This is a genomic window from Pedococcus sp. P2_A3, assembly GCF_056405035.1.
On sequence record NZ_JBFUCW010000002.1, the window covers coordinates 1 to 57,037 of the forward strand.

The window sequence follows — 57,037 nt, forward strand, 5'->3', positions numbered from 1 at the left end:
GGCTCGATCCGCGTGAGCACAACCAACACCTTCTATTCACTGTCCACCATCGGAGTTCCTACTACATGACTGCCAGCACGGTCGAAAAGACCGCCCCTCAGGTTGCCATCAACGACATCGGCACCGAGGAAGAACTGCTCGCCGCGATCGATGCGACGATCAAGGATTTCAATGACGGAGACATCGTCGAGGGTGTCATCGTCAAGGTCGACCGGGACGAGGTCCTGCTCGACATCGGCTACAAGACCGAGGGTGTCATCCCCTCCCGCGAGCTCTCGATCAAGCACGACGTCGACCCCTCTGAGGTCGTCAAGGTCGGCGACGAGGTCGAGGCCCTGGTCCTCCAGAAGGAGGACAAGGAAGGTCGTCTGATCCTGTCCAAGAAGCGTGCGCAGTACGAGCGCGCCTGGGGCACGATCGAGAAGATCAAGGAAGAGGATGGCGTCGTCACCGGCACCGTCATCGAGGTCGTCAAGGGTGGACTCATCCTCGACATCGGCCTGCGCGGCTTCCTCCCCGCCTCGCTCGTGGAGATGCGTCGCGTCCGCGACCTCCAGCCCTACGTGGGCAAGGAGATCGAGGCCAAGATCATCGAGCTCGACAAGAACCGCAACAACGTGGTCCTGTCGCGTCGTGCGTGGCTCGAGCAGACCCAGTCCGAGGTGCGCACCACGTTCCTCAAGGAGCTCCAGAAGGGGCAGGTCCGCTCCGGCGTCGTGTCCTCGATCGTCAACTTCGGTGCGTTCGTGGACCTCGGCGGAGTCGACGGTCTCGTCCACGTCTCCGAGCTGTCCTGGAAGCACATCGACCACCCGTCCGAGGTCGTCGAGGTCGGCACCGAGGTCACCGTCGAGGTGCTCGACGTCGACATGGACCGCGAGCGCGTCTCCCTGTCGCTCAAGGCGACGCAGGAAGACCCGTGGCAGCACTTCGCCCGCACCCACGCGATCGGTCAGGTCGTGCCGGGCAAGGTCACCAAGCTGGTCCCGTTCGGTGCGTTCGTCCGCGTGGACGACGGCATCGAGGGCCTGGTCCACATCTCCGAGCTGGCCGAGCGCCACGTGGAGCTGCCGGAGCAGGTCGTCACGGTCGGTTCCGACATCTTCGTCAAGGTCATCGACATCGACCTCGAGCGTCGCCGGATCTCGCTGAGCCTCAAGCAGGCCAACGACGACAGCGCGCCCGTGGCCGAGTTCGACCCGACCCTCTACGGCATGGCCGCGGAGTACGACGAGGCCGGCAACTACAAGTACCCGGAGGGCTTCGACCCGGAGACCAACGAGTGGCTCGAGGGCTTCGACGCCCAGCGTGAGAAGTGGGAGAAGCAGTACGCCGAGGCCCACACCCGCTGGGAGGCCCACAAGACGCAGGTCGAGGAGGCCACCAAGGCCGACGCCGAGGCAGCTGCCAACGCCGGTGCCGCGACGTCCTACTCGTCCGACTCGGGCTCATCCGCTGCGGCGTCCGACAGTGATTCGGGCAGCAGCAGCCGCCCGGCCGCTCCGGCGTCCGAGGGCACCTTGGCCTCCGACGAGGCCCTCGCCGCACTGCGCGAGAAGCTCACCGGCAACTGAGCCCGCGCCACGCGGCATACCTCGTATGCCGCGTGGCCGGCCCGGTTCGCACCCGGCCAGAGGCCCGGTCCCCACGAGGGGGCCGGGCCTCTCGCTGTCCCCGGGACGAGACCCGTGGGGGTGGCTGCACCGCCGTGCAGGTCGAGCCGATGGCGCAGCTGATGACCCGACCCGTGACGCGCGTCGACTACGCGGCATACAACCCTCCGGGTTAAGGTGCCCGGGTGCCGTTCACGCCCGCTCACGTGGCAGCGGTCCTGCCCTGGGTGGGCCGGCGGCGGCCGGGATGGGTGGTCCCCTCGGCCCTCGTCATCGGATCGATGGTGCCGGACCTCCTCTACTTCGTGCCGATTCGCAGCGACCGCAACCTGTCCCACTCGTTGACCGGGCTCGTCACCCTCGACCTCGCGCTGGGCCTGCTCTTCGTGGGGCTCTGGAGAGTGGTCGCCGCACCCGTGGTGCGCGACCTCGCGCCGGCTGCTGTCCGCAGGAGGCTCCCCGTGCCGCCGGCGATGACGAGACGCGACGCCCTCTGGTCGGTGCCGTGCGTGGTGCTGGGCGCCCTGACCCACCTCGTCTGGGACTCGTTCACCCATGCCAATGGGTGGGCCGTCGAGCGGGTCCCGTTCCTGACGGCGGACGTCGGGCTCCCGGTTTTCAAGCTGGCGCAGTACTCCAGTGGGCTGGTGGGGTGTGCGGTGGTCCTGGCCCACTGTCTTCGCAGCCCCGAGGCACTGGGGTCACGGGGCAGCGGACCCCCTCGCGCCACGCAGCCCGAGCGGGTGACGGTGCGCACCCTGCTCGCGGCGGCGCCGGTGGTCTGCGCACTGGCCTTCGCTGTGCCGGCCCTGCTCGTCGGCACGCAGACCGAGATGCTGCTGTACGTCGCAGTGGTCCGTGGCGTCAGCGGGCTGGGGCTGGTGGCCTGTGCCGTCGCGGTGTGGTGGCACGTGAAGGTGCGTCCACGCGATCTCGTCGCGGCAGCGGGGGCGCGCCGCAGCCCGGGTGTCTAGGCTCGGGGGATGGCACGCACCATCGCGACCAACACCCGCGTCGACCTCGACGGGCTCCTCGACTTCGTGAGACCCCGTCACCACATGCTCGTCATCACCAGCAGGGCTGATGGTCGGCCGCAGGCCTCGCCGGTCACGGGTGGCGTCGACGACAGCGGTCGGATCGTCATCTCGAGCTATCGCGACCGCGCCAAGACAGCCAACGCTCGGAAGCGGCCCGAGGTGTCCGTGCTCGTCCTCTCGGACGACTTCGGCGGTGCCTGGGTGCAGGTCGACGGGGAGTGCGAGGTGATCGATGCGCCCGAGTCGGTCGAGCCGCTGGTCGAGTACTTCCGCAACATCTCGGGGGAGCACCCCGACTGGGACGAGTACCGCCAGGCGATGGTCGACCAGGACAAGTCGATCCTGCGGATCACCCCCACCCGGTGGGGCCCGGTCGCCACCGGCGGCTTCCCGCCCCGCCTCGCTGACTAGGCGGGGACGACTGCGCCCCCGACCCGGCTGCCACGCCACCGCGCGCCCCGCGTCCGGCTAGGGTGGTGGCCATGCTGCGCGTCGGCCTCACGGGAGGCATCGGATCCGGGAAATCCACTGTGGCGCAACGGTTCTCGTCTCACGGGGCTGTCGTGGTGGACGCCGACGTCCTGGCCCGTGAGGTGGTGGCACCGGGAAGTCGCGGCCTGGCCGCGATCGTCGACCGGTTCGGCGACGCCGTTCTCGACGATGCCGGCGCGTTGAACCGCCCGGCTCTCGGAGCCCTCGTCTTCGCCGACGAGGCGTCTCGCCGCGACCTCGAATCCATCACCCACCCCCTCATCGCCGAGCGCACCCGCGAGCTCGTCGCGGGTGCGCCAGAGGACGCGGTGGTCGTCCACGACGTGCCGCTGCTCGTCGAGAAGCACTACGGCCCCGGCTACCACCTGGTGGTCGTCGTGGGTGCCGACGAGGAGACGAGGGTGAAGCGCCTCATGCGCACGCGCGGCATGACCGAGGCCGACGCCCGCAGCAGGATCGCGGCTCAGGCGAGTGACGAGCAGCGCCGGGCCGCGGCCGACGTCTGGATCGCCAACGACGGGGGCCAGGACGACCTCCTGGCCGCCGTCGACGAGCTCTGGGAGTCACGGCTCGTGCCGTTCGAGCAGAACGTGCGGCTGGGCCGCCGGGCCCCGCGCCCGGGGGGACCCGAGCTCGTGCCGAGCGACCCCACCTGGCCGGCGCAGGCAGCGCGCCTGCTGGCGAGGCTCTCCCTCGCCTTCGGCGACCTGGCAGTGACCGCCGACCACATCGGCAGCACCGCGGTGCCGGGACTGGCGGCGAAGGACGTGATCGACCTGCAGGTCGGCGTGCGGTCACTCTCCGACGCCGACGACCAGGCCCTTGTCGACCGGCTGGCTGCGGCGGGCTTCCCGCGCCCCACGGCGACGGCCGAAGACCGCTCCAAGGACGGCACGCCGTGGCCCAAGCGGTTCCACGGCAGCAGCGACCCGGGGCGCGCGACCAACGTGCACGTCCGGCAGGTCGGCAGCCCCGGCTGGCGCTGGGCGCTGATGTTCCGTGACTGGATGCGAGCGGTGCCCGAGGCGCGCGAGGAGTATGCCGCCGAGAAGCTCCGGCTCGCGGACGGCGCCGCGACGCGGGAGGAGTACGCCGACGCGAAGGAGCCGTGGTTCGACGCCGTCCACGACCGGGTCGAGGACTGGGCGTCGCACACCGGGTGGGAGCCGGCGGGTGGCTGAGCACCGGAGGCCGGCACGGGTCTACGACGTCGGTGAGGAACCTGACCCTCGAGCCTCCTTGGCGAACGAGCGGACCGCGCTGGCGTGGATGCGCACCGCCCTGGCCCTGGTCGGTGGAGGGGTCGCGTTCGTGTCGTTGGCGAGCCTGTCGACGCTCCCGGCGTGGGCCGCACTGGTGGGCGCCGCCGCCTGCATCGGCGGGGGAGCCCTGGCCGTCCGGGCCGTCACCGGTTGGGCTCGCGTCGAACGGGCGCTGCGCCTGCGCCTGCCGCTGCCCGCACCGGGGGCGCTGGTGGCGCTGGCCGGAGGTGTGGTGGTCCTCGGCCTCCTCACCCTCGTCCTGGCGGTGGTGGAGGTCGCGCGCCGGTGAGCCCGATCCCGAACCGCGAGGCACTCCAGCCCGAGCGCACCGCCCTGGCCTCGCAGCGCACGGCCGTCACGGCGATGGTGGCGATGGTGCCGGTGGCCCTCGTGGCGTTGCGGACCGACCGACCCCTGCAGGCGGGAGCGGGTGCCGTCGCGATGGGCTTCAGTGTCGTGCTGGTGGTGGCCGTGCGACGGCGGTTCGCCCAGCTGCGCGACGACAGCCGTGGCTACTCGCCGTTCCCCCCGATGGTGCGGGTGGCCGCGGTGACCGTGCTCGCCGCGGTGGGTGGGGCGGTGCTCGGCGTCACGTGGTGGCTGCGCTGACGGGCGCGGCGACGACTCACCCGCCGGCCGTCGACGGGTGGCGCAGACCCGCCCGGGGCTGGGCGAACGCCTCCAGCAGGTTGGCGGTGATCTGGTCGAGGACCCGCCGGACCAGCGGTGTGCGTGTCGTCGTCGCGCACTCGTTGACGATGCCGCAGAGCCACTCGGTCGTGCCGGCGTTGAACACACCCGCGCCACTGGGTGTCGAGTGGTAGGCCGTGGCCAACAGTGCTGTCTTGTGACCGCTCGTCGTCGCGACGGACCGGAACAGGATCTCGTCGTTGGCCGGGGTGTGGGGGTCCATCGCCCCGTCGCCCTCGTTGCCGTAGACGTGCCGGAGCACGTCACCCACGCCGACCCCGGTGCCGCGGAACAACCACGAGGGCGCCGAGACCACCGTCGCGTCGCCCACGATGTCGGTGCCGGACATGCCCAGGCCGGTGAGTGACGCGGGGTCGCGCCTGAGCGGTGCGTCGCGCCACTGGGTGGTCTTGTCGGCAGGCGCCGTGGCCGGGTCGAGCGTCGTGTCGCGGTAGACGGTCATCGAGGCGACGTTGCCCTGGGCATCGCGTCGCACGCGGGTCTGCCAGTAGAGCTCGTTCGCGCCGAGGACGGCCAGGTTGGTCCCGTGGGCCACGGCCGTGTTCAGGGTGTCGTAGTTGCGTCGCGTCCAGTACTCGCTGTGGCCGGGGATGATGATCGTCGAGTAGCCGTTCACCTGGGTCGGGGCGGCATCCAGGGACATGTCGGAAGTCCAGTCGACCGTGATGTGGTGTCGGGCGAGGTAGACGGCGAGGGGGACGTCCATCCCGAGCAGCTGGGAGATGCCAGCGCCGGCGAGGGCCCGGTGGGTCGAGGCGACGTAGGCGCGGTTCGCGTGCCGCGCGGCGGTCGTGGCGCCCTGGCCGAAGTAGAGGCTGGTCCCGCCGGCCCTGTTGTAGGCCAGCTGGGTGAGGTCCGCTCCGATCGCGAGGTAGGCCGCGCGGTCGCCGCTGGTGAGCACGTACAGCGGCTGGTAGCTCTCGGAGGCGAGGCGGTCGAGCGGGCGGAAGCGGATGAGGTAGAGCCCGGGCGACCAGCTCGCGTCGGGCGTGATGGAGAGACTCGTGGGCCAGGCGTTGTCCTGGGTCACGTGCGGCTGGCTCGGCAAGGTGGCCTGTCGGTGGGCGACGATCGGTGCCGAGCGCCAGACCAGACGGCCCGTGAAGCCGCCGCGGTACGCCCCGACGCGGATGGCCTCGACGACGACCCGGGTCTGCGCGACGGCCGCCAGGTGGACGCCGAGGTGCTCGCCGCACGCGGCATAGGTCCGGTCGAGGTAGCCCTGGACCAGGGGGTTCTGGCCCTTCGGCGACTGGCGCTGGCCGGGGACCTCGATGCGGCCACGGCGGGCGAGCTCGCGGCCCAGCCACCCCGGCGGCGCATTGACGCAGCGGGGCGCGATCACGCCCGGGAGGGTGGCGGGCAACACGCCGGGTGCGGTGGCCGACGGCTCGTTCTCGGCGGGGGCTTGCGCGGTGGACAGCGTGGGCGTGCCAGCGGCCGGCAGCGGGGCACCGGCCGGTCCCGAAGAGCACGCCGTGACCACCACCAGCAGGCCGGCGGCAACCAGGGCGTGAAAGGGGCGAGCACCGCGCACCCTGCAAGAGCACCACGGGACGCTGCACGAAGCCTCGGTGCCACCTGCGAGTCCGCTGGGAGACGACGGACTGTGGGCGACCCCCGACGGGAGGGGCCCGGGACCCGCCGGCGACGGGGGTGTCGTCCGTCGCCGGCGGGCGCCTTCGGACCGGTTTGTCCCTGCCCGGTCACTGGATGAGACAGGCCAGCGACCGATCCGTGACGTGGCGCGCTGCCGACCCTCCTCGTGGGAGGTCAGCCGGCGCGCGGATCCTGCTCGTGCCGCACCGGGACGAGCGGCAGGGCGACGAGGGCGAACAGCGACGCGGAGGCGAACGTCACGGCATACCCGGTCCAGGTGACGAGGGCGCCCGCGAGCGGGGGCACGGCCGCAGCGGTGAGGAACTGGCCGGTGTTCTGCACGCCGAGGGCGCGCCCCGACCAGAACGGTCCGGCGCGCTCGGCCACGGCGGTGAACGCGAGCCCGTTGTCGGCCACGGTGACCGTGGAGGCGACCAGCAGCAGGAGGACGGCGACCCCCCAGTCCTCGTGGGCGGCCGTGCCGAGCAGGGCCATCGTCACGACCACGGCGGCCGCGACCCAGCGCAGGGGTCGCATCCTGCTCCCGACCCGGTCGGAGAGGTGCCCCACGGCGATGCGCCCGAGGGCGCCGCAGACCTGCGTCACCGCGACGAGCGTGCCCGCGGAGGCAGCCGACCAGTCCCGGTCGGTGACCAGCCACGCGAGCGAGTAGGTCCACACCAGGAACTGCGGCACGACGAGCAGCATCGAGACCCCGTGCACCCGGGCCAGCGTGCGATCGGTGCGATAGGGGTTGCGGGCCGTGTCGACGGTGCGTGGCGGCCGAGGCGGGTCCGTGACGACGACGGCGACGGCCACGCACGCCAGGGCGGCAGCGGCTGCGGGCACCGCCAGGGCGACCCGTATGCCGCGCTGCTCGGCCAGGACGGCCATGCTCAGCGCGGCGACGGCCACGCCGAGGGGCTGTGCCATCTGACGGACCCCCATGGCGAGCCCGCGACGGCCAGCCGGGAACCAGCCGACCACGATCCGTCCGCTGGCAGCGTTGGCGCTGGCTGCAGCCGCGCCGGCGACGAACAGCCAGGCGCACCAGCCGACCGGGCCGTGGGCCGTGGTGCTGGCCAGGGCGGCCAGGGCGGTGACAGCCAGCCCGCTGAGGAGCGCCCGTCGCTCACCCCAGCGGTCGACGACCACACCCCACGCGACGAGGGTGAGCATGACGCCGACCATCGGTGCGGCGCTCACCAGGCCCGCCGCCGCCAGGGAGAGCCCCTCGCGCGTGTGCAGGACGGGGATGAGGAACGCGGGCCCGTGCAGGGCGACCGCGCTGGCGGTCTGGGCAAGCGTGCTGACGCCGAGCATCGCCCACCGACGACCGGCTCCCACGCCGGTTCCGGAAGCGGAACCGGTCGTGCCCGGAGGACTCGTCGCCGCGGCCATCGTCCAGTCGTACGCCTGGGGCGGTCCCGCGTGCAGACCGTCTCACCGCATCCTGAGACAGGCGGTGTCAGGGGGTCGGCCTACGCTGGACGCATGCGTCCCACGACAGACCTGCAGCGCACGGTCGCCCCGTTCGAGGTGGTGTCCGAGTTCCAGCCCGCCGGTGACCAGCCCGCCGCCATCGCCGACCTCGCGACGCGGATCCGGGCGGGGGAGAAGAACACCGTGCTGCTCGGCGCCACCGGCACCGGCAAGTCCGCGACCACCGCGTGGCTGATCGAGCAGGTGCAGCGCCCGACCCTCGTGATGGCGCCCAACAAGACCCTGGCCGCCCAGCTCGCCAACGAGTTCCGGGAGCTGCTGCCCAACAACGCGGTCGAGTACTTCGTCTCGTACTACGACTACTACCAGCCCGAGGCCTACATCCCGCAGACGGACACCTACATCGAGAAGGACTCCTCGATCAACGACGAGGTCGAGCGGCTGCGCCACAGCGCGACCAACTCGCTGCTGACCCGCCGCGACGTCATCGTGGTGGCCTCGGTCTCCTGCATCTACGGCCTCGGCACCCCGCAGGAGTACGTCGACCGGATGGCCCGGCTGCGGGTCGGCACCGAGGTCAACCGCGACGACCTGCTGCGGCGGTTCGTCCAGATGCAGTACACCCGCAACGACCTCGCCTTCACCCGGGGCACCTTCCGGGTGCGCGGCGACACGGTCGAGATCATCCCGGTCTACGAGGAGCTGGCCGTCCGGATCGAGTTCTTCGGCGACGAGATCGAGCGGATCTACACCCTCCACCCGGTCAGCGGCGAGATCATCCACGAGGAGCAGGAGATGTACGTCTTCCCGGCGACGCACTACGTCGCCGGCCCCGAGCGGATGGAGCGGGCCATCCGGGGGATCGAGCTCGAGCTGGCCGACCAGCTCGCCGCCTTCGAGAAGCAGGGCAAGCTGCTCGAGGCCCAACGGCTGCGCATGCGCACCACCTACGACATCGAGATGATGCGCCAGGTGGGGTCGTGCTCGGGCATCGAGAACTACTCGATGCACATCGACGGTCGAGGCCGGGGGACGGCCCCCAACACGTTGCTCGACTACTTCCCGGAGGACTTCCTCCTCGTCATCGACGAGTCCCACGTCACCGTGCCGCAGATCGGGGCGATGTACGAGGGCGACATGTCCCGCAAGCGGCAGCTCGTCGACCACGGGTTCCGGCTGCCCTCGGCGATGGACAACCGCCCGCTGCGGTGGGAGGAGTTCCTCGACCGGATCGGGCAGACCGTCTACCTGTCAGCCACCCCCGGCCCCTACGAGCTGGCGCAGAGCGAGGGGATCGTCGAGCAGATCATCCGCCCCACCGGCCTGATCGACCCCGAGGTCGTGCTCAAGCCGACCAAGGGCCAGATCGACGACCTGCTCCACGAGATCGGCGAGCGCACCAAGGTCAACGAGCGGGTGCTGGTGACGACGCTGACCAAGAAGATGGCCGAGGACCTCACCGACTACCTCCTCGACAAGGGAGTGCGGGTTCGCTACCTGCACAGCGAGGTGGACACCCTGCGCCGCGTCGAGCTGCTGCGCGAGCTGCGGATGGGCGAGTACGACGTGCTCGTCGGCATCAACCTGCTGCGGGAGGGACTCGACCTGCCCGAGGTGTCGCTGGTCAGCATCCTCGACGCCGACAAGGAGGGCTTCCTGCGCTCCGCCCGCTCGCTCATCCAGACGATCGGTCGCGCCGCCCGCAACGTCTCCGGCCAGGTCCACATGTACGCCGACAAGATCACGCCGTCCATGCAGGAGGCGATCGACGAGACGCAGCGTCGGCGCGAGATCCAGATCGCGTACAACCTCGAGGCCGGGGTCGACCCGCAGCCCTTGCGCAAGAAGATCGCCGACATCACCGACCTCCTCCAGCGTGAGGATGCCGACACCGAGGCGCTGCTCGGGTCGGGTCGCAGCCAGTCGCGCGGCAAGAACGCCAGCCGGGGTGGGCGCGGCGCCCTGCAGGCCGATGCGGGCGTCGCCACCGACCGGCTGCGCAACCTCCCCGCCACCGACCTGGCCAACCTCATCCAGGAGCTGTCCACCCAGATGCACCAGGCTGCCGCCGACCTGCACTTCGAGCTGGCGGCCCGGCTGCGTGACGAGATCGGCGACCTCAAGAAGGAACTGCGGCAAATGTCCGCTGCGACCCAGTAGGGGTCGTTTGCGGACAGACGACACCGCGCGGTGTGCCTACTACCGTCGCTCCTGTGACGACGTTCGACGCCGAGGCCCTGCGCGACTACTGCCTGGCCAAGCCGGGGGCCTGGGCAGACCAGCCCTGGGAGGGCGACTTCGTCGCCAAGGTGGCCGACAAGATCTTCGCCTTCCTGGGCAGCGACGCGGTCGGGCTGAAGTGTGGCGCGACCCGCGCCGAGGCCGACGAATGGCTCCTGCAGTACCCCGAGGACGCGTCGGTGATGCCCTACATCGGGCGGTCCGGGTGGAACACCCTGCGCCTGGGCGGCGCGATCCCCGCCGACGAGCTGCGCGAGGCGGTCGACGCCTCCTACGAGACCGTCGTCGCCAAGCTCCCCAAGAGCCGCCGACCCGACGCGCACTGAGACCCGCCCGGCCCGAGTTGGGCGCGTGGCGAAAAGTCTGGGACACTAACGATGTTCATCGGAGGGCGGGCCCCCTCCGTGTAGTGTTGTTTTGTACATCGGAGGGGAGTATCCCCACGCGGTGTCCTCGTCATCACGGTCGCTCGTCGCACCGGCTCACCCGGCCGCGCGGCATACCGACCCGGGGAGCCGGTCCGCACCTCACGGGGCGGGAGAGACCTCCGGCCACCTCGTTGTGACCGGAAGGTTCTCCTGTGACCGCATTCGCTGCGACCACCGCCACCCAGATGGAAGTCCCCACCTGGGTCTGGTACCTCACCGTCGGCCTGATGGCCGCGGTCCTGCTGTTCGACGTCTTCATCATCGCGCGCCGCCCGCACGTGCCCACGACCAAGGAGGTCAGCCTCGCGCTGGCCTTCTACATCGGCGCGGCCCTGCTGTTCGGGCTCGGCATCTGGTACTTCACCCACGACCAGGCCGGCGGCAAGTTCGCCACTGAGTACTACGCCGGCTGGCTGACCGAGTACTCGTTGTCGGTCGACAACCTTTTCATCTTCCTGCTGATCATGGCCAGGTTCGGGGTGCCGGAGAAGCTCCAGCAGTCGGCCCTGCTGATCGGCATCATCATCGCCGTCATCCTGCGCGGCATCTTCATCGCCGTCGGGGCCGCCGCGATCAACCAGTTCTCGTGGGTCTTCTACATCTTCGGCGCGTTCCTCATCTACACCGCGGTCAAGCTCGGCAGGGAGGGGGAGACCGACGACGACGAGTACGAGGAGAACCGCTTCATGAAATGGGTCGAGAAGCGCTTCCCGGCCACCGACCGGTACGACGGGGCCAAGCTGTTCACCCACATCGACGGCAAGAAGCTGGCGACCCCGATGTTCATCGTCATCATGGCGCTGGGCACGACCGACCTGCTCTTCGCGCTCGACTCGATCCCGGCCATCTACGGGCTCACCAAGGAGCCCTACCTGGTGCTCACCGCGAACCTGTTCGCGCTGATGGGTCTGCGCCAGCTCTACTTCCTCATCGGCGGCCTGCTCAAGAAGCTGGTCTACCTCAGCCTCGGCCTGGCCGTGCTGCTCGCCTTCATCGGCGTCAAGCTGGTGCTGCACGCCCTGCACGAGAACGAGCTGCCGTTCATCAACGGTGGCGAGCACGTGACCGCGGCTCCGGACATCCCGATCTCGGTGTCGCTGGGTGCCATCGTGGTCATCCTCGGCGTTACCACCGTCGCGAGCCTCTGGAAGTCGCGCAAGGACGAGCGCGAGCGGCTCTCAACCTCCTGACCGGGCCGGGTCGGCACGCTCGTCCGGGTAGGCGTCTCTGCGCTGGCCGGCGCCCATCACCAGGGCGCTGGCCAGCACCACCAGGGCCATGCCCAGGAGCTGGAGGGGGCCGAGCCGCTGGCCCAGGACGACGAGCCCGGCGAGGGCGGCAGCGGCCGGCTCGAGGCTGAGGAGGATGCCGAACACCCGCGCGCTGAGCGTCCGCAGGGCGGCCAGCTCGAGCGAGTACGGCAGCACCGACGACAGCACGGCGATGCCGAGCCCCTTGCCCACCGCCTCGCCGGTCCAGTCCGCGACGCTCGTCACCCCGAACGGCAGGGTCACGACGAGGGCGACCGCCATCGCCAGCGCGAGTCCCTCGAGCTTCGGGAACTCCCGACCGGCGCGACCGCTCGCGAGGATGTATGCCGCCCAGCAGGCTCCCGCGAGCGCCGCGAGTCCCAGCCCGGTCCACTCGATGTCGGCGAAGGGCGTGTCGAGGGCCTCGGAGATCAGCACCACGCCGATCGCGGCCGCGGCGACGGCAGCCAGGTCACGAAGCCGTCTCGACAGCGCCGTCGCGAGGGCGAGCGGCCCGAGGAACTCGACGGTCACGGCCACGCCGATCGGCAGGTGCGCCAGGGACGAGTAGAACGCCAGGTTCATCAGGCCGAGGGCGGCCCCGAACCCGAGGACGGTGAGCCACGCCGTGCGGCCGTGTCCGCGGAGGCGGGGCCGGGCGATCGCCCAGAGGATGGCCGTGGCGAACACGAGCCGCAGGGTGACCGAACCGCCGGCCCCGATCTCGGGGACGAGCGTGGCGGCCAGCGCGCCACCGAACTGCACCGACACGATGGCGGTGAGCACGAGGAGCAGCGGCCGGGCCGGGGTCCGCGTGGTCATGGTGGGGGACTCTAGCCACCGTCGGGGGGACGGCGACCTTCAATACCACTCCCGGCCGAAAGATATGCGTTGTGGACCACGGGTCAGACACAAGTCATCCAAATGGCGAGAAGGTCTGACCACCGATTTTCACTTAGACCGTTCACATTCACGGCGCCGTCGCAGGGCATGTGAAGCACCCCACGGTGAGAGCAGGCAACCGGCATGTATTGGTGAGGTCACCTAGTCCCTAATGACTATTGCTGCCCGTCTTTTTGAACTCATACCTTTGACCCGTCGCGAACCACAAGGAGACCTCACAGGGGGTGCTGGTCTTCGGTCTGCGGGGTTGTGAGGGACTTACATGGCTGCTTTGTTCGAAGATCACCAGCGCCCAGTCGCTGGAGGGGAGATCGACACCGTACGCGCGTTGCTGCATGACTTGCGGCAACCGCTCGCGGCGATTCTCCTGCTTGCCGGCACCGAAGGCGGTGACGTCGGTCGCAAGATGGACGGTATCGCCGGTCAGGCGCGTTGGCTCGCCGAGCTCGTGGAGACGAGCCTCAGCGAGGCCGCCGCCGACGAGGTGACCACCACCGATGTCGGTGCCATCGCCCACCGGGCCGTGGTCCGGGCCCGGGCCACGGCACACTGTCCGATCAGCATCGACGTGGTCGAGGGCCTCGAGGTCTGGGCCCGCCCGGTGGCGTTGAGCCGGGCCCTGGCCTGCGTGCTCGACAACGCCGTGCGCGCCGCCGGTGACGGGGGACACGTGCGGGTCGAGACCTACACCGACCGTGAGGGCATCCACCTCACCGTCACCGACGACGGGCCGGGGCTGGGCAAGATCACCTCGCGGACGTCACTCGGGCTGACCACCACCCGGGCGATGGTGGCTGCCTGCCACGGGTCGTTCCGGCTCTACGCCGGTGAGGACGGTGGGGCCGTGGCCGACATCTGCCTCGCCCAGGCCGAGCTCCGGCGCGTGGCGTCATGAGGATCGTCGTCTGCGACGACCACCTGCTCCTGCTCGAGGCCCTCGGCCTCGCGCTGGGCGCCCGTGGTCACGAGGTCGTCGCCCTCGCGGGGACGCCCGAGGAGGCCGTCAGCGCGGTCGCCATGCACCGTCCCGACGTGTGCCTGCTCGACGTGAACTTCCCCGGTGGGACGTCCGTGTCGGCCATCCACGAGATCCGCGAGATCTCCCCGCAGACCAAGGTCGTGATGCTCTCCGCCGAGGCGGACCACGGCATCGTCGGCCGGGCCATCGCGGAGGGTGCGTCGGGCTACGTCGGCAAGGAGAAGCCGATCGTCGAGATCGTCGAGATGCTGGACCGCGCGGTGCGTGGCCAGCTGGCCGTCGAGCCGTCGCTGCTGCAGCGCGCCCTGCGCCCGCAGAAGTCCACGGACGACCCGCTCTGGGCACTGCAGTTCCTGACCGACCGTGAGTGGCAGGTCATGCGGTGCATCATGGACGGCCAGACCACCGAGGAGATGGCGTCCTCGCTGGGGGTCCAGCGGAGCACGGCCAGGACGCACGTCCAGAACCTGCTGACCAAGCTCGGGGTCCACTCGAGGCTGCAGGCGGCTGCCCTGATGTCGGCCCACGGCTCGCACGAGTCGTGGCCGGTCCACCTGCGCTGACGCGGTCCCGACGCGGTCTCGCCCCGCCGTGCGCGGCCCCGCCGTGCGCGGCAGGGTCGGGAGTGGCGCCTGTGTCCAGGGGGACGGGACTAGTCCCATCACCCTTTTGACGTAGGCGCCCCTCCGGCACTGGCGTGTTCTGTGCACCGGGGCGGTACGCGACGCTGGGGAGCATGCCAGCCCCTGTGCGCGTCTTGCTCGTGGATGACCATGAGGTGTTCGTGGACGCCTTGGCCCTCTGCCTCGGGGACTACCCCGACATCGTGGTCCAGGGTGCCGCCACCAGCGTCGCGCAGGGCCTGCGCCGGCTCCAGGAGGTCGAGTGCGACGTGGTGGTGCTCGACCTCGCCCTCGCGGGTGAGGACGGCCTGACCCTGGCTCGTGAGGCGCTGTCCCAGGACCCGACGCTGGGCATCGTCGTCGCGACGGGCGCCGAGGCCGGCGACCAGATCGTCGAGGCGGTGCAGCTCGGCGTCCGCGGGTGGGTCACCAAGACCGAGACCGCCGAGGCCCTCGTCGACGCGATCCGGGGGGTGGCCCGCGGTGAGACCCGCATCCCGGCCGACCTCCTGGCCGAGGTGCTCGTGTCCCTCTCCCGCGGGCAGCACACCACCGTCGAGCACGTGCAGGGCATCCGTGAGCTCACGAGCCGCGAGCTGGAAGTCCTCGCGTGCCTCGTCGAGGGCATGAGCCGCACCGAGATCGGGTTGCTCCTCCACGTGTCTCCGAACACCGTGCGCACCCACGTGCAGAGCATCCTGCACAAGCTCAAGGTGCACTCCGCCCTGGCCGCGGTGGCGATCGCCCGCCGCGCGGGCATCACCGGAGCTGCGGTCCCTGCCGGTTGAAGGGCGCCGCTCCCGCGTGGACCTAGGACCCGCGGGGGAGGACCGGCAGAGCGCCAGCCCGGACCGTGATGTCGCGCGGGTCCCGCCGGGCCAGCCACAGCAGCAGCCCGGCGCGCGGTCCGCTCACGGTGACGGCTCCGTCGCCCACCACCCACTGGTCGCCCTCGTCGCTGACGAGCTGCAGGCCAGGGGCGTCCGCGGTCGCCGCCAGGCGGCGGGCGGCGTCGTCGAGGAAGTCGTGCAGCAGGTCCGGCTCGACGTCCGCGAAGGAGAACCCGTCGTCGAGGTCGACGTGGTGGAAGACCACCTCGCGCAGGCGGAGCAGTGGCAGCACCAGTGGGGGGACCCTCAGCCCGCCCCGCATCTCGACCTCGTCCACGGCGAGTGGCCCCCCGAGGGCGGCCAGGTGGGGGTCCAGCGCGTCGGCGGTGCTGACGAGGTCGTCCACGAAGGCGCCGGCGAGGCGCGGGTCGGCGGGCGAGACCGGGCCGGGCCGGCCGGCACCGTCCTCGATCGCGGCGTCCCGACCCCGGGTGCCCCCGGGATACATCGGCCTGGCCTCGCCGTCGACGGCCCACTGCGCCAACCGCTGGATCGCCTCGGCGTTGCGGGCCACGTGGGTCAGCACGTGCGCCCGGGTCCAGCCCTCGCAGAGCGAGGGCGCCCGCACGTCCGCCATGGTGCCGGCGTGCTCGACCAACAGCGCGGTGTGGCGCCGCACGGCGGCCAGGTCGTCCTCGAGGGACCGGTCGGGCGCGGTCACGGCAGCTGACCCCCGGGCTGGGCGGCGCCCCTGGCCTCCGCCTCGGCGAGGGCATGGGCGGCGCCGATGAAGGTGAGGTGCGAGAAGGCCTGGGGGAAGTTGCCGACCATCCGCTTCTCGTGCGGGTCGTACTCCTCCGAGATCAGGCCGACGTCGTTGAACAGGGTGACGAGGCGGTCCATCAGCTCGCGGGCCTTCGCGACCTGTCCGCACACGGCATACGCGCTCACGAGCCACCACGAGCAGGCCAGGAACGGGTGCTCGTCACCCGCGAGGCCGTCCACGCCCGTCTGGGTGCGGTAGCGGAGCAGGAAGCCCTCACGCAGGAGGTCCTGCTCGATCGCGGCGACGGTGCCCAGCACCCGTGGGTCGTCGGGCGGCAGGAAGCCCACCAGTGGGATGAGCAGCAGCGACGCGTCCACCTCGGTGGTGTCGTAGTGCTGCGTGAAGGTGTTGCGCTGGGCGTCGAAGCCCTTCGAGAGGATCTCCTCCTTGACCTGGTCACGCAGCTCTCGCCACTGCTCGACCGGACCGTGCAGGCCCCACTTCTCCACGCCGCGGACGGCCCGGTCGAAAGCCGCCCACACCATCACCCGGGAGTGGGTGAAGTGGCGCATCGGTCCGCGGATCTCCCAGAGGCCGTTGTCGGGCTCCTGCCAGTGCCGGGCAAGGTCCTCCACCAGCACCTTCTGCATGGCCCACGACTGGGTGGACACCTCCAGCCCCCTGGCTCTGGCCTCGTCCAGCGCGATCATCACCTCGCCCAGGACGTCGGACTGGCGCTGGTCGACCGCGGCGTTGCCGATCCGCACCGGTGTCGAGCCGGCATACCCGGGGAGGTGGTCGAGCGTGCGCTCCGGCAGCCGGCGCGAGCCGTTGATCGTGTACATGATCTGCAGGTCCTCGGGATCACCGGCCACGGCACGAAGGAGCCAGTTGCGCCACAGCCGGGCCTCGTCCACGTAGCCCGACGCGAGCAGCGCCTCGAGGGTCAGGGAGGCGTCCCGCAGCCAGCAGTAGCGGTAGTCCCAGTTGCGCTCACCCCCGAAGTCCTCGGGGAGGCTGGTCGTCGGGGCCGCCACGATCCCGCCGAAGCGCGAGTGGGTCATCCCCCGCAGGGTCAGCAGCGAGCGCACCACGAGCTCGCGGTAGGGACCTTGGTAGTCGCAGCGGTCCGCCCACTGGTTCGAGACCTCGATGGTCTCCGCGATCCGCGAGTCGATGTCGAGGGGCGGGGGGACCGGCTCGAACGACGGGGACCAGGTCATCGAGAAGGTGTGGGTCTCGCCGGCGTTGACCTCGAACTCGTCCTCGTGGTGTCCGTCGCGGGCCTTGGGGAGCCGACTGCCCCTCAGGACGAGCATGTCCGGACCGGCCACTGCGGTGATGACGTCGCCGTCGAGCCGGTGACCCGTGCCGTGCGACACCCAGGGGCGCACCTTGCCGTAGTCGAACCGGACGATCCACTCGTGCCGCATCGTCACCGTGCCGTGCAGTCCCTGGACACTCCTGACGATGTCGGCCCGGCCGTCTCCCAGCGGCATGAGGTCGAGCACCTTCACGGCGCCCGTGTCGGTCTCGTGGACGGTCTCGAGGACGAACGAGTTCTCCACGTAGCGCCGGGTGCTGCGGGCCCCTGTGACGGGGCCGAGCAGCCACCGCCCGTGCTCAGGGGTGCCCAGGAGGGCCGCGAAGCACGCCGTCGAGTCGAAGCGCGGCAGGCAGAGCCAGTCGATCGACCCGGCCCGGCTGACCAGGGCGGCGGTCTCGGTGTCGCCGAGCAGGGCGTACTCCTCGATCGGAGTGGGCGCGTGGGGGGCCATGCGCCGACTGTATGCCGCGGCTGTGCGCCGTGCGCGCGAAGCCCCGGGGGCGGTCTGGTGAGCGCTGTCGGTGCGGCCACCTACGATGGAGCGCGTGACTTCAGCCGTGCCTGCCCGCCGCCACCAGCACGACCAGCTCATCGTCCGGGGTGCCCGTGAGCACAACCTGCGCGACGTGTCGGTCGAGCTCCCTCGCGACTCGCTGATCGTCTTCACCGGGTTGTCCGGGTCGGGCAAGTCCTCGCTGGCGTTCGACACCATCTTCGCCGAGGGCCAGCGCCGCTACGTCGAGTCGCTGTCGGCCTACGCCCGCCAGTTCCTCGGCCAGATGGACAAGCCGGACGTCGACTTCATCGAGGGGCTCTCCCCGGCGGTGTCGATCGACCAGAAGTCGACCAACCGCAACCCGCGCTCGACGGTCGGCACCATCACCGAGGTCTACGACTACCTGCGCCTGCTGTTCGCCCGTGCCGGGCGCCCGCACTGCCCGGTCTGTGGTGAGCCGATCACGCGCCAGAGCCCGCAGCAGATCGTCGACCGGCTCCTCGAGCTGCCCGAGAAGACCCGGTTCCAGGTCCTCGCGCCGGTCGTGCGGGCCCGCAAGGGGGAGTACGTCGACCTGTTCGGCGAGCTCCAGAGCAAGGGTTTCTCGCGCGCCCGGGTCGACGGCGAGGTCGTGTCCCTCACCGAGCCCCCCAAGCTCGAGAAGCAGATCAAGCACACGATCGACGTCGTGGTCGACCGGTTGGTCGCCAAGGGCGACGACACGGGGGCGAAGCGGCGCCTCACCGACTCCGTCGAGACCGCCCTCGGGCTCGCCGGCGGGGTCCTCGTGGTCGAGTTCGTCGACAAGGACCCGAAGGACCCCGAGCGGGAGCGCCGCTTCTCGGAGCGGATGGCCTGCCCCAACGACCACCCGCTGTCGATGGACGAGGTCGAGCCGCGCTCCTTCTCGTTCAACAGCCCGTTCGGCGCCTGCCCGAAGTGCACCGGCCTCGGCACCGAGCTCGAGGTCGACCCCGAGCTGCTGGTCCCCGACGAGGACCTCACCCTCGCCGAGGGCGCCATCGCCCCGTGGGCCTCCACGAGCGGGTCGGCCGAGTACTTCCAGCGGGTCATGACGGCCCTCGGGGAGGACCTCAAGTTCGGCATGGACACCCCGTGGAAGGCCCTTCCGGCGCGAGCGAGGGAAGCGCTGCTCCACGGCCAGAACTACAAGGTGCACGTCCGCTACCGGAACCGCTACGGCCGCGAGCGCTCCTACACGACCGGGTTCGAGGGTGTCGTGCCGTTCGTGAAGCGGCGCCACTCCGAGACGGACTCCGAGTGGAGCCGGGAGCGCTACGAGGGGTTCATGCGTGAGGTGCCGTGCCCCGAGTGTGGTGGTGCCCGCCTCAAGCCGGAGTCGCTGGCGGTGCACATCGGTGGCCGCAGCATCTCCGCGATCTGTGGCCTGGCGATCGCCGACTGCGCGAAGTTCCTCAAGGAGGTCGACTTCACGGCGCGCGAGCGACAGATCGCCGAGCGGGTGATCAAGGAGATCGACGCGCGGCTGGGCTTCCTGCTCGACGTCGGGCTCGACTACCTCTCGCTCGACCGACCGGCCGGCACCCTGTCCGGTGGCGAGGCCCAGCGCATCCGGCTCGCGACCCAGATCGGGTCGGGCCTGGTCGGCGTCCTCTACGTCCTCGACGAGCCCAGCATCGGGCTGCACCAGCGCGACAACCACCGCCTCATCGAGACGCTGACGCGACTGCGCGACCTCGGCAACACCCTCATCGTCGTCGAGCACGACGAGGACACCATCGCCACCGCCGACTGGGTGGTCGACATCGGCCCGGGCGCGGGGGAGCACGGTGGTGTCGTGGTGCACTCGGGTCCCGTCCAGGGTCTGCTGGAGCACCCCGACTCCATCACCGGCAAGTACCTGTCCGGCCGTCTGGAGATCCCGATGCCGGCGGTGCGTCGCCCGCAGGAGAAGGGTCGTGAGGTCACAGTCGTGGGAGCCCGCGAGCACAACCTCCACGGGGTCGACGTGACCTTCCCGCTCGGCAACCTGGTGGCGGTCACGGGGGTCTCGGGCTCGGGCAAGTCGACGCTCGTCAACGACATCCTCTACAACGTGCTGGCCAACAAGCTCAACGGCGCCCGTCACGTGCCGGGCCGGCACAAGACGGTCAAGGGCCTCGACAACCTCGACAAGGTCGTCCACGTCGACCAGAGCCCCATCGGTCGCACCCCGCGGTCCAACCCGGCCACCTACACCGGCGTGTTCGACGCGATCCGCAAGCTGTTCGCCACGACGACCGAGGCCAAGATCCGCGGCTACCAGCCGGGCCGGTTCTCGTTCAACGTCAAGGGTGGCCGCTGTGACGCCTGCTCCGGCGACGGCACCATCAAGATCGAGATGAACTTCCTCCCCGACGTCTACGTGCCGTGCGAGGTCTGCCACGGTGCGCGCTACAACCGCGAGACGCTCGAGGTGCACTTCAAGGGCAAGACCATCGCCGACGTGCTCGACATGCCCATCGAGGAGGCTGCGGACTTCTTCGCCGCGGTCCCCGGCATCGCGCGGCACATGAAGACCCTCAACGAGGTCGGGCTCGGCTACGTCCGGCTCGGACAGCCGGCTCCCACGCTCTCCGGTGGCGAGGCCCAGCGCGTCAAGCTGGCCTCCGAGCTGCAGAAGCGGTCGACCGGGCGCACCATCTACGTCCTCGACGAGCCGACCACGGGACTGCACTTCGAGGACATCCGCAAGCTGCTCCAGGTGCTCCAGGGGCTGGTCGACAAGGGCAACTCCGTCATCGTCATCGAGCACAACCTCGACGTCATCAAGAACGCCGACTGGATCGTCGACATGGGTCCCGAGGGGGGCAACGGCGGAGGTCGGGTCGTCGCCGAGGGGACGCCCGAGCAGGTCGCCCGGGTGGAGGACAGCTACACCGGCCAGTTCCTCGCCCCGATCCTGGCCCGCAGCGCCCGCACCCCGCAGCGTGCCACCGGGGCGAAGCGCACGGCCGCCGCGGCCGCGACCAACAAGACGGCCACCACGTCGGCGGCCAAGGCCCCGGCGCGCAAGACCGCTGCGAAGTCGGCGGCCAAGGCACCGGCGCGCAAGACCGCTGCGAAGTCGGCAGCCAAGTCGGCGGCCAAGGCACCGGCGCGCAGGGCCACCAAGAAGGCCTGACCCACCCACGCGAACGGCCCCTCGGTGCGCACCGAGGGGCCGTTCGGGTATGCCGGCGGGCCGGCCCAGCGGGTGTCTCGCCTAGACGTCGCCGCCGAGGTAGGCCGCCTTGACCGCGGGGTCGTTCGCGAGCTCCTGACCGGTGCCCTCTCGGACGATCTCGCCGGTCTCGAGGATGTACGCACGGTGGGCCCGCTTGAGGGCCTGGGCGGCGTTCTGCTCGACGAGCAGCACCGTGGTGCCCTGCTTGTTGATCTCGGTGATGATGTCGAAGATCTGCTGGATCAGCTTGGGCGCCAGACCCATCGAGGGCTCGTCGAGCAGCAGGAGCTTCGGGTTGGCCATCAGCGCCCGGCCGATCGCGAGCATCTGCTGCTCGCCACCCGACATGGTGCCGGCGACCTGGCTGCGGCGTTCGGCGAGCCGCGGGAAGAGCCCGAACACGCGGTCGCGGTCCTCCTTGACCTTGGGCGTCTTGCGGTCCTTGCGTGCGTAGGCGCCCATGTCGAGGTTCTCCAGGACCGTCATCCCGACGAAGCACCCACGACCCTCGGGCGACTGGGCGATGCCCAGCACCGGCCGCTCGTGCGGGGGCATCGACGTGATGTCCTGGCCCTCGAACCGTACGGCGCCCGCACGGACCGGCCGCAGCCCCGACACCGTCTTCATGGTGGTCGTCTTGCCGGCGCCGTTGGCCCCGATCAGGGTGACCACCTCGCCCTCGTCCACGGTGAACGAGATGTTGCGGATCGCCTCGATGCGCCCGTAGTTGACACAGAGGTCCTCGACCTCAAGAAGCATCTTCATCAACTCCCAGGTAGGCGGCGATCACCGCAGGGTTGTCCTGGATCTCGGCGGGCAGGCCCTCGGCGATCTTCTTGCCGAACTCCAGCACCACGATCCGGTCGGTGACGCCCATGACGAGCTTCATGTCGTGCTCGATGAGCAGGACGGTGTAGCCCTGGTCGCGGATCGACTGGATGAGCTCCATCAGCCGAGCCTTCTCCGCAGGGTTGAAGCCGGCGGCCGGCTCGTCCAGGCAGAGCAGCTTGGGGTTGGTGGCCAGCGCACGGGCGATCTCGAGCCGGCGCTGGTCGCCGTAGGCCAGGTTGCGAGCCAGCTCGTCGGCCCGCTTCTCCAACCCCATGAACTTGAGCAGCTCGAAGGCACGTTCCATGCCCTCGCTCTCCTCGGCGTGGTGCTTCGGGAGCCGGAGGAGGGCCGAGCCCATGCCCGTCGAGTGGTGCGCGTCGGCACCGACGAGGACGTTCTCCAGCGCGGTCATGTTGTGGAACAGCCGGATGTTCTGGAACGTGCGCGCAATGCCCAGCTTGGTGATCTGGAACTTCTTGCGCTTGCCCAGCGGCTCGCCCAGGAACCGCACGCCGCCCGAGGTGGGCTGGTAGACGCCGGTCATGACGTTGAAGCAGGTGGTCTTGCCGGCGCCGTTCGGGCCGATGAGACCGAGGATCTCTCCGGTGTTGATGTGGAACGAGACGCCGTCCAGGGCCGTGACGCCGCCGAAGCGGAGCGTGACGTCGTCGACCTCGAGCAGCTTGCCCTTGGGCAGGTCCGCGACCTCCTCGACGGAGATGTCCACCGAGGTGTTCGGCACCGACTCATCGGGCGGGAGAACGGTGTCGTCGTCGACCCGGGGGCCCCGCGACGCCGTGGCGTCGTCGGTGCCCGGTCGGTCGTCCGGCGCCGGGGCGGGAGTGGTGTCAGGCATGGGTGGCTCCTTCCTCGAGGACCTCGGTCTCGACGTCGGCCTGTTTGGCCCGGACAGATCTGCGAGGTGGCAGCAGACCCTGCGGGCGGAAGATCGCCAGGGCCATCAGCGCGAGTCCGAAGAGCATGAAGCGTGCATCGGACAGGAACCGGAACTTCTCCGGCGCCCAGGTCAGCAGGAAGGCGGCGAGGATCACGCCCCACCGGTTGCCCTGGCCGCCGACGACGACCATCGCGACGAACAACACCGAGTAGAGGATCGTGAAGTTGTCGGGGTTGATGAACTGCTGCTTGGTGGCGAAGAGCGCACCGGACAGGCCACCGATGGCAGCACCCGTGGCGAACGCCAGCAGCTTGAAGCGGAACGTGGGCACGCCCATGAGCTCGGCGGCGTCCTCGTCCTCCCGCGTCGCCTCCCAGGCCCGGCCGACGCGGGAGTTCTGCATCCGCCAGTCGAGGAAGAGCACGATGAACACCAGCGTGAGGGCCAGCCAGTAGTAGGGGATCGAGTCGGTCACCGAGAACTGGATGAACCGGGTCTGGTTCTCGAGGTCCACCTTGGCGACGAAGCCGTCCCACACCAGGTGCGGGATGCCGAACAGGTCGAGGCTGGGCGGCGTCGGGATGTTGGAGATGCCGCGCGAACCACCCGTGAGCGAGTCGGCGTTGACCAGGATCAGTCGGACGATCTCACCGAAGCCGAGCGTCACGATGGCGAGGTAGTCGCCGCGGACCCGGAGCGTGGGTCCACCCAGGACGATGCCGGAGATCAGCGTCACGACCATCGCGATCGGGATGCACAGCAGGAGCGGTACGTTGCCGTGCGCCGACCCGAGGATGCCGACGGTGAACGCACCGATCGCGAAGAAGCCGATGTACCCGAGGTCGAGCAGACCGGCATACCCGATGACGATGTTCAGCCCGATCGCCACGAGGGCGTACAGCGCACAGATGAACAGGACCGCGCCGAAGTCGGAGTCGGTCGTGGTGATGAGTGGCGGGTTGAGGATCGGCAGGAGGTAGACGAGGACCACCGCTGCGGCCATGAGAACGAGCTTGGCCCAGCGGGGCAGCGCCCGGAACCGGTCGCCGACCCCGTGGAAGAAGTCCGAGACGGCGTTCATGCGCGTGCCTTTCCGAGGGACTCACCGAGCAGGCCGGTGGGTCGGAACAGGAGGATGACGACCAGCAGGGTGAAGGCGACGACGTCCTTCCAGTTCGACCCGAAGAACGCCGACCCGTAGCTCTCCGCGACACCGAGGACGAAGCCACCGAGCAGGGCGCCCCGCAGGTTGCCGATGCCGCCGAGGACGGCAGCCGTGAAGGCCTTGACGCCGAGCAGGAAGCCCGAGTTGTAGCGGATCTGCCCGATCCGGATCAGGTACATCATGGCGGCGGCACCGGCCATCGCTCCGCCGATCACGAAGGTCAACCGGATGACGCGGTCGCGGTTGACGCCCATCAGGGCGGCCGACTCCGGGTCCTGGGCGACGGCGCGGATGCCTCGGCCGAGCCGTGAGCGCTTCACGAACTGGTCGAGCACGACCATCATGACGATGGCCGAGCCGAGCACGATGAGGTCCTTGTTGGAGACCTGGTAGTCGAACAGCGTGAAGAGCCGCTTGGTCTCGATGTTCAGCGGGAAGGGCGACGCCTCACGGGGCCGACCGACGTACTGGGCCAGCTCGGCGTCCTTGCCGAACCACTTGAACGGCTTGTCGCGCAGGCCCATGGCCTCCGACAGGACGTAGGAGGCGCCGATCGCCGAGATCAGCGCGATCAACGGCGGGGAGTTCCGCTTGCGGAGTGGGCGGTAGGCCACGAACTCCAGGCCGAGGGCGACGAGGGCTGACGTGCCCATCGCGGCCAGGAAACCGATCACGAGGAAGCCGATCACGCCCAAGCCGGACGCCTTCGTGGCGCCGAGCGCGAGGAGCACCCACACGGCGGCGAAGCTCCCCCACATGAAGACCTCGGAGTGGGCGAAGTTGATCAGGCGCAGCACACCGTAGACGAGGGTGTAGCCGAGGGCGATCAAGGCATAGACGGCGCCGAAGGCCAGCCCGCCGATCGTGAGTTCCCAGAAGTGGTGCAGCAGAAGATCCATCAGACCTCCGATATGAGGGGAACGCGGCGAACCTGCGCCGACGCGGTCCGCGTCCGGACGGGAACACGGTAGCGGCCAGGACCCCCGATGCCGAGAGTCCTGGCCGCTACGCGTGGTGCTACTTGATTTCCTGATCCGCGACGATCTTGCCGCCGGAGACCTTGTAGGCCCACACGGAGACCTCGGCGGGCTCACCCTTGGCGTCGAACTTGACGTTCTTGGTCACGCCCTGAGCGCTGTAGGAGCTGATGAAGGACATCATGTCCGCAGACGACGTCTTACCGGCCTTGATGGCGGCGAGGAAGACGTTGGCGGCGTCGTAGGCCTCGGCCGAGTAGGTGGCCGGGTCCGAGTTGTACGCCTTCTTGTACGCAGCACCGAACTCGGGTGCCTTGTCCGGGGGGAGGCACGGGCAGGTGAGGATGGAGCCCTCCGCAGCCGCGCCGGCGCCCTTGATGAAGCCGTCGTCCTTGACGCCGTCAGCGGCGACGAAGGTGCCGGTGAAGCCACCGTCCTTCAGCTGCTTGACCAGCTTGCTGGCGTTCGAGTAGTAGCCGCCGTAGAAGAACGCGGTGGCACCCGAGGCCTTGGCCTTGGTCACGGTCGGCGAGAAGTCGTCCTGCTTGCCGTCGGCGGCGGTCTCGTCGCTCCCGACCACGAGGGAGCCCAGGTCCTTCTTGACGAAGTCGGCCAGGCCCTTGCCGTACTCGGAGGTGTCGTCGGACACGAACACCTTCTGAGCCTTGAGGATGTCCTTGATGTACTTCGCCGCAGCGGGACCCTGGGTGGCGTCGTTGCCGAGGATGCGGTGGAAGGTCTTCCAGCCGTTCTCGGACAGCAGCGAGTTGGTGGCCGAGGCGGTGATGGTGTTCAGGCCGGCCTTCTCGAAGATCGGGTCGGCGGCCTTGGACTCACCGGAGAAGGCGGGGCCGACGATGCCGACCAGCTTCTTGTCGGTGACCGCCTTCTGGGCCAGCCCGGGTGCAATGGACGGGTCGCCCTGGCTGTCGAACGAGGTGAGCGTCACCTTGCAGTTCGGGTTCTTCTCGTTGTACTGGGTGACGGCGAGCTCGGCGCCGTTCTTGATGTTGATACCGAGGTTGGCGGCGTCGCCGGTCAGTGCACCGAAGAAGCCGATCTTGAGGTCACACGCCTTGCCAGAGGCGGAGTCACCGTTGCCGGTGGTCCCGCCACAGGCAGACAGCGCGAGGGCAGCGGCCACGAGTGGCGCGCCAATCTTGAACACGGAACGCAAGACTCCTCCTGAAGTCATCTGGAGCACGCGGGACAGCCTGCACCCGCGGGTCACCCCGGTTGGGGTGTGTGCAGACTATGCCGCCGCTCACCGTGTGTGTGAGCACATCGAGCGCATGCGTGACCGTGTCGTTATCACCCCGGCGGTCATATCCACCGGAACGTCATGGCAGCGTCGCACGTAGTACCCATGTCGGGCCCGCACCCTCGGGCCACCTGGTCAGTCCCCTCGCCAAGGGGCACCTCCACCGAAAGGCGCGCGCATGACCACCCCCCACGACACCCCCTCCCCGGTCTCCGGCCCGGTCTCTGGCCCGGTCTCCACGCCGGGCGCGCCGAGCGCTCCCGGCCCCTCCCGCCGCACCGTCCTGGCGTCGGTCGGCCTGGCCGGGGTCGGCGCGGCCACGCTGGCCGCCTGCGGATCGGCCCAGGACGCCGCCACCAACGCCGCCAGCTCGGCCACCGACGCGGCCAAGGCGGCCATCTCGAAGGCGACCATCCCGGTCGGCGGAGGCAAGATCTTCGCGGACCAGCAGGTCGTGGTCACCCAGCCCACCTCGGGTGACTTCAAGGCCTTCAGCGCCGTGTGCACCCACCAGCAGTGCCTGCTCTCCGAGGTCTCCGACGGGATGATCAAGTGCAGCAGCTGCCACCACAGCGAGTTCGACATCGCCACCGGCGCCGTGACCAAGGGTCCGGCCACGCAGGCGCTGCCCGAGAAGGCGATCTCGGTCAGCGGTGACGGGATCACCGTCACCTGACCGTCGGGCCGGGTCCCACCAGCGCAGGGGCAGGTATGCCGCGCGGTCACCACGCAGCCGCCGCGCGGCATACCTCGTGGGGCGCGGGGAGCGCCGTCGGTGACCCTCCATAGAGTGGAGTCGTGGCTGACCCGTCGACCTACCGCCCGGCGCCCGGGGAGATCCCCGTCGACCCGGGTGTCTACCGGTTCCGGGACTCGGCCAAGCGGGTCATCTACGTCGGCAAGGCCAAGTCCCTGCGTCCCCGGCTGTCCTCGTACTTCCAGGACATCGGGGCGCTGCACCCCCGCACGGCGACGATGGTCACCACCGCGGCGAGCGTCGAGTGGACGGTCGTGTCCACCGAGGTGGAGGCGCTCCAGCTCGAGTACTCCTGGATCAAGGAGTACGACCCCCGGTTCAACGTCAAGTACCGCGACGACAAGTCCTACCCCTACCTCGCGGTGACCCTCGGCGAGGAGTTCCCGCGGGCGCAGGTGATGCGCGGCGCCAAGCGCAAGGGCACCCGCTACTTCGGTCCGTACGCCCACGCCTGGGCGATCCGCGAGACCCTCGACCTGTTGCTGCGGGTCTTCCCGCTGCGCACCTGCTCCTCGGGGGTGTTCAAGCGAGCCGGGCAGGTCGGCCGTCCGTGCCTGCTCGGCTACATCGACAAGTGCTCGGCGCCCTGCGTGGGCCGGGTCACGCCCGAGGAGCACCGGGCGATCGCCGAGGACTTCTGCGACTTCATGGCCGGCAACACCACCCGCTTCGTCAAGCGCCTCGAGCGCGACATGGCGGCCGCGTCCCGGTCGCTGGAGTTCGAGCAGGCGGCCCGCCTGCGCGACGACCTGGTGGCGCTCGGCAAGGCGCTCGAGAAGTCGGCCGTCGTGCTCGGCGACGGCACCGACGCCGACGTGTTCGCGCTCGAGGACGACGGGCTGGAGGTCGCGGTCCAGGTGTTCCACGTCCGGGGTGGGCGGGTGCGAGGACAACGTGGCTGGGTGGCCGAGATGGACGCCGAGACGGTCCCCGAGATCATCGGCCACCTCATGCAGCAGGTCTACGGCGGCGAGTCCGGCGACAGCGTCCCGCGCGAGGTCCTCGTGCCCGTGCTGCCGGACGACCCCGATGCGGTCTCCGCGTGGCTCGGGTCGCTGCGCGGGTCGGCCGTCGACCTGCGGGTGCCGCAGCGCGGCGACAAGCGCACCCTGCTCGAGACCGTCCACCGCAACGCCAAGCAGTCGCTCGCCCGCCACAAGCTCGCCCGCGCCGGCGACCTCACCGCGCGCAGCCTGGCCCTGCAGGAGCTCCAGACCAGCCTCGACCTCGCCGATGCCCCACTGCGGGTCGAGTGCTACGACATCAGCCACATCCAGGGGTCGCAGGTGGTCGGGTCGATGGTCGTCTTCGAGGACGGCCTGGCCCGCAAGTCCGAGTACCGCCGCTTCGTCATCCGCGGTGAGCAGGTGGACGACACGGCCGCGATGGACGAGGTGCTGACCCGGCGCTTCCAGCGCTACCTCGAGGAGCGCGACCAGGCCTCGGACGTCGAGCTGGGGCCAGACCCCGAGGCGGGACCGGAGCGCATCGACCCCGACACCGGCAAGCCGAAGAAGTTCGCCTACCCGCCCAACCTTGTGGTGGTCGACGGCGGGCTGCCCCAGGTCAACGCCGCCCACGCCGCCCTCACCGCCCTCGGCATCGACGACGTCGCGGTCGTCGGGCTGGCGAAGCGGCTCGAGGAGGTCTGGGTGCCGGGCCAGGACTACCCGGTGATCCTGCCCCGCACGAGCGAGGGGCTCTACCTCCTCCAACGGGTGCGCGACGAGGCGCACCGCTTCGCCATCACCTTCCACCGGCAGCGCCGCTCCAAGGCGATGACCAGCAGCGTCCTCGACGGCATCCCCGGGCTGGGGGAGACGCGGCGCAAGGCGCTCCTGCGCCACTTCGGTTCGGTGAAGAAGGTGCGGGCCGCGTCCGCCGAGGAGCTGCAGGAGGTTTCCGGCATCGGACCTGCGCTGGCGGCCACGATTGCGGCAGAGTTGGTCTCGGCGGGCACTCCCGCCCCGGCCGTCAACCTGATGACCGGCGAGATCCTCGACGATGACTGAGCGCCGACCGACCACCACCACCCAGGAGACGGAGCAGGGATGACCGACGAGGTCATGGACGGACACGACCCGGCCGAGCTGGTCATCGTGACCGGCATGAGTGGCGCCGGCCGGTCGACCACCGCCAACGTGCTGGAGGACTCCGGGTGGTACGTCATCGACAACCTGCCGCCCCAGCTCCTGGTCTCCCTGGCCGACCTGGCCGATGAGGCGCCGCAGCGGGGCAGCCTGCCGCGGGTGGCGGCCGTCGTCGACGTGCGGGCCCGAGGGTTCTTCAACCACCTCCAGGCGGCCCTCGACGAGCTGCGCGCCCGCGGCTGGCGACCCAACCTGGTCTTCCTCGACGCCACGGACGAGGCGATCGTGCGGCGCTTCGAGTCGGTGCGTCGCCCCCACCCGCTCCAGGGTGACGGTCGGCTGCTCGACGGGATCATCCGTGAACGAGCGATGCTCGCCGACCTGCGGTCGCAGGCCGACGTCGTCATCGACACCTCCGGCCTGAACGTCCACCAGCTCGCCAAGAAGGTCCACCCGGTCTTCTCCGATGACTCCGGGCACAAGGTGCGGATCGCCGTGATGTCGTTCGGCTTCAAGTACGGCGTGCCCCTCGATGCCGACTTCGTCTTCGACATGCGCTTCCTCCCCAACCCGTTCTGGATCCCGGAGCTGCGCAACTTCACCGGACGCGACGCCCCGGTTGCCGACTTCGTCATGGCCCAGGAGGGCGCCCCGGCGTTCGTCGACCGCGTGGTCGACCTCATGGAGCCGGTCACCGAGGGCTACATCCGGGAGGGCCGCCGCTACGTCACGCTCGCGGTCGGCTGCACCGGCGGCAAGCACCGGTCGGTGGCCGTTGCCGAGGCGCTGCGCACCCGCCTGAGCAGCGATGACGTGGCGACCTTCGTCGTGCACCGCGACCTGGGGCAGGAGTGAGCGGCCCCGCTGTCGTGGCCCTCGGGGGCGGTCACGGGCTCGCGGCGTCGCTCGAGGCGCTCAAGCTCGTCACCGACGACATCACCGCCGTGGTCACGGTGGCCGACAACGGCGGTTCGTCCGGCCGGTTGCGCGACGAGTTCGGCGTGCTGCCCCCCGGTGACCTCCGCATGGCGCTGACCGCGCTCTGCGACGACACCGAGTGGGGGCATACCTGGCGTGACGTGCTCCAGCACCGCTTCCGCGGTGACGGACCGCTCGGCGGCCACGCCCTCGGCAACCTCCTGATCACGGCCCTCTGGGACGTCCACCAGGACCCCGTCGTCGGCCTCGACCTCGTCGGCAGGCTGCTGAACGCCCGGGGACGGGTGCTGCCGATGGCCGCCGTGCCGCTCGAGATCACGGCCCGCGTCCATGGCCTCGACGAGGCCGACCCCGACGGCTTCACCACGCTGCGCGGGCAGGTGGCGGTGGCCACCACGCGGGGCACGGTCGTGAGCATCGCCCTCGAGCCGCAGGACCCGCCGTCCGCGCCCGAGACGATCTCCGCGGTCCTCGCGGCGGACTGGCTGATCCTCGGCCCTGGCTCGTGGTTCACCTCGGTGATGCCCCACCTGATGGTGCCGGCCCTCCGAGAAGCGCTCCACGACACCACGGCCAACCGCCTGCTCACGCTCAACCTCGAGCACTCCGGCGAGACCGCGGGCTTCACCGCCGCTCAACAGGTGGAGGCCCTCGTCGACCATGCGCCGCGGATGCGCCTCGACGCCGTCCTCGCAGATCCCGGAGCGGTGGACGACGAGGCGGGGCTGCGTGCGGCTGCGCGCAAGCTCGGTGCGGACCTCGTCCTCGCCCCGGTGGCGCAGCGCGGCGCACCCGGGCACCATGACTCGCTTCGGCTCGCCGCGGCATACCGTGACCTCTTCGGCTGACGTCCGGGACGGTCAGCGAACGACACGGTCAGCGAATGACCTCACCGCGACATGCTTGACGGACGTGGTTGAGTCGGACGAGCAGGTGCCGGTGCCCTCGGGTGCGGCGGACGGGGGAGACGACGGAGCATGGGACCACAGCCCACCAGTGCAGGACAGCGAGATGGCAGGATGAAGCAATGGCGATGACGGCGCGGGTCAAGGACGAGCTCAGCAGGCTCGACGTCACCAAGCCGTGCTGCCGCAAGTCGGAGGTGGCCGCGACCCTGCGCTTCGCGGGCGGGCTGCACATCGTCGGCGGCCGGATCGTCGTCGAGGCCGAGCTCGACACCGCCAACGCCGCGCGCCGGCTCCGCAAGAACATCAGCGACCTCTACGGCCACCCGTCCGAGGTGCTCGTCCTGGCTGCCGGGGGGCTGCGCAAGGGCAGCCGCTACGTCGTGCGCGTGGTCCAGGACGGCGAGGCGCTGGCCCGGCAGACCGGCCTCATCGACGCCCGCGGCCGGCCGGTGCGGGGCCTGCCGCCCAAGGTCGTCAGCGCCTCCGCCTGTGACGCGGAGGCTGCGTGGCGGGGTGCCTTCATCGCCCACGGCTCGCTCACCGAGCCCGGTCGGTCCTCCGCCCTCGAGGTGACCTGTCCCGGGCCGGAGGCGGCGCTGGCCCTGGTGGGTGCGGCCCGCCGGCTCGGCATCCAGGCCAAGGCCCGCGAGGTGCGCGGTGTCGACCGGGTCGTGATCCGCGACGGCGACGCGATCGGGGCGATGCTGACCCGGCTCGGTGCCCACGACGCCGTGATGGCGTGGGAGGAGCGGCGCATGCGTCGCGAGGTCCGGGCCACCGCGAACCGGCTGGCCAACTTCGACGACGCCAACCTCCGGCGGTCGGCGCGAGCCGCCGTCGCCGCCGGCGCCCGGGTCCACCGCGCCATGGAGATCCTCGGTGACGACATCCCCGACCACCTCAAGGAGGCGGGCGCCCTGCGCCTGGAGCACAAGCAGGCCTCGCTCGAGGAGCTCGGCCAGCTGGCCCAGCCGCCGATGACCAAGGACGCCGTCGCCGGCCGGATCCGCCGGCTGCTGGCGATGGCCGACAAGCGCGCGCAGGACCTCGGCATCCCGGGCACCGAGGCCAACCTGACGCCCGACATGCTCGACGCCTGAGCCGTCTGCACGACGCACGCACGAGGAGCCAGCATGACGAGGATCGCCGTCGTCGGCACGGGGTATGTCGGACTGTCGATGGCCGTGCTGCTCTCGCAGCACCACGACGTCACCGCCTTCGACATCGACCGGGCCCGGGTCGCCGGACTCCGTGAGGGACGTAGCCCGATCAAGGATGCGGAGATCGAGGACTTCCTCGCCCACCGCGAGCTGCGGCTCACCTTCACCGACGACTCCGACGAGGCCTACTCCGGCGCGGACTTCGTCGTCATCGCCACCCCCACCGACTACGACCCGGTGACCAACTACTTCAACACCTCGACCGTCGAGAAGGTCGCCGCCGATGTCGCGGCGGCCAACCCGGGTGCGGTGATGGTGGTCAAGTCGACCGTGCCCGTGGGGTTCACCCGGGCCCTGGCCCAGCGGCTCGGCACCGAGAACCTCATCTTCAGCCCCGAGTTCCTCCGCGAGGGGCGGGCGCTCTGGGACAGCCTGCACCCCTCGCGGATCGTGGTCGGCGACCTCGGTGACCGTGGGCGCGCCTTCGCCGACCTGCTCGTCGAGGGCTCCCTCGAGCCCGACGTCCCGGTGCTCCTGACCGACAGCACCGAGGCGGAGGCGGTCAAGCTGTTCGCCAACACCTACCTCGCGATGCGGGTGGCCTTCTTCAACGAGCTCGACACCTTCGCGCTCACCCACGATCTCGACCCCCGCCAGATCATCGAGGGCGTGGGCCTCGACCCGCGGATCGGCCCGGGGTACAACAACCCCTCGTTCGGCTACGGCGGGTACTGCCTCCCCAAGGACACCAAGCAGCTCCTGGCCAACTACCACGACGTGCCGCAGTCGCTCATCGAGGCGATCGTCACCGCCAACACGACGCGCAAGGACTTCGTGGCGACCGACATCCTGCGCCGCAAGCCGCAGGTCGTGGGCATCCACCGGCTGATCATGAAGTCCGGCTCCGACAACTTCAGGTCCAGCAGCGTGCAGGGCATCATGAAGCGCATCAAGGCCAAGGGCGTGCAGGTCGTGGTCTACGAGCCCGCCCTCGCCGACGACACGTTCTTCGGGTCCCGGGTGATCCGCGACCTCGCCGAGTTCGCCGAGGTCTCCGACGTCATCGTCGCCAACCGGATGGTCGCCGAGCTCGAACCGGTCGCCGACAAGGTCTACACCCGCGACCTGTTCGGCGGCGACTCCTGACGGCGTCCGGTATGCCGGACAACCCGGCACCCTGCGCCCCGCCGCTTCCGTGGTGGTTACCCGCCCGTACGCCGGACCGCCTGCCTCGGGGTGCGGCCCATCCAATAGGCTCGGCAGCGAGCAACACCGTGCCGCGAGCACGCGGCATACCGTCCCCATCTGAGAAGGACTTGGCATCGTGACTGTTCGCGTAGGTATCAACGGCTTCGGCCGCATCGGCCGCAACTTCTTCCGCGCCATCGAGGCGTCGGGAGCCGACATCGAGGTCGTCGCCACCAACGACCTGATGGACAACAAGACGCTGGCCCACCTGCTCAAGTACGACTCCATCCTGGGTCGCTTCCCGGGCGACGTCACCTTCGACGACACCTCCATCACGGCAGGGGGCAAGACGTTCAAGGTCTTCGAGGAGCGCGACCCCGCCAAGATCGACTGGGCCTCCGTCGGCGCCGACGTCGTCGTGGAGTCCACCGGCTTCTTCACCGACGCCACGAAGGCCAAGGCGCACATCGACGGTGGCGCCAAGAAGGTCATCATCTCGGCGCCGGCGTCCAACGAGGACATCACCATCGTGATGGGTGTCAACGACGGCGACTACGACGCCGCCAAGCACACGATCATCTCCAACGCGTCCTGCACGACGAACTGCCTCGGCCCGATGGCCAAGGTCCTCAACGACGAGTTCGGGATCGTCAAGGGCCTCATGACGACGATCCACGCCTACACCCAGGACCAGAACCTGCAGGACGCCCCGCACAAGGACCTCCGTCGGGCCCGCGCCGCTGCCCTCAACATCGTGCCGACCTCGACCGGCGCCGCCAAGGCGATCGGTCTCGTGCTGCCCGAGCTCAAGGGCAAGCTCGACGGGTTCGCGCTGCGCGTCCCGATCGCCACCGGTTCGGCCACCGACCTCACCTTCGAGGCCGGGCGGGAGACCACGGCGGAAGAGGTCAACGCCGCGGTCAAGGCCGCTGCCGAGGGACCGCTCAAGGGCATCCTCGTCTACACCGAGGACGCGATCGTCTCCAAGGACATCGAGACCGACCCGGCGTCCTGCATCTTCGACGCCGGCCTGACCAAGGTCATCGGTAACCAGGTCAAGGTCATCGGCTGGTACGACAACGAGTGGGGCTACTCCAACCGCCTCGCCGACCTCGTGGTCCTCGTCGGCCAGTCGCTCTGACCCCGGTCCCGGGCGACTGCTGATGCACACCATCTCCGAGCTGGGCGACCTGCGCGGCAAGCGCGTCCTGGTCCGCTCCGACCTCAACGTCCCCCTCGACGGGAGCACGATCACCGACGACGGACGCATCCGCGCGTCGGCCCCCACCATCAAGGCCCTCTCCGAGGCGGGCGCGCGCGTCGTCGTGTGCGCCCACCTCGGACGGCCCAAGGGGGCCCCGGAGGACCGGTACTCGCTGGCCCCGGTGGCCACGCGCCTCGGTGAGCTGCTCGGGCAGGACGTCACCTTCGCCACCGACACGGTGGGGGAGAGCGCCAGGGCGGCGGTCGAGGCTGCCGAGGACGGCGACGTCGTGCTGCTCGAGAACCTGCGGTTCAACCCGGGAGAGACGGCCAAGACCGACGAGGAGCGCGCGGAGTTCGCCGCGCAGCTCGCCGGCCTGGCCGACGTGTTCGTGTCCGACGGGTTCGGGGTGGTGCACCGCAAGCAGGCCAGCGTCTACGACGTCGCACGGCTGCTCCCCGCCGCCGTCGGCGGGCTCGTCGAGACCGAGGTCGGGGTGCTCAAGCGGCTCACCGAGGAGCCCGAGCGCCCCTACGCGGTGGTGCTTGGCGGCGCGAAGGTCTCCGACAAGCTCGGGGTGATCGACAACCTGCTCCAGACCGCCGACCGCCTGCTCATCGGCGGCGGCATGGTCTTCACCTTCCTCGCCGCCAAGGACTACGAGGTCGGCAAGAGCCTCCTCGAGGCAGACCAGGTCGAGCAGGTGAAGGGATACCTGCAGCAGGCCGAGGAGCGCGGCGTCGAGATCGTCCTGCCCGTCGACATCGTGGCCGCCACGGAGTTCTCGGCCGACGCCGACCACGACGTCGTGCCGGCCGGCGCGATCCCAGCCGACCGGATGGGCCTCGACATCGGCCCCGAGTCCGGCGTGCTGTTCGCCACCAAGCTCAAGGACTGCAAGACGGTGTTCTGGAACGGCCCGATGGGCGCGTTCGAGATGGCCCCGTATGCCGCGGGTACCGCTGCCGTGGCCGAGGCTCTCGTCGAGGTCACCGAGAAGGGTGCACTCACCGTCATCGGTGGTGGCGACTCCGCAGCCGCGGTGCGGCAGCTCGGGTTCGCGGACGACCAGTTCGGTCACATCTCCACCGGTGGCGGCGCAAGCCTGGAGTACCTCGAGGGCAAGGAGCTCCCGGGCCTGACCGTGCTCGACGAGCCGACCGCCTGACCTGGCTCTGACCACCGCGGACCAGACCAACGACCGTTCGGTGGGCCGGGCACCCTGCCCGGCCCGCCGGCATACCCCCTAGGACGACAGATGGCAGCCAAGACCTCCGGACGCACGCCGCTCATGGCCGGCAACTGGAAGATGAACCTCGACCACCTGCAGGCCACCCACCTCGTGCAGAAGCTGGACTGGACCCTCCGCGACGGTCGCCACGACTTCGGCGCGGTGGAGGTGGCCGTGCTGCCCCCGTTCACCGACCTGCGCTCGGTGCAGACCCTCATCGACGGGGACCGGCTCGACCTGCGGCACGGAGCGCAGGATCTGTCGACCCACGACAGCGGTGCCTACACGGGCGAGATCAGCGGCGCCTTCCTCGCCAAGCTCGGCTGCACCTACGTGCTAGCCGGCCACAGCGAGCGGCGGGAGTACCACCACGAGACCGACGAGACCGTCAACGCGAAGGTGAAGGCCGCGTACCGCCACGGCCTGACGCCGATCTTCTGCATCGGCGAGCCGCTCGAGATCCGGCAGGCGGGGACCCACCTCGAGCACGTGCTGGCGCAGCTCGAGGCCGGGCTCGCCGAGGTGACCGCCGCGCAGGCCGCGACGATCGTGGTCGCCTACGAGCCGGTGTGGGCCATCGGCACGGGTGAGGTCGCCACGCCCGATGACGCCCAGGAGGTCTGTGCCGCGATCCGCACCAAGCTGGCCGAGCTGTACTCGGGCGACCTGGCCGACGCGGTGCGCGTCCTCTACGGCGGGTCGGTCAAGGCCGCCAACGTCGCGGCCATCATGGCGCAGGAGGACGTCGACGGCGCCCTGGTCGGCGGTGCGTCGGTCGACCCCGCCGAGTTCGCCTCGATCTGCCGCTACAAGGACCACCTGGCGACCTCCTGAGCGACGAACAGGTATCCTGACCCCTGCTGCGTTTTTCGCAGTGACAACTGACGTCGACTCGAGATGGGTGCTCCGTGGAAGCCGTACGCATTGGCCTGCAGGTCCTGCTGGTCATCGGTGGTCTGTTCCTGACGTTGCTGATCCTGCTCCACAAGGGCAAGGGTGGCGGCCTCTCCGACATGTTCGGTGGTGGCATGTCCACGTCGCTGGGCTCGTCGTCCGTCGCCGAGCGCAACCTCGACCGGTTCACCGTCGCCGTGGGCGTGATCTGGTTCGCGTGCATCGTGGGCATCGGCCTGATCGACCGCTTCACCAACTGACCAGCCAGACCCCCGTCCCCCCACTCTCCCTGACCAGATAGGACCTCCCGCACATGGCAGGTGGCAACGCAATCCGAGGCAGCCGAGTCGGCGCCGGCCCCATGGGCGAGGCCGAGCGCGGCGAGGCGGCCCCCCGGGTGTTCGTCTCGTACTGGTGCGCCAACGGCCACCAGACGCGCCCGTCGTTCGCCGAGGAGCCCGGCCTGGCCGTGCCCGAGACCTGGGACTGCCCCCGCTGCGGCTTCCCCGCAGGACAGGACGAGGCCAACCCGCCCGCCCCGCCGAAGGTCGAGCCGTACAAGACCCACCTCGCCTACGTGAAGGAGCGTCGTTCCGACGCGGACGGCAAGGCCATCCTCGACGAGGCGCTGGCGACGCTGCGGGAGCGCAAGCTCATCCAGTAGCAGCCGCACCCCAGACACACAGCGCCGCCCCGGACCTCCGGGGCGGCGCTTCTGTCGTGCCCGGGTGGTCGGCTCAGGCGGCTGGCTCAGGCGGGGAGGTCGGCCGCGGAGTCGGCGTCCACGAGCCAGAGCGTCTCCCGGATGCCGCGCACCTGGGCGGCACTGGACAGCTCGGGCCCGGCTCCCTCGACGCCGTGCCGCACCGCCTCCGCCTTGTCCGCGCCGGCGACGAGGAACCAGACGCGGTCGGAGCGGCTGAGGCACTCGAAGGTCAGCGAGACGCGGTCGGGGGGTGGCTTGGGGGAGTCGTGCACGGCGACGGCGATGGCGTCCGTCGTCAGCTGGGCCGGGTGTCCGGGGAACAACGACGCGACGTGGCCGTCGGGACCGACCCCGAGGATCATCACGTCGAACTCGCCGCCACCACTGCCGCGGACCGCAGCCGAGTACTGCTCCGCGCTGTCCTCGGCCGACTCGCTGGTGTCGGGACCAGCGACGCGGTGCACGTTGGCCGGGTCGAGCCCGAGCCGGTCGAGACCGGCGGCGTCGTTCTGGGTGTCGTTGCGGTCGGCGTCACCGGCGGGCAGGTAGCGCTCGTCGCCCCACCACACCGACACCGTCGACCAGTCCACCGCGGTGTGCGCCGGCACCTGCAGGATCGACGCGATGATCGCCGACCCCAGTGAGCCGCCGGTCAGCGAGACGTGCGGCGCCCGGCCCGCAGCCTGCAGATCGAGCAGCGTCGTGACCAGTCGGGCGGCGCCCCCGTCGGCGACGGACTGCTTGTCAGGGTGCACCACCACGACCGGCGCGGCGTTCATGCCTTGGAGCCCTTCGCCTTCGGGCCGCCCGACGGGGGCGACGTGGTGGCCGCCTTGGCCTTGGCGGTCGCCCCGGCCGACGTGGTCTTGGCCAGCTTGCGCGCGGCCGCCTTCTTGACGACCGCGGTGTCCGCCTTGGCGGCCGGCGGGGGAGCCTGCACCATCTCCGCGCTGCTGGCCTTGGACGTGCTCCGGGCGAGGCGGCGCGACTCGCGCTCGGCCTCCTTGACCGACGGCGCCTCGCCCTCTCGGACGGCCTCGCTGGCGGTCAACGACTTCGTGCCCACCTTGGCCAAGCCGCTGCGGATGGTCTCCTCGTAGATCTCGTCGGGGTCGAGGCGGCGCAGCTCGTCGGCCAAGCACTCCGCCGTCGCGCGACGGGCCAGGGAGATCCGGCGGACCGGCTGTCCCGGCTGGCTCAGCGTCGCGATCGCGCCGTCCGGACGGACCAGGTCGATGGCCCCGCTGCGACGCTCGAGCCGCACGCTGACCATGCCGGTGCCGGTGCGCGAGCGCGCCCGGCGCACCGGGCACCGCAGGGTCTGCGCGAGCCAGGCCGCCAGCAGGTCGGTGGACGGGGAGTCCGAGCCCCCGGTGACCGTGGCCTCGGTGACGGGCTCGAACGGCGGCTGGTCGAGGGCGGCCGCGAGGAGCCCACGCCACAGCGTGACGCGCGTCCAGGCCAGGTCGGTGTCACCACGGGTGTATGCCGCGGCGCGCGCCTTGAGCGTGGCCCGGGGGTTCTTGGACTCGGCGGCGTCGGTGATGCGTCGCTGGGCCATCGAGCCGATGGGGTCACGGGACACGTGCGTGGGGGCGTCGGTGGGCCACCACGCGACCACGGGGGAGTCGGGCAGGAGGAGCGGGATGACCACGCTGCGTCCGTGGTCGGCCAGCGCGCCGTAGAGCCGCAGCACGACGACCTCGCTCGCGCCGGCGTCGCCGCCCACCCTGATCTGGGCGTCGATCCGCGACTGGCCGCGCTTGTTGCCGATGACGACGGCGATGATGCGACAGGGGTGCTGCCGGCTGGCGTCGTTGGCGGCCTGGATCGCCTCTTCGGCGTCCTGCTCGTCGACGACGATGAGGAGCGTGAGCACGCGGCCCAGGGCCATCGCCCCGGTGTCCTGACGGAGGGCAACCAGCTTCTTGCTGATCGCCACGGTGCTCGTGCTGGGCAGGTCGACGATCAAGGCATCCTCCAGACGCGGCCGTCACGGCGCATCATCTCGTCGGCGCCGAGCGGCCCCCAGCCGCCCGACACGTAGGGTTCGAGCTCGCCACGTGACTTCGACCAGTACTCCTCGACCGGGTCGAGGATCTCCCAGGAGAGCTCGACCTCCTCGTGCCGGGGGAAGAGCGGGGGGTCGCCGAGCAGGACGTCGAGGATGAGCCGTTCGTACGCCTCGGGGCTCGACTCGGTGAAGGCGCGGCCGTAGCCGAAGTCCATCGTGACGTCGCGGACCTCCATCTGCGCTCCCGGCACCTTGGCCCCGAAGCGCATGGTGATGCCCTCGTCGGGTTGCACGCGGATGACGATGGCGTTCTGTCCCAGCTCCTCGGTGGCCGTGTCGTTGAACGGCAGGTGGGGCGCCTTCTTGAACACCACGGCGATCTCGGTGACGCGCTTGCCGAGGCGCTTGCCGGTGCGCAGGTAGAACGGGACCCCGGCCCAACGGCGCGAGTCGATCTCGAGCTTCATCGCGGCATACGTCTCGGTGCGCGAGCCCTTGGCCACGCCGTCCTCGTCGAGGTAGCCGCCGACCTGTTCGCCGCCCTGCCAGCCCGCGGCGTACTGGCCGCGCGCCGTGGACTTGCCGAGGTCCTTGGGGTGGCGCACCGCCGAGAGGACCTTCTCCTTCTCGGCGCGCAGGTGCTCGGCCGCGAACGACACGGGTTCCTCCATGGCCGTCAGGGCGAGGAGCTGGAGCAGGTGGTTCTGGATCACGTCACGCGCGGCACCGATGCCGTCGTAGTAGCCGGCGCGGCCGCCGATGCCGATGTCCTCGGCCATGGTGATCTGCACGTGGTCGACGTAGTTGGCGTTCCAGACCGGCTCGAACATCTGGTTGGCGAACCGCAGGGCCAACAGGTTCTGGACGGTCTCCTTGCCGAGGTAGTGGTCGATCCGGAAGACCGCGTCGGGCGGGAAGACGCCTTCGACGATGTCGTTGAGCTCGCGTGCACTCTTCAGGTCGTGGCCGAACGGCTTCTCGATCACCACGCGCCGCCACGCGTTGGCGTCGGGCTTGCTCAGACCGGAGCGTTCGAGCTGCTCGCAGACCACCGAGAAGGAAGAGGGCGGGATCGACAGGTAGAACGCGAGGTTGCCGCCGGTCCCACGCTCCTCCTCGAGGTTCTTCACCGTCGCGGCCAGGAGGTCGAAGGAGGTCGGGTCGTCGAAGGTACCCGGCACGAACCGGAAGCCCTCGGCGAGGTTGCGCCAGACGCTCTCCCGGAACGGCGTGCGGGCGTACTGCTTGACCGCGTCGTAGACGATCTTGCCGAAGTCCTGGTCGGCCCAGTCACGACGTGCGAAACCGACCAGGGAGAAGCCCGGCGGCAGCAGCCCGCGGTTGGCCAGGTCGTAGATGGCCGGCATGAGCTTCTTGCGGGCCAGGTCGCCGGTCACTCCGAACAGCACCAGCCCACAGGGGCCGGCGATGCGCGGCAGTCGCTTGTCGCGAGGATCGCGAAGCGGGTTGTTCTCCTGCGTCACCCGCGTGGGGCTCATGCGTCGCCTTCCGTGGGGGACAGGTCGGTCAGTGCCTGGGTGATCTGGGCCAGGCCTGCGTCGTGGTCGGTCAGGTGCAGCTGCAGCACCGGGCGCTGGTGCTCCGCCAGGACCTGGGCGTCACCGGCTGCCTGCGAGGCGATGAAGTCACCGAAGGTGAACTCCCGTCCCGGGATCTCCAGGTCCTCGTGGGGGGCTGTCGTGACCTGCAGGTAGACCCCCGTCGCGGGCCCACCCTTGTGGAACTGCCCGGTCGAGTGCAGGAACCGCGGCCCCCAGCCGAAGGTGGTGGGTCGTGCGGTGTGCCGGGCCAGCCCGGGCCGCACGTCGGCGAGGGTCGCATCGGCGATCCGGTCGAGGTAGGCCATCACTGCGACGTAGCCGCGAGCAGGGTCGAGCTGGGCGAACAAGGCCGCCAGCGCGTCCGACACGGTGGTCGCGTCACCGAGCCAGTCGCCGCCGAGCGAGCGGATCTCGACCGCCCCATCGGTGGCAGCCGGAGCCTCGGCGTCGCCGATTCCCTTGTCCAGCAACGCACGCGCGGCCTTCTTGGCGCTCTCCACGTCAGGCTGGTCGAACGGGTTGATACCCAGGAGACGACCGGCCGCAGCGGTCGCGACCTCCCAGAGGAGGAGCTGGGCACCGAGGGAGCCGCTGACGGCCACCTCGGACCGGCTGCCGTCCGCTACTCCGTCGGGACCCGCACCCAGGGCGTCGAGGTCGTCGTCGGAGTCGCTGACCAGTCGGGCGATCGTGACGTCGCCGGCCGGCCACCGCACCTCGGGATCGGAGTCGCCTCCCACCACGACCGGCAGGACGCCGGTGCCCTGCTTGCCGGTGCTCTCGGCGATGAGCTGCTCGGCCCAGTCGGCGAATCCGACGATGCCGGAACCGTCGTCGACGATGACGAACTTGTCGCGCAGCGGGTCGGTGCCGGCCATCGCCGCGCCGAGACGAAGTCCCGGGTTGCCGTCGTCGTCGGCGCTCAGCACGTCGGCCACGGCCTCGGCGTCGTCGAGCAGTGCCTCGATGTCGGCGCCGGCCAGACCCGACGGCACGAGGCCGAAGGCCGTCAGGGCCGAGTAGCGTCCGCCGACGTTGGGGTCGGCGTTGATGACGCGGTAGCCGCCTGCGCGGGACTCCTGGTCGAGCGGGCTGCCCGGGTCGGTGACAATGACGATCCTGGCGGTCGGGTCGATGCCCTGCTCGGAGAAGGCAGCCTGGAAGGCCCGGCGCTGCGAGTCGGTCTCCACCGTCGAGCCGGACTTGCTCGAGACGACGACCACGGTGCGGTCGAGGTCGGTGATGGCGGCCCGCACCATGTCGGGCTGCGAGGAGTCGAGGACGACGAGGTCGACGCCGGCGGTCGCGCAGATGACCTCGGGAGCGAGCGACGAGCCGCCCATGCCGCAGAGGACGACCCGGTCGACCCCCTCACCCTTGAGCTGCTCGCGCAGCGCGGCGATCTCGCCGAGGAGTGGCCGGGACGAGCGCGGCAGGTTGACCCAGGACAGCCGGATGGCCGACTCGGACTCGGCGTCCGGACCCCACAGCGTGGCGTCCTGCGCGAAGAGCTTGCTGGCGAACTGCGACTCGACGAGCTCGGTCACCTTGGTGGCGATGGCATCGGCCGCCGCGCCCGAAGCCACCACGCCGAGTGAGCTCATTTGTCCCCAGCCTCGGCGACGTCGGCGCGGGCCAGGTCGAGGTCGGACTGGGCCTCGTCGAGCAGCTCACCCCAGGCGGCCTCGAACTTCTCGACTCCCTCGCGCTCGAGCAGGGCCGTGACGTCGGCGTACGAGATGCCGAGGCCCTCGAGCGAGTCGAGCACGCCACCAGCCTCCTCGTAGGTGCCGGCGATGGTGTCGCCGGTGACCTCACCGTGGTCGGCGACGGCGTCCAAGGTCTTCTCGGGCATGGTGTTGACGGTGTTCGGCGCCACCAGCTCGGTGACGTACAGCGTGTCGGAGTAGGCGGGGTCCTTGACGCCCGTCGAGGCCCACAGCGGTCGCTGGGCGTTCGCCCCGTCGTCGGCCAGGTTCTTCCAGCGGGGGGTCGCGAAGACCTCTTCGTAGGCCTGGTAGGCCAGCCGGGCGTTGGCCACAGCGGCCTTGCCCTTGAGGCCCTTGGCCTCGTCGGTGCCGATCGCGTCGAGCCGCTTGTCGACCTCGGTGTCGACGCGCGAGACGAAGAACGAGGCGACGGAGTGGATCTTCGACAGGTCCTTGCCGGCCTCGCGGGCCTGCTCGAGCCCGGTGAGGAAGGCGTTCATCACGCCGCGGTACCGGTCCAGCGAGAAGATCAACGTGACGTTGACGCTGATGCCCTCGGCCAGCACCTGCGAGATGGCGGGCAGGCCCTCCACGGTGGCGGGGATCTTGATGAGCACGTTGTCGCGGCCCACGGCTGCGGCGAGCTCCTTGGCCTGCGCGACGGTCTTGCCCGTCTCGTGCGCGAGCCGCGGGTCGACCTCGATGGAGACCCGGCCGTCGACGCCGTTCGTGGCCTCGAACACCGGCTTGAGGATGTCGCAGGCGTTGCGGACGTCCTCGGTGGTGAGGCCGAACACCGTCTCGTCCACGGTCTTGCCGTCGGCGGCGAACTTCCGGAGGTCGGCGTCGTACCGCTCGCCCTTGGCCAGCGCGGCCTGGAAGATCGAGGGGTTGGTGGTCACGCCCACCACACCCTTGGTGTCGATGAGCTCCTGCAGGTTGCCGGTCTCGATGCGCTCACGCGACAGGTCGTCCAGCCAGACGGAGACGCCGTTGTCGGCGAGGGCCTTGAGGGCTGCGTTGTCAGTCATGGCAGTTCACTTTCCCTTGACGGTCTTGAGGGACTTCTTGGCTGCGGCCACGACGGCAGCCGCGGTGAATCCGAACTCACGGAAGAGGGTGGCGGCATCGGCAGACGCGCCGAAGTGGTCGATCCCGATGATCTCGCCGGCGTCGCCGACGATGTCGCGCCAGCCCTGGGGCACGCCGGCCTCGACCGACACGCGGGCCTTGACCTCCGCAGGCAGGACCTTCTCGCGGTAGGCCGGCGTCTGGTCCTCGAACCACTCGCGGCACGGCATCGACACGACCCGCGTGGCGATGCCCGACTTCTCGAGCGTCTCGCGGGCCTCCACGGCCAGCTGCACCTCGGAGCCGGTGGCCACGAGGATCACGTCCGGGGTCGCCTTGCTGGAGTCGTAGAGGACGTAGGCGCCCTTGGCGACCCCGCTCACCTTGCCCGCTCCGTCGGCGCCGGAGCGGTCGACGATGGGCAGGTTCTGGCGGCTGAGCGCGAGTCCGGCGGGGCGGCGGTTGCGCAGGATGGCGAGCCACGCCGCACCGGTCTCGTTGGCGTCAGCCGGTCGCACGACGTCGAACGACGGGATGGCGCGCAGGGCGGCGAGGTGCTCGATCGGCTGGTGCGTCGGGCCGTCCTCACCGAGGCCGATGGAGTCGTGCGTCCACACGAACGTCACCGGCGTCTGCTGGATGGCGGCCAGTCGTACCGCGGGGCGCATGTAGTCGGAGAACACGAGGAAGGTGCCGCCGTAGGGACGGGTCAGGCCCTCGAGCGCGATGCCGTTGAGGATCAGGCCCATGCCGAACTCGCGGATGCCGAAGTGGAGGGTGCGGCCGTACGGGCCGCCGGACCACTCACGGGTCTGCTTCGACTTGGGGATGAAGGACGGCTGGCCCTCCATCGTCGTGTTGTTGGACTCGGCGAGGTCGGCCGAACCGCCCCACAGCTCCGGCGCGATGTCGGCCAGGGCGCCGAGCACCTTGCCCGAGGCCGCGCGGGTCGCGATGCCCTTGGCGTCGGCGGCGAAAGTCGGGACAGCCTTGTCGAGGCCGTCCGGCAGCTCGCCTGCGACGAGGCGGTCGAGGAGGGCGGCGCGCTCCGGCTGGGCCTTGCGCCAGGCGGCATACGTCTTGTCCCACGCCTTGTGTGCCGCCTTGCCGCGCGCCACCACCTTGCGGGTGTGGGTGATCAGTGGCCGGGGCACCTCGAAGGTCTTCTTCGGGTCGAAGCCCAGCAGCTCCTTGGTAGCAGCGATCTCGGGCTCGCCGAGGGCCGAGCCGTGCGACTTGCCGGTGTCCTGCTTGGTCGGGGCGGGCCACGCGATGATCGTGCGCAGGACGACGAAGGTGGGCTTGCGCGAGGTCCGGCTCTTCTCGAGGGCAGCCAGCAGCTGGTCGACGTTCTCGACGTACCCGCCGCTCGTGCCGTCGCCGCGCCAGTCGATGGTGACGACGTTCCAGCCGTACGCCTCGTAGCGCTTGCCAACGTCCTCGGAGAACGAGATCTCGGTCTTGTCCTCGATCGAGATCGTGTTCTGGTCGTAGATGACGGTGAGGTTGCCGAGCTCCTGGTGGCCGGCCAGCGCGGAGGCTTCGTGCGAGACGCCTTCCATGATGTCGCCGTCGGACGCCAGCACCCAGATGTGGTGGTCGAACGGGCTGGTGCCGGGCTTGGCGTCGGGGTCGAACAGCCCGCGCTGTCGCCGCTGCGCCATGGCCATGCCGACCGCCGAGGCCAGGCCGGAACCGAGCGGGCCCGTGGTGATCTCGACACCGTTGGTGTGGTGCACCTCCGGGTGGCCCGGGGTGAGCGAGCCCCACGTGCGCAACGCCTTGAGGTCGTCGAGCTCGAGGCCGTAGCCGGACAGGTAGAGCTGGATGTACTGGGTGAGGCTGGAGTGCCCGCACGACAGCACGAACCGGTCGCGCCCGAGCCAGTGGGAGTCGGACGGGTCGTGGCGCATGACGTTCTGGTAGAGCAGGTATGCCGCCGGGGCGAGGCTCATGGCCGTGCCCGGGTGACCGTTGCCGACCTTCTGCACGGCGTCGGCGGCGAGCACCCTGACGGTGTCCACGGCGCGCACGTCGAGGTCGGTCCAACCGGCCTTGCGCGCCACCGGCGGACGCAGCGAGGTGCTGCGTTTCCGCGCGGGCGTTGACTTGGCGGAACGGGTCGTGGTGGGCACGGATGGGTCTCCTCACACTGAGCTGAACAGGCGTCGCACGGCAACGCTCCGAGACTAGTCCCGAGGGTGACCCGCGTCGCATCCAGTCCCGTCCACCAGACAGGTCGCGGGCGGGGATAGACTGGCCGCTGCTCCAAGCCCGCCCGCCCCTGCACCACCCGCGAAGGACGCCGTGACCGCACTCGATCCGTCTGCCCGGATCTCCGCGTCCCCGACTCCAGGGCGTCGCAGCAAGGCCGCGGCATACCTCGCGCTCACCAAGCCGCGAATCATCGAGCTCCTGCTCGTGACGACGATCCCGGTGATGTTCTTGGCGCACAAGGGGATTCCGTCACTCTGGCTCATCGTGACGACCCTGGTCGGGGGTGCGCTCAGCGCCGGCGCGGCCAACACCTTCAACTGTGTCTACGACCGCGACATCGACGCCGAGATGCACCGCACCAGCAACCGGCCGATGGTCACCGGGGAGATCACCCCACGCGAGGGGCTCATCTTCGGCGTCGTCCTCACCGTCGTCTCGACGACGTGGTTCGCGGTGTTCACCAACTGGCTCTCCGCGGCTCTCTCGCTGGGGGCCATCGTCATGTATGCCGTGGGCTACACGATGATCCTCAAGCGCCGCACCGCGCAGAACATCGTCTGGGGCGGCGCAGCCGGGTGCATGCCGGTCCTCATCGGGTGGTCGGCCGTGGCCAACTCGGTGTCGTGGTCGGCGGTCATGCTCTTCCTCGTCATCTTCTTCTGGACGCCGCCGCACTACTGGCCGCTGTCGATGAAGTTCAAGGACGACTACGCCGCGGCGCACGTGCCGATGCTGCCGGTGGTCGAGGAGTTCCTGGTCGTCGCCCGACAGATCGTGGCCTACTCGTGGGCGATGGTCGCCGTGTCCCTGGCCCTGGTGTGGGTGAACCCGATGGGCTGGGTCTACCTCGGCACCGCGGTCGTGACGGGCGCGCTGTTCCTGGCCGAGGCCCACCGCCTGCACCGTGCCGCCAAGGCCGGTGCCGGGCCGAAGGTGCTCAAGCCGATGCGGCTGTTCCACTTCTCCATCACCTACGTCGGCATCCTCTTCCTCGGCGTGGCCGTCGACCCGCTGGTCTACCTGCCGGTCATCTCGCGCTGACGTCAGCGCTGGCGTCGGCACTGAGGTCGGCACTGACGTCCGCTCCCGCGTCGGCTCCGGCCGGCATCTCGCGCAGCCCTCGCAGCGGGCTCCAGAACATCGACACGCAGGCGACCACGTGGATGGCCGCCATGACGGCGATCGTGGGGCGCAGGCCGAGGGTGCTGCCCATGACTCCGGCCACGAGCCCGGCCAGCGGCATGGTCCCGTAGTTGACCACCTGGACCGTCGTGACCTGCCTCGCCACCAGGTGCTCGGGCACGTAGCGGTTGCGCCACGCGCCGCGCACCACGTTGCCGGCGACGACCCCGACGCCGACCAACAGCATCCCCGCCACCATGGCCACGAGGCCCGCTCCGGGCGCTCCGAGCGGCACGAGGAGCGCAGGGGGCCCGGCGAGGACCTGCAGCGCGAGGAGAGCGCGCGCCGAGCCGAGCCGGTGGGAGACCCGGGTCGCGATGGTCGCCCCGATGACGCCGCCCAGTGAGCCGACGGCCATCACCAGCCCGACTGCCCCCGCACCCAGGTGCACCTCACGGACCAGGAACAGGACGAGGAGGGCGGCGTAGCCGGTGAGGCCGAAGTTGCTCAGCCCGCCCATCACCGTGAAGAAGCGCAGGATCCGGTCGTGGCGGATGTAGTCGACGCCCTCCCGGATGCGCCGGCGCAGCGACGGCACGTCGGCGTCGTGCACTGGATCCGGCCCGGTGGCGGGGAGCCTGAGCCGCCACAGACACACCGCCGAGACGACGAAGCTGAGCGTGTCGACGAGCAGCCCTCCGGCGGTCGAGACCGCCTGGGCCAGCAGCCCGCCCACGCCGGGGCCGGCGACCTGCATCGCCGACTCGGTGCCGAAGAGCCCCGCGAACGCCGACTCCTGCTGCTCGCGCGGTGCCACCTGGCGGACCAGGGCGGGGTAGGCGGCGCGGAAGAAGACGGTGCACACGCCGTTGCACAACGCGGCGACGGCGAGGTGGGGGAGGGTGAGGAGTCCCAGCGCCCACGCGGCGGGCACGCTGGCGAGGGTCGCTGCGGCCGCGAGGTCGCTGACCAGCATCACGCGGCGGGCGGGGAGCCGGTCCACCCACGCGCCTGCGGGCAGGCCGATGAGCAGCCAGGGCACCCAGGCCGCTGCCGTGAGGGCGCCCATCCACCCGGCGCCGGCGTCGAACCCGACCACCGCGAGCAGCGGCAGCAGCACCGACGTCGTGGCGTTGCCCAGAACGCTGACGCCTTCCCCGAACCAGAGCAGGGCGAAGTTCCGGTTGCGGGCCAGTGGGGGCGGCGGGGCAACCGGTGAGGTGTGGTTCGTCATGGCTGGGCCGGGAACCCTCGGGCGAAGACGAAGACCGACTCGCGGTCGACCCCGTCGTCGGGCACCTCGCGCTGCGACCAGCGCATGAGGACGTCGACCATCTCGTCGGCCACCTGGCGCAGCTCGTCGGGGGAGAGCTTCATCCAGTTCTGGGTCGCGAACGCAGCCGCGTCCCACTCTGGCGCCGAGGCGGCGTTGGCGTTCCAGTCGCGGGTGCGCTCGAACTGGCGTTGCAGCGCAAGGGCCTCCGCGGCATACGCGGCGGTGACGGCGGCGGTGTCGTCGGCGAAGTCGGCACGAGACCACCGGGTGCCGGGGTCGACCAGCCGCCACCACCGCTCGCGCCGGTCCTTGGCGAGCTCGGGCGCCTCCTCGACCAGACCGGCCTCGCTGAGGACCTTGAGGTGGTGGCTCGCGCTGCCCACGGCCTGACCGGTGCGAGCGGCCAGGGCTGAGGCGGTGGAGGGGCCGTCGACCTTGAGGGCGTCCATCATCCGCGAGCGGAACGGGTTGGCCATGGCACTCAGGGCCTTGGCCTCCGTGACGGTGCGGACACCGGGGCGTCGTGGGCTGGGCATGTGCACAACAATAGTTGTGCAATTTCTATTGCACAAGAGCGCTTGTGGAGTTTGGTCGCGGGGAAACGGGCGATGGGCCGGTTTCCCGGGCGGGAGGCGGGGTATGCCGCGGGGAAACGGGCGATGGGCCGGTTTGCTTCAGGGGGTGGAGCGCAGGCGCACCATGGCGCGGGTCAGCGCCACCACCAGCAGCGTCGCGAGGAACATGTGGACCAGCACCACGACCCACGGCAGCCCGGTGAGGTACTGCGTGTAGCCCACGACGCCCTGGGTGAGGGTCACGACGAGCACCCCGGCCCAGGCGCGGCCGGGGAGGCGGGAGCTGCTGGTGAGGCGGCTCGCGACCCACACCGCGACCACGAGGCCGACGAAGAGCATCACCGCGTCGGCATGCAGCCACGAGATGGTGCGCGGGTCGAAGCCGAACCGGGCCGGCTGGTCGGCATCGCCGGAGTGCGGGCCCGAGCCCGTGACGACGGTGCCCAGGAGCAACACCACGGCGGCCACCGCGCAGGTCGCCCACCCCAGCCGCTCGACCAGCGGGTGCACGACCAGGGGCCGGGGACCGGCCGGCTCGGGCGCCCGGAAGGCGAGGTAGGCCGCACTCGCGACGAGGCACATCGACACCAGGAAGTGGGCGGCGACGGTGACCGGGTTGAGCCCGGTGCGCACGGTGATGCCCCCGAGGACCGCCTGCACACCCACCCCGACGAGCACGCCGATGGCGGGGACCAACAGGTCGCGGCGGCCGGCAGCCCACCGCCACACGGCATACACGGTCGCGATGGCCGCGATGCTGACCACGCTGGTGAGGGTGCGGTTCCCGAACTCGATGTACCGGTGCCAGCCCTCCGCCTGGTGGGGCACCGGCGTGTACGAACCCGGCACGCACTCGGGCCAGCTGGGGCAGCCGAGCCCGCTCCCGGTGAGCCTGACCAGCCCGCCGGTGACCACGATGAGCACCTCGACGACGAGGTTCGCCAGCAGGATCCTCGGGAGCCAGACGGCGCCGGTGGTCGGCTCTGCGACAGCCGTGGCTGAGGTCGGGGCGGGCGCTGCGGTCACGGCACGAGGGTACGTCTCAGGGTGGACCCTGACGCGGTTGGGGGAGTCCCCTCATGGTGCGCGGGCCCCCGCGCTGGCTGACTGGACCCATGGTGACGAACACGTGGCGGGCCGGCGTCGCGGTCGGCTATGCGGCGCTCTTCGCTGTGGCCGCGCTCACGGCGCGACCGGGGTGGCTGGTGACCGGGCTGGCCGTGGCCGCCACCGCCTGCTGGGCCAGTGCCCGCGAGCCCGGTCAGTCGCTCCAGCGGAAGAACCGCCGCGCCGCGAGCGTCGCCACGAGCGCCCACGCCGCCAGGACGAGCCAGGCACCGGCAGCGACCCGGCCCTCGACCAGGGCGGCCCTCAGGCTGTCGCCGAGCGCTGCCGACGGCAGCACGCGCACCACGCTCGCGAACCGGTCGGGGAGCTCGGTCCCGGCGACGACCACCCCGCCCAGGCCCAAGAGGGCGACCCACAGCAGGTTGGCGACCGCGAGCACGCCTTCGGCGCGCAGCGTCCCGCCCAGCAGCAGGGCCAGAGCCGTGAACGCCCACGTGCCCAGCACGAGGGCGACGCACGCCGCCGGTATGCCGCGCACCGCCGGCTCCCAGCCCAGTGCGGCCCCGAGGGCGCCGATCACCACCACCTGCACCGCGATGACGGCGAGCACCGCCACGGCCTTGGCCAGCACCAGCCCGGACCGGCCCAGCGGGGTGACCCCGAGCAGCCTCAGCACGCCGTAACGACGGTCGAACGCGGTGGAGATGGCCTGGCCGGTGAAGGCGGAGGAGATGACGCACAGCGCCAGCACGCCCGGCACCGCGAGGTCGACGCGCCGCCCGGCACCCAGCGAGATCGAGTCGGCATGCACCAGCGCCACCAGCACGGCTGCCGGGAGCAACACCGCGACGAGGAGCTGCTCGCCGTTGCGCAGGAGCGTGGTCGCCTCGAAACGCGCCTGGGCCAGCACCCGCGCCACGGCGGACGCCGGGCGGGAGGAGGTCAGGGCCGGGTCGGCGGCTGTCACGCGATGGACCTGCGGGTGAGCGCGAAGTAGCGGTCCTCGAGCCGGTCGCCCGCGGTGACCTCGTCGAGCGATCCCTCGGCCACCACGACACCGCCCGCGACGACGACGATGTGGTCGGCCAGCCGTTCCGCCTCCTCGAACGAGTGGGTGGTCAGCACGACGGCGACACCGTCGTCCGCGAGCGACCTCACGAGCTCCCAGACGTCGAGGCGGGCGTGTGGGTCGAGACCGGCACTGGGCTCGTCGAGGAACGCGACCTCGGGCCGACCGACGAGTGCGGCCGCGAGCGCCACCCGCTGGCGCTGTCCACCCGAGAGCCGTCGCACGGTGGTGTGGGCGAACCCGTCGATCCCCAGGCGCTGGACGATCGGGTCGAGCGGCGCGGGGGCGGCATACATCGCGCTGAGGTGGCGCAACAGGCGGAGCGGCCGCGCGGACGCGGGGAGGCCACCGTCCTGGAGCATCACGCCCACCCGGGCCCGGTGGGCCGGCGACGCGTGCCACGGGTCGGCGCCGAGGACGCGCACCTGCCCCCCGTCGGGGCGGCGCAACCCCTCGCAGCACTCGACCATCGTCGTCTTGCCGGCGCCGTTGGGGCCCAGCACGGCGGTCACCGCGCCGTCCGGGGCCTGCCAGGAGGCGCCGTCGAGGGCCACCACGTCGCCGTAGCGCTTGACGAGACCTGAGACGTGGACGGCGGGTGGCACGCACTGAGTGTAGGTCTCGGCGCCGGGTCTCCTGCCGCGGGGCCGGGGGACCTCAGACTCGCCGACGAGTCGCAGGCATGGGCGACTTCCCCATGCCAGCGGGTACCTCAGGGGCGAACGGTGGAGTCATCAGCAGGGCAGACCGACAGCGCACGAAGGAGCAGAGCAATGAGCCTCACCGCACACCCCTACATCGTCCTCGCCGAGCAGCAGTGGAAGCAGGAGAGCCTGTCCGGCGCGAACCTTGCCGGCCACCGTCCCGCTCGGCGGTCGAGCCGGCGCCGCCCCCGCAGGGTCTGGCGCATTCGCCGTCCGCTCGGACAGCTCGCCCGGCACACACCACGCCCCGTCTAAGGCCCCCCGGGACCCGGTCCGGTCGCAGATAAGGCACTCGCCCCATGTGGGCACCCACCTCAGGCCGTCAGGTTTGACCCATCAGCACGAGACACCGTCAGAAGGAGCACACCATGAGCATCAGCGCAGATCCGCTGTTCGTCGCCGCCGAGGTCCAGTGGCGCACCGAGAACCTCTCGGCCGGACTGGCCCACGCCTCGTCGGGCAGGCACCACGGTCACGTCATCCGTGCCGCCCTCCAGCGGGTGCGCCACCCGCACCGGCACGCACGGCACACGGCTGGCCACGGCGCCCCGCGCGTCGCCTGACCCGGCCGCCCCGATGGCGACCTCGCTCGACGTCCCGAAAGCGACCGCTCAGCAGGCCGAGACCCACGACACCGTGTCGGACCACTCCGACATAATCAGTGCCGTGGGTCTCGAGCGTTCGGCAGCAGGCTTGTTCGTCGGGCGTGACGACGAGGCGGCCCAGCTCGCGCGGCTCCTGGGCCTGTCCGACGGCGACGCCACTGGGCTCGTCCTCCTCTCCGGCGACGCCGGCATCGGCAAGACCCGCATCCTGGCCGAGGTCGCGGGCCGGGCCCGCGAGGCCGGCTGGTCGGTCCTGATCGGGCACTGCCTCGGCGAGGCCGGCCAGGCCCTGCCCTACCTGCCGTTCATCGAGGTCCTCGGCCGGCTCGAGAGCACCTCGCCCGACCTGCTCGACCGCGTGCTGTCCGCCCACCCGGGACTCACCCGGCTCGTCCCGTCCCGCCGCCACGAGCCGAACCCCGACGACCCCAGCGACGAGGTGGTCGACCGAGGCGACCTCGTCGAGGCCGTCCACGCGGCGCTCGACGACCTGGCCACCGACGCACCGCTCCTGCTGGTCGTCGAGGACGTGCACTGGGCCGACCAGTCCTCGCGCGACCTGCTCACCCTGCTCTTCACCCGCGGCTTCTCGCGCCGCGTCAGCATCGTCGCCTCCTACCGCAGCGACGACCTCCACCGGCGCCACCCGCTCCGCACCACGCTGGCCCACTGGGCCCGGCTCGGTGACGTCGAGCGCCTCGACCTTGCGCCGCTGCCCGACCGAGCCGTGCGCGAGCTCGTGCGTGGCCTGCAGACCCAGCCCCTGCCCGAGGCGCAGGTGCGCGAGGTCGTGCAGCGCGCCGAGGGCAACGCGTTCTTCGCCGAAGAGCTCGTCGCCGCCACCGCGCTCGGGGGGTCCGGTCTCGCCGAGGACCTCTCGCGGTTGCTCCTCGTGCGTTTCGACCAGCTCGACACCGCGGGCCAGCACGTGGTCCGGATCGCCTCGGCCGCGGGACGCCACGTGTCGCACCGACTCCTCGCGGTGGTGGCGGGGCTCGGTGACGCCGAGCTCGACGCGGGGCTGCGCGACGCCGTCGAGCACCACGTCCTGGTGCCCACCGAGAGCGGTGGCTACGCCTTCCGTCACGCACTGCTCGGAGAGACCGTCTACGACGACCTGTTGCCCGGGGAGCGCGTCCGGGCCCACGAGCGGTATGCCGCGGCGCTGGCCGACGACCGCAGCCTCGGCACCTGGGCCGAGCTGGCCCGCCACGCCGCCGCCGCAGGGCTCCGCGAGCAGGCCCGCGCGGCCAGCGTGCAGGCCGGTGACTCGGCGATGCGGATGGCCGGCCCGGAGGAGGCCTTCCGTCATTTCAAGAACGCCCTGGCGCTGATGGCCGAGACCGACGTGGACGTCGACACGGTCACTCTCCGTGCCGCCACGGCCGCGACCGCGGTCGGGCAGGCCCTCAAGGCGCTCGAGCTGCTCGAGGACCGACTGGCCCGGCGCTCGCCCGACTCCGACCCTGCGGGTCGCGCCGAGCTCCTCGCCGCGTTGGCCACCACGGCCCGCATCACCGAGAGCACCCTCGACACCCTCGCTGCCACCAAGGAGGGGCTCGGGCTGCTCGACGCGGCCGAGGTCGACCACCCCCAGACCCGCGCGAGGTTGCTTGCCGCGAAGGTGCAGGCGCTGGCCGACCGTGGTCGCGACGGCGAGGCCCTCGCCGCCATCGAGGAGTCCGTGGCTGCGGCCCAGGCCGCAGGCCTGCACGACGTGGCCGACGAGGTCCGGGTCGTCGAGGCCCGCATCCTCGAGCGCGCGGGTGACCCGGAGACGTCGCGCCGCACGCTCGAGCGGATCATCGCCGAGTCAAGGTCGCCGGGCGACCCGGCCGAGGTCCGCGCCTACCACCACCTCGGGTGGCTGCACCACCGCGCCGGACGGCTCGACGAGGCGGTCGACGTCTACCGCCGGGGCGTCGAGCGGGCCAGGGGAGCGGGGCGCCCCTGGGCTCCCTACGCCTTCGACGGCCGCCTGCTCGCCGGTGTCGCCGCCTATGAGCGGGGCCGGTGGGCCGAGGCCCTCGACATCCTCGACGTGGCGCACGAGGTCCCGCCCGAGCCGGCGCGCTCGCTCCTGCTGGGCGCGCGGATGTACGTCGCCGCCGCCCAGGGGAACTACGCCGCCGTGTCGGGCTACGAGGTCTCGCGTCCGTGGTGGGAGAGCGAGGGCCTGGTGGCCCTGCTCGCCGGGAGCGCGGCGATCGACCTCCACGGCCACGCTGACGACCTCGATGCCGCCATCGCCGTCCACGACGAGGTCGTGGAGGTGCTGAACCGGGTCTGGTACCCGTTGTTCCAGGGGCAGCTGCGGCTCGACACCCTCCTGCTCGGCCAGCTGGGCAGCCACATCCAGCGGGTCCCCAGCTCGCAGCGGCCGGCCCTGCTGGCGCGCGGGGCCGGGCTCGCCGAGTCGGCCACCCAGGTCTGGGACCGCGCGACGTCGAGACCGGGCAACGACGGCCCCGAGTCGACGGCCTGGCTCGCCCGCGCCAGGGCCGAGGCGCTGCGGCTGCGCTGGCTGGGCGGGGCCGATGTCGACCCGGCCGAGCTGGTCGAGGCCTGGCAGGCGACGGTCGACGCGTTCGAGGCCTACGGACACCCCTACGAGACGGCCCGGTCGAGGGCCCGGTTGGGCACCTTCCTCAAGTCCGTCGGTGACCCCCGCGGGTCCGAGGAGCTCACGGCCGCCCTCGAGGTCGCCCAGCGGCTCGGTGCCGAGCCCCTCCGGGCCGAGGTCCGGCACGGCGGGGGAGCGCGGTCCATCGCGAAGACGGCCTCGCGTCAGGGGGAGGCCCTGACCGCCCGGGAGGCCGAGATCCTCGCCCTCGTGGCCCTCGGTCGCAGCAACCGCCAGATCGGCACCCAGCTCTTCATCAGCGCGAAGACCGCGAGCGTCCACGTCTCCAACATCATCGCCAAGCTCGGGGTGACCGGCCGGGGCGAGGCCGTGGCGGTGGCCCGCGACCGCGGGCTGCTCGACTGAGCGCCCCGCGCCCCCGCGCCCCCTGATCCTGGAGCCGGGCCCGGGGAGGTTAGGTAGACCTTGCTATGCAGGCCGGTGGGGATTTACGTAACATTCGTGTTGTGAATATCCGGACCGCCTCGGTGTCGCCCGCTGTGGCGACCCCTGACGTGCCGCTGGTGCTCGAGTCGCGCACCCGCGACCGGGTGCTCCAGGCGATCAGCGAGCTCGGCCCGATCACCGCGGCGACCCTGGCCGACGACCTCGGCCTCACGGCACCGGCCGTGCGCCGCCACCTCGAGAACCTCGAGGAGGCCGGCCTGATCGCCGCGCGTGAGCCGGCCCCCGGCATCCGCGGTCGCGGCCGCCCGGCGCGTTCGTTCGTGCTCAGCGAGGCCGGCCACCACGCCCTCGAGTCCGACTACGACCACCTCGCCACCGAGGCGCTCCGCTTCCTCGCGCAGGAGGCCGGCGAGGCTGCCGTGCGCCGCTTCGCCGAGAGCCGGGTCGCCGAGGTCGAGACCCGGTATGCCGCGCAGCTCGCCGCTGCGGGCCCCGACACCGCGGCCCGCGTCGACGTCCTCGTCGCCGCCCTGACCCGCGACGGGTTCGCCGCCTCGGCCCGCCCGGTGGGGGAGCCCGGCTCCACGAGCCCGTTCACCGGCATACAGCTCTGCCAGGGGCACTGCCCCGTCCAGGACGCGGCCAGGGAATTTCCCGCGTTCTGTGACGCTGAGACTGATGCGTTCTCGCGGTTGCTGGGCGTGCACGTGCAGCGCCTTGCCACGCTCGCCCACGGCGACCACGTGTGCACCACGTTCATCCCCACCGGTAAGCCATCCACCACACCTGTGAACTCAACAGAAGGGTCGTCCACGCGATGAGCACCCACATCGAGGAGCTGAACCCGGGTCTGAAGGACCTGGGCCGCTACGAGTACGGCTGGGCCGACAGCGACACCGCTGGCGCGACCGCCAAGCGTGGCCTCAACGAGGACGTCGTCCGCGACATCTCCGGTCGCAAGAGCGAGCCGCAGTGGATGCTCGACCTGCGGCTGAAGTCCCTGCGCCTCTTCGGCAAGAAGCCGATGCCCAACTGGGGCAGCGACCTCACCGGCATCGACTTCCAGAACATCAAGTACTTCGTGAAGTCCACCGAGAAGCAGGCGACCAGCTGGGACGAGCTGCCTGAGGACATCAAGAACACCTACGACCGCCTGGGCATCCCCGAGGCCGAGAAGCAGCGCCTCGTCTCCGGTGTGGCGGCGCAGTACGAGTCGGAGGTCGTCTACCACCAGATCCGCGAGGACCTGGAGGAGAAGGGCGTCATCTTCGTCGACACCGACACCGGCCTGCGCGAGCACGAGGACCTGTTCCGCGAGTACTTCGCGTCGGTCATCCCCGCCGGTGACAACAAGTTCGCGGCCCTCAACACCGCGGTCTGGTCGGGTGGCTCGTTCATCTACGTGCCCCCGGGCGTCCACGTCGACATCCCGCTGCAGGCCTACTTCCGGATCAACACCGAGAACATGGGCCAGTTCGAGCGCACCCTGATCATCGCCGACGAGGGCTCGTACGTGCACTACGTCGAGGGCTGCACCGCGCCGATCTACAAGTCCGACTCGCTGCACTCCGCGGTCGTCGAGATCGTCGTGAAGAAGAACGCCCGCGTCCGCTACACG

General features: G+C 70.7%; 51 protein-coding genes (1 of these 51 cut by a window edge). 30 read left to right on the forward strand and 21 right to left on the reverse strand.

Annotated features, from left to right (window positions below; genetic code table 11):
- The first annotated feature begins 65 nt into the window (after positions 1 to 65).
- From rpsA to AC1DX8_RS02040, 6 genes are all read left to right on the forward strand, one after another.
- Positions 66 to 1,574, forward strand: a complete 1,509-nt coding sequence (gene rpsA / locus AC1DX8_RS02015; protein WP_477628234.1) for a 30S ribosomal protein S1 — start codon at positions 66 to 68, stop codon at positions 1,572 to 1,574.
- A 224-nt stretch (positions 1,575 to 1,798) separates the two neighbouring features.
- Positions 1,799 to 2,587: a DUF4184 family protein gene (locus tag AC1DX8_RS02020; RefSeq protein WP_477628235.1), complete on the forward strand. Its 789-nt coding sequence runs from the start codon at positions 1,799 to 1,801 to the stop codon at positions 2,585 to 2,587.
- 9 nt (positions 2,588 to 2,596) lie between these two features.
- The gene (locus tag AC1DX8_RS02025; protein WP_477628236.1) at positions 2,597 to 3,061 is read left to right on the forward strand and encodes a PPOX class F420-dependent oxidoreductase; all 465 of its coding nucleotides are present in this window, start codon (positions 2,597 to 2,599) and stop codon (positions 3,059 to 3,061) included.
- A gap of 71 nt (positions 3,062 to 3,132) precedes the next feature.
- Complete coding sequence (coaE, locus tag AC1DX8_RS02030; RefSeq protein ID WP_477628237.1) at positions 3,133 to 4,323, forward strand: dephospho-CoA kinase; 1,191 nt, start codon at positions 3,133 to 3,135, stop codon at positions 4,321 to 4,323.
- Complete coding sequence (locus AC1DX8_RS02035; RefSeq protein ID WP_477628238.1) at positions 4,316 to 4,693, forward strand: YidH family protein; 378 nt, start codon at positions 4,316 to 4,318, stop codon at positions 4,691 to 4,693. Before coaE ends, AC1DX8_RS02035 begins: the two co-directional genes overlap by 8 nt.
- A complete protein-coding gene (locus AC1DX8_RS02040; protein WP_477628239.1) occupies positions 4,690 to 5,013 on the forward strand; it encodes a DUF202 domain-containing protein in 324 nt (107 codons plus the stop codon). The genes AC1DX8_RS02035 and AC1DX8_RS02040 overlap by 4 nt, the downstream gene beginning before the upstream one ends.
- Positions 5,014 to 5,029: 16 nt before the next feature.
- Here AC1DX8_RS02040 and AC1DX8_RS02045 read toward each other — a convergent pair whose 3' ends face one another.
- Both AC1DX8_RS02045 and AC1DX8_RS02050 read right to left on the reverse strand, forming a co-directional pair.
- Positions 5,030 to 6,460 carry a N,N-dimethylformamidase beta subunit family domain-containing protein gene (locus tag AC1DX8_RS02045; protein WP_477628240.1) on the reverse strand — a complete coding sequence of 477 codons (1,431 nt, stop codon included), beginning with the start codon at positions 6,458 to 6,460 and terminating at the stop codon, positions 5,030 to 5,032.
- Positions 6,461 to 6,888: 428 nt separating this feature from the next.
- On the reverse strand, positions 6,889 to 8,061 hold the full coding sequence (locus tag AC1DX8_RS02050; RefSeq protein WP_477628241.1) for an MFS transporter: 1,173 nt from the start codon (positions 8,059 to 8,061) through the stop codon (positions 6,889 to 6,891).
- Between the two features lie 147 nt (positions 8,062 to 8,208).
- On the opposite strand from AC1DX8_RS02050, the gene uvrB reads away from it, so the two are divergent.
- The 3 genes from uvrB (at position 8,209) to AC1DX8_RS02065 (ending at position 12,016) form a co-directional block, all read left to right on the forward strand.
- Positions 8,209 to 10,317 carry an excinuclease ABC subunit UvrB gene (gene uvrB / locus AC1DX8_RS02055; RefSeq protein WP_477628242.1) on the forward strand — a complete coding sequence of 703 codons (2,109 nt, stop codon included), beginning with the start codon at positions 8,209 to 8,211 and terminating at the stop codon, positions 10,315 to 10,317.
- A 53-nt stretch (positions 10,318 to 10,370) separates the two neighbouring features.
- Positions 10,371 to 10,724 carry an MmcQ/YjbR family DNA-binding protein gene (locus tag AC1DX8_RS02060; protein ID WP_477628243.1) on the forward strand — a complete coding sequence of 118 codons (354 nt, stop codon included), beginning with the start codon at positions 10,371 to 10,373 and terminating at the stop codon, positions 10,722 to 10,724.
- 287 nt (positions 10,725 to 11,011) lie between these two features.
- A complete protein-coding gene (locus tag AC1DX8_RS02065) occupies positions 11,012 to 12,016 on the forward strand; it encodes a TerC family protein (RefSeq protein ID WP_477628473.1) in 1,005 nt (334 codons plus the stop codon).
- Here AC1DX8_RS02065 and AC1DX8_RS02070 read toward each other — a convergent pair.
- Positions 12,005 to 12,898: an EamA family transporter gene (locus AC1DX8_RS02070; protein WP_477628244.1), complete on the reverse strand. Its 894-nt coding sequence runs from the start codon at positions 12,896 to 12,898 to the stop codon at positions 12,005 to 12,007. The two genes, AC1DX8_RS02065 and AC1DX8_RS02070, sit on opposite strands and share 12 nt — an antisense overlap.
- Before the next feature lie 409 nt (positions 12,899 to 13,307).
- Here AC1DX8_RS02070 and AC1DX8_RS02075 point away from each other — a divergent pair, with 409 nt between their 5' ends.
- The 3 genes from AC1DX8_RS02075 (at position 13,308) to AC1DX8_RS02085 (ending at position 15,369) form a co-directional block, all read left to right on the forward strand.
- Positions 13,308 to 13,874 carry a sensor histidine kinase gene (locus AC1DX8_RS02075; RefSeq protein ID WP_477628245.1) on the forward strand — a complete coding sequence of 189 codons (567 nt, stop codon included), beginning with the start codon at positions 13,308 to 13,310 and terminating at the stop codon, positions 13,872 to 13,874.
- Positions 13,871 to 14,521, forward strand: a complete 651-nt coding sequence (locus AC1DX8_RS02080) for a response regulator (RefSeq protein ID WP_056921120.1) — start codon at positions 13,871 to 13,873, stop codon at positions 14,519 to 14,521. Before AC1DX8_RS02075 ends, AC1DX8_RS02080 begins: the two co-directional genes overlap by 4 nt.
- 173 nt (positions 14,522 to 14,694) lie before the next feature.
- Positions 14,695 to 15,369 (forward strand): response regulator, encoded by a 675-nt coding sequence (locus AC1DX8_RS02085; RefSeq protein WP_477628246.1) that lies wholly within the window; start codon positions 14,695 to 14,697, stop codon positions 15,367 to 15,369.
- Positions 15,370 to 15,391: 22 nt separating this feature from the next.
- On the opposite strand, the gene AC1DX8_RS02090 is transcribed toward AC1DX8_RS02085, so the two are convergent.
- Both AC1DX8_RS02090 and AC1DX8_RS02095 read right to left on the reverse strand, forming a co-directional pair.
- Positions 15,392 to 16,132: a maleylpyruvate isomerase family mycothiol-dependent enzyme gene (locus AC1DX8_RS02090; protein WP_477628247.1), complete on the reverse strand. Its 741-nt coding sequence runs from the start codon at positions 16,130 to 16,132 to the stop codon at positions 15,392 to 15,394.
- Entirely contained in the window at positions 16,129 to 17,955 is a 1,827-nt protein-coding gene (locus tag AC1DX8_RS02095; RefSeq protein ID WP_477628248.1) for a glycoside hydrolase family 15 protein, read from the reverse strand. Before AC1DX8_RS02095 ends, AC1DX8_RS02090 begins: the two co-directional genes overlap by 4 nt.
- Positions 17,956 to 18,040: 85 nt before the next feature.
- On the opposite strand from AC1DX8_RS02095, the gene uvrA reads away from it, so the two are divergent.
- Positions 18,041 to 21,145, forward strand: a complete 3,105-nt coding sequence (gene uvrA, locus AC1DX8_RS02100; protein WP_477628249.1) for an excinuclease ABC subunit UvrA — start codon at positions 18,041 to 18,043, stop codon at positions 21,143 to 21,145.
- An 81-nt stretch (positions 21,146 to 21,226) separates the two neighbouring features.
- Here uvrA and AC1DX8_RS02105 read toward each other — a convergent pair whose 3' ends face one another.
- The 5 genes from AC1DX8_RS02105 to AC1DX8_RS02125 form a co-directional block, all read right to left on the reverse strand.
- Positions 21,227 to 21,946, reverse strand: coding sequence for an ABC transporter ATP-binding protein (locus AC1DX8_RS02105; protein WP_477628474.1), 720 nt, complete (start codon positions 21,944 to 21,946; stop codon positions 21,227 to 21,229).
- Positions 21,936 to 22,874 (reverse strand): ABC transporter ATP-binding protein, encoded by a 939-nt coding sequence (locus tag AC1DX8_RS02110; RefSeq protein ID WP_477628250.1) that lies wholly within the window; start codon positions 22,872 to 22,874, stop codon positions 21,936 to 21,938. Before AC1DX8_RS02110 ends, AC1DX8_RS02105 begins: the two co-directional genes overlap by 11 nt.
- Positions 22,867 to 23,997: a branched-chain amino acid ABC transporter permease gene (locus tag AC1DX8_RS02115; protein ID WP_477628251.1), complete on the reverse strand. Its 1,131-nt coding sequence runs from the start codon at positions 23,995 to 23,997 to the stop codon at positions 22,867 to 22,869. Before AC1DX8_RS02115 ends, AC1DX8_RS02110 begins: the two co-directional genes overlap by 8 nt.
- On the reverse strand, positions 23,994 to 24,980 hold the full coding sequence (locus AC1DX8_RS02120; protein WP_477628252.1) for a branched-chain amino acid ABC transporter permease: 987 nt from the start codon (positions 24,978 to 24,980) through the stop codon (positions 23,994 to 23,996). The genes AC1DX8_RS02115 and AC1DX8_RS02120 overlap by 4 nt, the downstream gene beginning before the upstream one ends.
- 118 nt (positions 24,981 to 25,098) lie before the next feature.
- Entirely contained in the window at positions 25,099 to 26,226 is a 1,128-nt protein-coding gene (locus tag AC1DX8_RS02125) for a branched-chain amino acid ABC transporter substrate-binding protein (protein ID WP_477628253.1), read from the reverse strand.
- 271 nt (positions 26,227 to 26,497) lie between these two features.
- Here AC1DX8_RS02125 and AC1DX8_RS02130 point away from each other — a divergent pair, with 271 nt between their 5' ends.
- The 11 genes from AC1DX8_RS02130 (at position 26,498) to AC1DX8_RS02180 (ending at position 37,354) form a co-directional block, all read left to right on the forward strand.
- Positions 26,498 to 26,995, forward strand: coding sequence for a Rieske (2Fe-2S) protein (locus AC1DX8_RS02130; RefSeq protein ID WP_477628254.1), 498 nt, complete (start codon positions 26,498 to 26,500; stop codon positions 26,993 to 26,995).
- 122 nt (positions 26,996 to 27,117) lie between these two features.
- Positions 27,118 to 29,088: an excinuclease ABC subunit UvrC gene (gene uvrC, locus AC1DX8_RS02135; protein ID WP_477628255.1), complete on the forward strand. Its 1,971-nt coding sequence runs from the start codon at positions 27,118 to 27,120 to the stop codon at positions 29,086 to 29,088.
- Positions 29,089 to 29,127: 39 nt separating this feature from the next.
- Positions 29,128 to 30,021, forward strand: coding sequence for an RNase adapter RapZ (rapZ, locus tag AC1DX8_RS02140; protein ID WP_477628256.1), 894 nt, complete (start codon positions 29,128 to 29,130; stop codon positions 30,019 to 30,021).
- Positions 30,018 to 30,953 carry a gluconeogenesis factor YvcK family protein gene (locus AC1DX8_RS02145; protein ID WP_477628257.1) on the forward strand — a complete coding sequence of 312 codons (936 nt, stop codon included), beginning with the start codon at positions 30,018 to 30,020 and terminating at the stop codon, positions 30,951 to 30,953. Before rapZ ends, AC1DX8_RS02145 begins: the two co-directional genes overlap by 4 nt.
- A 179-nt stretch (positions 30,954 to 31,132) precedes the next feature.
- Positions 31,133 to 32,113, forward strand: a complete 981-nt coding sequence (gene whiA, locus AC1DX8_RS02150; protein ID WP_056921110.1) for a DNA-binding protein WhiA — start codon at positions 31,133 to 31,135, stop codon at positions 32,111 to 32,113.
- 33 nt (positions 32,114 to 32,146) lie between these two features.
- Entirely contained in the window at positions 32,147 to 33,319 is a 1,173-nt protein-coding gene (locus AC1DX8_RS02155; RefSeq protein WP_477628258.1) for a nucleotide sugar dehydrogenase, read from the forward strand.
- Positions 33,320 to 33,497: 178 nt separating this feature from the next.
- Positions 33,498 to 34,502 (forward strand): type I glyceraldehyde-3-phosphate dehydrogenase, encoded by a 1,005-nt coding sequence (gene gap, locus AC1DX8_RS02160; protein ID WP_477628259.1) that lies wholly within the window; start codon positions 33,498 to 33,500, stop codon positions 34,500 to 34,502.
- Between the two features lie 22 nt (positions 34,503 to 34,524).
- A complete protein-coding gene (locus AC1DX8_RS02165) occupies positions 34,525 to 35,733 on the forward strand; it encodes a phosphoglycerate kinase (RefSeq protein WP_477628260.1) in 1,209 nt (402 codons plus the stop codon).
- A 90-nt stretch (positions 35,734 to 35,823) separates the two neighbouring features.
- Complete coding sequence (gene tpiA, locus AC1DX8_RS02170; RefSeq protein ID WP_477628261.1) at positions 35,824 to 36,630, forward strand: triose-phosphate isomerase; 807 nt, start codon at positions 35,824 to 35,826, stop codon at positions 36,628 to 36,630.
- A gap of 74 nt (positions 36,631 to 36,704) precedes the next feature.
- The gene (secG, locus tag AC1DX8_RS02175; RefSeq protein ID WP_477628262.1) at positions 36,705 to 36,950 is read left to right on the forward strand and encodes a preprotein translocase subunit SecG; all 246 of its coding nucleotides are present in this window, start codon (positions 36,705 to 36,707) and stop codon (positions 36,948 to 36,950) included.
- A 53-nt stretch (positions 36,951 to 37,003) separates the two neighbouring features.
- Positions 37,004 to 37,354: an RNA polymerase-binding protein RbpA gene (locus AC1DX8_RS02180; protein WP_091782702.1), complete on the forward strand. Its 351-nt coding sequence runs from the start codon at positions 37,004 to 37,006 to the stop codon at positions 37,352 to 37,354.
- A gap of 86 nt (positions 37,355 to 37,440) precedes the next feature.
- On the opposite strand, the gene pgl is transcribed toward AC1DX8_RS02180, so the two are convergent.
- The 6 genes from pgl to tkt are packed head-to-tail and all read right to left on the reverse strand — an operon-like array spanning position 37,441 to position 45,887.
- Positions 37,441 to 38,175: a 6-phosphogluconolactonase gene (gene pgl / locus AC1DX8_RS02185; RefSeq protein WP_477628263.1), complete on the reverse strand. Its 735-nt coding sequence runs from the start codon at positions 38,173 to 38,175 to the stop codon at positions 37,441 to 37,443.
- Positions 38,172 to 39,368 carry a glucose-6-phosphate dehydrogenase assembly protein OpcA gene (gene opcA, locus AC1DX8_RS02190; protein ID WP_477628264.1) on the reverse strand — a complete coding sequence of 399 codons (1,197 nt, stop codon included), beginning with the start codon at positions 39,366 to 39,368 and terminating at the stop codon, positions 38,172 to 38,174. Before opcA ends, pgl begins: the two co-directional genes overlap by 4 nt.
- A complete protein-coding gene (zwf, locus tag AC1DX8_RS02195) occupies positions 39,365 to 40,909 on the reverse strand; it encodes a glucose-6-phosphate dehydrogenase (protein ID WP_477628265.1) in 1,545 nt (514 codons plus the stop codon). The genes opcA and zwf overlap by 4 nt, the downstream gene beginning before the upstream one ends.
- A complete protein-coding gene (locus tag AC1DX8_RS02200; protein ID WP_477628266.1) occupies positions 40,906 to 42,576 on the reverse strand; it encodes a glucose-6-phosphate isomerase in 1,671 nt (556 codons plus the stop codon). The genes zwf and AC1DX8_RS02200 overlap by 4 nt, the downstream gene beginning before the upstream one ends.
- Positions 42,573 to 43,712: a transaldolase gene (gene tal / locus AC1DX8_RS02205; RefSeq protein WP_477628267.1), complete on the reverse strand. Its 1,140-nt coding sequence runs from the start codon at positions 43,710 to 43,712 to the stop codon at positions 42,573 to 42,575. The genes AC1DX8_RS02200 and tal overlap by 4 nt, the downstream gene beginning before the upstream one ends.
- 6 nt (positions 43,713 to 43,718) lie before the next feature.
- Positions 43,719 to 45,887: a transketolase gene (gene tkt / locus AC1DX8_RS02210; RefSeq protein WP_477628268.1), complete on the reverse strand. Its 2,169-nt coding sequence runs from the start codon at positions 45,885 to 45,887 to the stop codon at positions 43,719 to 43,721.
- 172 nt (positions 45,888 to 46,059) lie between these two features.
- Here tkt and AC1DX8_RS02215 point away from each other — a divergent pair, with 172 nt between their 5' ends.
- Complete coding sequence (locus AC1DX8_RS02215) at positions 46,060 to 47,010, forward strand: heme o synthase (protein ID WP_477628269.1); 951 nt, start codon at positions 46,060 to 46,062, stop codon at positions 47,008 to 47,010.
- Here the strand turns inward: AC1DX8_RS02215 and AC1DX8_RS02220 are convergent.
- The 5 genes from AC1DX8_RS02220 to AC1DX8_RS02240 all read right to left on the reverse strand — a co-directional run bounded on the left by AC1DX8_RS02220 (position 46,997) and on the right by AC1DX8_RS02240 (position 51,684).
- Entirely contained in the window at positions 46,997 to 48,325 is a 1,329-nt protein-coding gene (locus AC1DX8_RS02220; RefSeq protein WP_477628270.1) for an MFS transporter, read from the reverse strand. The genes AC1DX8_RS02215 and AC1DX8_RS02220 overlap by 14 nt on opposite strands.
- Positions 48,322 to 48,903 (reverse strand): ArsR/SmtB family transcription factor, encoded by a 582-nt coding sequence (locus AC1DX8_RS02225; protein ID WP_477628271.1) that lies wholly within the window; start codon positions 48,901 to 48,903, stop codon positions 48,322 to 48,324. Before AC1DX8_RS02225 ends, AC1DX8_RS02220 begins: the two co-directional genes overlap by 4 nt.
- A gap of 138 nt (positions 48,904 to 49,041) precedes the next feature.
- Complete coding sequence (locus AC1DX8_RS02230) at positions 49,042 to 49,968, reverse strand: COX15/CtaA family protein (RefSeq protein ID WP_477628272.1); 927 nt, start codon at positions 49,966 to 49,968, stop codon at positions 49,042 to 49,044.
- A 235-nt stretch (positions 49,969 to 50,203) separates the two neighbouring features.
- Positions 50,204 to 50,977, reverse strand: a complete 774-nt coding sequence (locus tag AC1DX8_RS02235) for an ABC transporter permease (RefSeq protein WP_477628273.1) — start codon at positions 50,975 to 50,977, stop codon at positions 50,204 to 50,206.
- The gene (locus AC1DX8_RS02240) at positions 50,974 to 51,684 is read right to left on the reverse strand and encodes an ABC transporter ATP-binding protein (protein ID WP_477628274.1); all 711 of its coding nucleotides are present in this window, start codon (positions 51,682 to 51,684) and stop codon (positions 50,974 to 50,976) included. The genes AC1DX8_RS02235 and AC1DX8_RS02240 overlap by 4 nt, the downstream gene beginning before the upstream one ends.
- A gap of 168 nt (positions 51,685 to 51,852) precedes the next feature.
- Between AC1DX8_RS02240 and AC1DX8_RS02245 the strand changes: the two genes are divergently transcribed.
- The 5 genes from AC1DX8_RS02245 to sufB form a co-directional block, all read left to right on the forward strand.
- Positions 51,853 to 52,038 (forward strand): hypothetical protein, encoded by a 186-nt coding sequence (locus AC1DX8_RS02245; RefSeq protein ID WP_477628275.1) that lies wholly within the window; start codon positions 51,853 to 51,855, stop codon positions 52,036 to 52,038.
- 113 nt (positions 52,039 to 52,151) lie between these two features.
- Positions 52,152 to 52,346: a hypothetical protein gene (locus AC1DX8_RS02250; protein WP_477628276.1), complete on the forward strand. Its 195-nt coding sequence runs from the start codon at positions 52,152 to 52,154 to the stop codon at positions 52,344 to 52,346.
- Between the two features lie 103 nt (positions 52,347 to 52,449).
- Positions 52,450 to 55,377: a helix-turn-helix transcriptional regulator gene (locus tag AC1DX8_RS02255; RefSeq protein WP_477628277.1), complete on the forward strand. Its 2,928-nt coding sequence runs from the start codon at positions 52,450 to 52,452 to the stop codon at positions 55,375 to 55,377.
- Positions 55,378 to 55,478: 101 nt separating this feature from the next.
- Positions 55,479 to 56,240, forward strand: coding sequence for a helix-turn-helix transcriptional regulator (locus AC1DX8_RS02260; RefSeq protein ID WP_477628278.1), 762 nt, complete (start codon positions 55,479 to 55,481; stop codon positions 56,238 to 56,240).
- A protein-coding gene (gene sufB / locus AC1DX8_RS02265; RefSeq protein ID WP_477628279.1) for a Fe-S cluster assembly protein SufB crosses the window boundary here: on the forward strand, positions 56,237 to 57,037 show its 5' portion. It continues 621 nt past the right edge of the window; 801 of the gene's 1,422 nt are visible here — the first part of the coding sequence; the start codon lies at positions 56,237 to 56,239; its stop codon lies beyond the right edge, outside the window. The genes AC1DX8_RS02260 and sufB overlap by 4 nt, the downstream gene beginning before the upstream one ends.

What these genes read in the sequence shown, in the direction of transcription:
- tpiA (WP_477628261.1), top strand. Translation starts at nt 35,824, where the DNA reads ATGGCAGCCAAGACCTCCGGACGCACGCCGCTCATGGCCGGCAACTGG.
- AC1DX8_RS02115 (WP_477628251.1), bottom strand. Translation starts at nt 23,997, where the DNA reads ATGAACGCCGTCTCGGACTTCTTCCACGGGGTCGGCGACCGGTTCCGG.
- pgl (WP_477628263.1), bottom strand. Translation starts at nt 38,175, where the DNA reads ATGAACGCCGCGCCGGTCGTGGTGGTGCACCCTGACAAGCAGTCCGTC.
- AC1DX8_RS02025 (WP_477628236.1), top strand. Translation starts at nt 2,597, where the DNA reads ATGGCACGCACCATCGCGACCAACACCCGCGTCGACCTCGACGGGCTC.
- rapZ (WP_477628256.1), top strand. Translation starts at nt 29,128, where the DNA reads ATGACCGACGAGGTCATGGACGGACACGACCCGGCCGAGCTGGTCATC.
- AC1DX8_RS02130 (WP_477628254.1), top strand. Translation starts at nt 26,498, where the DNA reads ATGACCACCCCCCACGACACCCCCTCCCCGGTCTCCGGCCCGGTCTCT.
- AC1DX8_RS02180 (WP_091782702.1), top strand. Translation starts at nt 37,004, where the DNA reads ATGGCAGGTGGCAACGCAATCCGAGGCAGCCGAGTCGGCGCCGGCCCC.
- AC1DX8_RS02085 (WP_477628246.1), top strand. Translation starts at nt 14,695, where the DNA reads ATGCCAGCCCCTGTGCGCGTCTTGCTCGTGGATGACCATGAGGTGTTC.
- uvrA (WP_477628249.1), top strand. Translation starts at nt 18,041, where the DNA reads ATGGAGCGCGTGACTTCAGCCGTGCCTGCCCGCCGCCACCAGCACGAC.
- coaE (WP_477628237.1), top strand. Translation starts at nt 3,133, where the DNA reads ATGCTGCGCGTCGGCCTCACGGGAGGCATCGGATCCGGGAAATCCACT.
- zwf (WP_477628265.1), bottom strand. Translation starts at nt 40,909, where the DNA reads ATGAGCCCCACGCGGGTGACGCAGGAGAACAACCCGCTTCGCGATCCT.
- uvrB (WP_477628242.1), top strand. Translation starts at nt 8,209, where the DNA reads ATGCGTCCCACGACAGACCTGCAGCGCACGGTCGCCCCGTTCGAGGTG.
- rpsA (WP_477628234.1), top strand. Translation starts at nt 66, where the DNA reads ATGACTGCCAGCACGGTCGAAAAGACCGCCCCTCAGGTTGCCATCAAC.
- AC1DX8_RS02225 (WP_477628271.1), bottom strand. Translation starts at nt 48,903, where the DNA reads ATGCCCAGCCCACGACGCCCCGGTGTCCGCACCGTCACGGAGGCCAAG.
- AC1DX8_RS02120 (WP_477628252.1), bottom strand. Translation starts at nt 24,980, where the DNA reads ATGGATCTTCTGCTGCACCACTTCTGGGAACTCACGATCGGCGGGCTG.
- AC1DX8_RS02220 (WP_477628270.1), bottom strand. Translation starts at nt 48,325, where the DNA reads ATGACGAACCACACCTCACCGGTTGCCCCGCCGCCCCCACTGGCCCGC.
- AC1DX8_RS02165 (WP_477628260.1), top strand. Translation starts at nt 34,525, where the DNA reads ATGCACACCATCTCCGAGCTGGGCGACCTGCGCGGCAAGCGCGTCCTG.
- AC1DX8_RS02095 (WP_477628248.1), bottom strand. Translation starts at nt 17,955, where the DNA reads ATGGCCCCCCACGCGCCCACTCCGATCGAGGAGTACGCCCTGCTCGGC.
- AC1DX8_RS02245 (WP_477628275.1), top strand. Translation starts at nt 51,853, where the DNA reads ATGAGCCTCACCGCACACCCCTACATCGTCCTCGCCGAGCAGCAGTGG.
- AC1DX8_RS02065 (WP_477628473.1), top strand. Translation starts at nt 11,012, where the DNA reads ATGGAAGTCCCCACCTGGGTCTGGTACCTCACCGTCGGCCTGATGGCC.
- AC1DX8_RS02110 (WP_477628250.1), bottom strand. Translation starts at nt 22,874, where the DNA reads ATGCCTGACACCACTCCCGCCCCGGCGCCGGACGACCGACCGGGCACC.
- AC1DX8_RS02250 (WP_477628276.1), top strand. Translation starts at nt 52,152, where the DNA reads ATGAGCATCAGCGCAGATCCGCTGTTCGTCGCCGCCGAGGTCCAGTGG.
- AC1DX8_RS02155 (WP_477628258.1), top strand. Translation starts at nt 32,147, where the DNA reads ATGACGAGGATCGCCGTCGTCGGCACGGGGTATGTCGGACTGTCGATG.
- AC1DX8_RS02080 (WP_056921120.1), top strand. Translation starts at nt 13,871, where the DNA reads ATGAGGATCGTCGTCTGCGACGACCACCTGCTCCTGCTCGAGGCCCTC.
- AC1DX8_RS02200 (WP_477628266.1), bottom strand. Translation starts at nt 42,576, where the DNA reads ATGAGCTCACTCGGCGTGGTGGCTTCGGGCGCGGCGGCCGATGCCATC.
- whiA (WP_056921110.1), top strand. Translation starts at nt 31,133, where the DNA reads ATGGCGATGACGGCGCGGGTCAAGGACGAGCTCAGCAGGCTCGACGTC.
- AC1DX8_RS02105 (WP_477628474.1), bottom strand. Translation starts at nt 21,946, where the DNA reads ATGCTTCTTGAGGTCGAGGACCTCTGTGTCAACTACGGGCGCATCGAG.
- tal (WP_477628267.1), bottom strand. Translation starts at nt 43,712, where the DNA reads ATGACTGACAACGCAGCCCTCAAGGCCCTCGCCGACAACGGCGTCTCC.
- AC1DX8_RS02070 (WP_477628244.1), bottom strand. Translation starts at nt 12,898, where the DNA reads ATGACCACGCGGACCCCGGCCCGGCCGCTGCTCCTCGTGCTCACCGCC.